The sequence below is a fragment of the Massilia niastensis DSM 21313 genome (assembly GCF_000382345.1).
Lineage (GTDB): Bacteria > Pseudomonadota > Gammaproteobacteria > Burkholderiales > Burkholderiaceae_D > Telluria > Telluria niastensis.
The window spans coordinates 112880-164919 of sequence record NZ_KB908080.1 but is presented as its reverse complement, the minus strand read 5'-3'; the positions used below and the strand labels follow the sequence as shown (position 1 = coordinate 164919).

Below are 52040 nucleotides of genomic sequence, written 5' to 3'. Positions count from 1 at the left end.
GCGTTGCGGATCGGCGAGCTGATGGGAAGGGTTTGTTCACGGATTTCGACGATCTTCACGGGGAGTCTCCTTGGGAAAAGTCGCATGCGGCGGATGCGATCGTGTGTCGGGATGGCTGTAGGTTAATCCGTGGAAGGCGGCCTATAATTCTCCGGAATTCAATTGTGAAGTGACTCAAGGTGAAGAACGAACCGACCTCGGACATGCAGTTTTTCGTGCTGGTCGCCCGGCACGGCAGCCTCGCCGCCGCCGCCCGGGCGGTCGACCTGACGCCACCGGCGGCAACGAAACGCCTTGCGGCGCTCGAAAGCCGGCTGGGCGTGCGGCTGCTGAACCGGACCACGCGCAGCCTCAGCCTGACGAGCGAGGGCGAAACCTATCTGCAGCACGCGACACGGATCCTGGCCGAGATCAAGGAAATGGAGGACGTGGTCTCGCAAGGACGCGCCACCCCGCGTGGCTTGCTGCGCGTGAATGCGACCCTGGGTTTCGGCCGCACCACGATCGCGCCGCTGGTTTCCGCCTTCGCCCTGCGCTATCCGGAAGTCGAGCTCCAGATGGAAGTGACCGACAGGCCCATCGACCTGGTCGAGAGCGGCTTCGACCTGGCGATCCGGTTCGGGACGCTGCCCGACAAGCGGCTGAATGCACGCCGCATCATGTCGAACCGGCGCTTCCTGTGCGCCTCGCCCACCTACCTCGAACGCCATGGCGTCCCGGCCAGCCTGGCCGATCTCGCCAGGCACCGTTGCATCATCCACCGCCAGAACGATGACGCCTACGGCATCTGGCGCTTCCTGCACCAGGACGATACCGAAGTCGTCAAGGTGCACGGCATGTTGTCGAGTAACGATGGCGACATCGTGCTGGGATGGGCGCTGGACGGCCACGGCATCCTGGTCAGGTCGGAATGGGACCTGGCCAAGTACCTCGACAGCGGCAGGCTGAGAATCGTGCTGCCCGAGTTCATCCTGCCCGCGGCCGACCTGTACGTGTACTACCCCAGCCAGCGCAACCAGACGATACGCGCGCGCGCCTTCATCGATTTCCTCGTCGAGCACTTCCAGGCCCCGCAAGCGCGCCCGCTGGCCGCGACTTAGCGGCACAATAGCCGGCATCATGGACGAGCACATGGAACCTCGCCTGCGTCACCCATGGCGCCGCCATGGTGTTCCCTGGCGAAAGCTTCGAGCCGAAGTCCGTGCTCGACACGGTGCAGGCCGAACGCTGCACCGGGCTGCACGGCGTACCGACGATGTTCATCGCCTTGCTCGACCATCCCGATTTCGCCGGCTACGACCTGTCGACGCTCCGCACGGGCATCATGGCCGGCTCGCCCTGCCCTGCCGAAGTCATGAGCCGGGTCATCGGCCGGATGCACCTCGCCGAGATCACCATCGCCTACGGCATGACCGAAACCTCGCCGGTGAGCTTCCAGAGCTCGGTGGACGATCCGGTGGCACTGCGGGTCTCGACGATCGGGCGCGTCCATCCGCACCTGGAAGTCAAGATCGTCGACGCGGACGGCCGGATCGTCCCGCGCGGCGTCAAGGGCGAACTGCTCACCCGCGGCTACTCGGTCATGCTGGGATACTGGGGCGACGAAGAGAAAACCCGCGAAACGATCGATCGCGCGCGCTGGATGCATACCGGCGACCTGGCGGTCATCGACGAGCAGGGCTTCGCCGCCATCGTCGGCCGCGCCCAGGACATGGTGATTCGCGGCGGCGAAAACATCTATCCGCGCGAGGTCGAGGAATTCCTGTACCGGCATCCGAAAGTGCTCGACGTCCAGTGCGTCGGCGTTCCCGACCATAAATACGGAGAGGAACTGTGTGCCTGCATCGTCCTGCGGCCGGGGACGACGGCGAGCGAGGACGAGATCCGCGACTTCTGCAAGGGACAGATCGCCCACTACAAGGTCCCGCGCTATATCCGTTTCGTACCGGGCTTCCCCATGACGGTCACGGGAAAAATCCAGAAGTACCTGCTGCGCCAGCAAGTGTCGACGGAGCTCGGCCTCGGATAAATCCTTGCGTGCTCCCTGATCGCCCGGCAGCGCACATGCGAAAAAAACCGTCCTGCATGTCGAAATGCGCACGCCCGGTTCGTCGTAGCATCAGAGGATCGTCCTCTGCCACGTCCACACAAGGAAATCGATCATGCCTGCCAATACCGTCGAATTGCACCGCGTTTTCACATCCACGCCTGAGCGTGTGTTTCGCGCATTCATCACGCCAGGCGCCCTCGCCAAATGGCTGCCGCCACATGGATTCATCGGCACCGTCCATGAGATGGACGGCCGGGTCGGCGGGCGGTACAAGATGTCGTTCACTAATTTCACCACGGAACACAGCCATGCATTCGGCGGCGAATACCTGGAGCTGGAACCGGGCAAGCGCCTGCGCTACACGGCCGAGTTCGACGACCCGCAGTTGCCCGGCAAGATGCAGACCACGGTGACCTTGCGCGAGGTGTTCTGCGGGGTCGAGGTCCACATCAGGCAGGAAGGCATTCCTGCCGCCATCCCGGCCGAAGCCTGCTACCTCGGCTGGCAGGAGTCGCTCGAGCTGCTGGCGAAACTGGTCGAGGCGGAGGTCAAGGAGTAGACCGGTGCCGCCGCCGGGCTCGGCGAACTTCGCGCCAGGCCCGGCATCTCGGCTGAATGTTCTCTTGCCTGGTAGACATAGTACGGATCAGTCAGTAGACTCGATCGACCGGTCACGCGCTGATCGAAGTCCAATCACAGCAAGGGGAAAACGGATGCATCCAACGATGAGAAACATTCTGGCCATGGTTGCCGGCCTCGCCATTGGCAGCGCCGTGAATGGGACCCTCATCAGCATGAGTGCAAGTGCCATCCCGCCACCGGCCGGCGCCGACGTGACCACGATGGAGGGATTGAAGGCGTCGATGCACCTGTTCGAACCGAAACACTTCATTTTCCCCTTCCTTGCACACGCGCTCGGCACCCTCGTCGGCGCCGCCGTCGCAGCCCGCATCGCGGCCGGCAAACAGCGCCACTTCGCGCTGGCGATCGGCCTGGCCTTCCTGGCCGGAGGGGTAGCAAGTGTGCTCATGCTGCCCGCGCCGCTGTGGTTCGATGCCCTGGACCTGGTCGGTGCATATATTCCCATGGCATGGATTGGCTGGAAATTTGCCACCCATAAGGTGCATCGCCGGGTCGTGGCCTGATGCCCTTTTATCGATTGCGGTATGCTATTTCTTTCTAACAAACATCGTCGCCATGCTGTCGCCTGAACAATTCTTCGGCTTCCTCGCCGCCGCCGTCCTGATCACCCTGTCTCCCGGCCCCGACAACCTGATGGTGCTGAGCATTGGCGTCGCCAAGGGCCGCATCCGCGGCATGGCCTTCGGCCTGGGCTGCGCGCTGGGCTGCCTCACCCATACCCTGCTGGCCGTGATCGGCGTCAGCGCCCTGATCGCCTCCTCGCCGACCGCCTTCAACGCCCTCAAGATCGCCGGCGGCCTGTACCTGATCTGGATGGGCGCGCAAGCCATCCGCAGCCGCGGCGGCGCCCGGGTCGGCGGCGCGGGGCTGCCAGAAGAGTCGAGCGGCAGGCTGTTCGTGAAGGGCCTGGTCGCGAACGCGATCAACCCGAAGGTGGTGCTGTTCTTCCTGTCCTTCCTGCCGCAGTTCGTGATCGCCGCGCGCGGCGACGCCAACTGGCAGACGGCCGCGCTGGGCGTGACCTTCACCCTGCAGGCCGCCGTACTGTTCGGCCTGCTGGGCTATTTCTCGGGCTCGGTCGGCCAGTGGCTGAACCGCACGCCGACCGCCAGCGCCTGGCTGGACCGGATCGCCGGCGCGATCTTCATCGGCCTCGGCCTGCGCCTGATCGTCGCGCGTTAGCCTTCAGCCCGGTTCGCGGATCGGGCAGCGGTTGAACTCCGAACGCAGCTGGCGCGATACCGCCATCACTTCCTTGCGCGCACGGTTGACCGCGCCCAGCGGCCGGTGCGCGTCGAGGCAATTCCAGGGATCGAACGCGGTCTCGTCCTCGAGGCGCGGCGAGGTCGCCGGATCCCAGCCCGCCTGGGCCGGCACGCTCAGGCGCGCTACCGCCACGAAAGGGCTCAGGTCCTGCGGCCACTCGACCGAGGCATCCTCGATCGGCATCTTCTCCGTATCCACGCACAGCTGCACGCGCAACTCCCACTCCCCGCCCTGCCCCGCGAAATGCGCGCCGATCGCCGCGCGCTGGGCGTCGTCGTCGTTCGGCAGCCCCGCCCCATCGAGCGCATGCAGGGCCGGCGACACGGCCGCCAGCGACAGCTTCGCCATGTAGCGCCCGTACAGGAAAGGTGTCTGGGTGAAGTAGGTTTCGCCGAGCGGATGGCGCTGCGGCTCGCCGCCCATGCCCTTCAACTTCCCGCTCTCGCCCCCCAGGGCCTCGAGCGCCGCTTCCGCCGTGCGCATCACGGTGGAGATGACCGTCTTGCCGGCCGGGGAACGGTTGGTGGTCGCGGCCAGCAGCTTCACGTCCGCCAGGAAGCCCTGCGGACCGGGGCGCGCAAAGGCCGGGCCGTTCACCATCAGGAAGTCCTGCGACTGCCCTCCCTTGCCGGGGTCGAGCCGTTCGCCGGGCACCTTCAGGATCTTGAGCGCGACCGCGCGCGGGGTCGAGACGCTGTCCGGCAGCTGCTCGGCCGGCGGCGACGACCAGCGCAACAGCACGTCATAGGCGCCCGGCGTGGCGAACAGCCCTTGTGCGTACGCCTCGGGCAGGCCGTCGGCAATGGTGAGCGCGCCGCGCAGCAGCGCGTGCCCCTTGGCGTGCACCGCGCGGTGGGCATGGCCTTCGGCCGCGGCGACCTGGTTGGCCATCCCGGCAAACACGTTCTGGAGGGAGTAAATCGCCTCGGCCTCGTCGATGCCGATCTGTTCGTGGCCGGGCTGGTAGGGAATCGGGGTGATGCTGGCGCTGGTTTGGCTCATCGGTGGCTCCATCGGTCGGGCATCCACTCTAGCCGAGAACCACGCGCGGCGACGTACGCCAGCGGCCGGCGCGCGGGGATGCGCGCCGGCCGTGTCGACTACAGGGTGATGGCGACCTTCGCGGCCTGCTGCCTGCGGGCCGGGACGGCGACTTCGAGCAGCTTGTGGCGCGCGTTCCAGCTGGAGGCCACGGCGCGCCCGTCGACGCTGACCGAGCGCGGTTTCGCGTGCAGGTTGTGGATCTTCAGGCTGAAGCCGCGCTCGGCGGGGGCCTGCTGCTTGCCGGTCTCGGTCTCGAAGCCGATCTCCAGGCGGCCGGCGGAGTACTTGCTGGCGAAGCGCACGATCTCGTACTTGCCCGCTTCGTAGGCGCCGGCGGTCTCGCCGTCGTCGTCGTACAGCTTGCCGTTCGAGGAAGCCACCGAGGCGTCGTGGTAGTAATGCAGGTCGAGCTGGCGTCCCGTATAGTCGCGCGTGGTCTGCACCACCTTCGCCATCGGCACGAAGGCGCCGGCGCGCACGTAGACCGGGATATGCGCGTCTTCCGGCTTCACCACTTCCAGCACCCCGCCGCGGTGGGCGGCGCCGGTATGGAAGTCGAACCAGACGCTGCCCTCTTTCGGGAAGTAGACCTCCTGGCGCGTCGCGCCCGGCTGGACCACCGGCGCGACCAGGAAGTCCGGGCCCCACAGGTAGGTGCCGGAGCGCTCGAACGGCTTGTCGGCATCGGTCTCGACGAACATCAGCGGCCGCATCAGCGGCATGCCGGTCCGGCTGTTGTCGAAACCGATCGTGTAGTTATACGGCAGCATGGCGTAGCGCAGCCAGACCGCCTCGCGCGCCAGCACCTTGGTGCGTTCGCTGCGGAATACCGGCTCGGCCGGCACCGCCTCCTGCGCGTGCGGACGGAACACCGGCTGGAACACGCCGTACTGCAGCCAGCGCACATACAGCTCGTCGTCCAGCACCGGACCGGCGAAGCCGCCCAGGTCGGAGTGCATGTAGGCCAGGCCCTGCATGCCCATCTGGAGCGAGATCTCCATCTGCGACTGCAGGCCGCCCCAGCTGCGGCTGACGTCGCCGGACCAGGGGATCATGCCGAAGCGCTGCGAACCCGAGTAACCGGCGCGCATCAGGATGAACGGGCGCTCGTTCGGGAAGTCTTTTCGATAGCCTTCGGCGATCAGGCGCGCCCAGTCGTGGCCGTAGATGTTGTGCACCTGGTCGGCCGTGCCGGCGCCGTGCAGCAGCGCGGACGGATGCATCTCGGGCTCGCCCAGGTCGCCCCACCAGCCGCCCACGCCGCCCTGCTTCAGGTTCTTGTAGATGTTCCAGAGCCAGTCGCGCCCTTCCGGCTTGTACAGGTCGATCAGGCCGGTGTTCCCGAAATAGAAATCGTAGGTGTAGGGCTTGCCCGCCTTGTCCGTGGCGAGCACCTTGCGGTCGACCGCTTCCTGCCAGCGTTTCGAGGTGGTCAGGACAAATGGTTCGCTGATGACGATGGTCTTCACGCCTTTCTTGGTGAAGTCGGCCATCATCCGCTCGGCGTTCGGGAAGGTGTCGCGGTCCCAGTCGAGGTTGCCCATCGTGCCCTTGACCTCCTTGCCGAACCAGTACAGGTCGAGCACGACGGCGTCGAGCGGGATCTTCTCGTCGATGAACCTGTCGACCACGGCGCGGGTCTCGGCCTCGCTCCTGTAGCCGAAGCGGCTGGCGAAGTTGCCGAAGGCCCAGCGCGGCGGCAGCGGCTGGCGTCCGGTCAGGCCGGTGTAGCCTTCCATGACCTCGTCCCAGCTGTCGCCGGCGACCACCTGGTAGGTCTTGCGCCCGCCGATCACTTCATAGCGCAGGGTGCCGTCCTTGCGGCTGTCGAAATCGAGCCAGCCGGTCTGCGGATTGTCGAAGTGGATCGCGTACTTCTTCGACGACAGCGCCACCGGGATCGTGTAGTTCAGCAGTTCCGAGCGGTCGCCGTAGCCGTAGTGGGCCTTGTTGTACAGCTGGAAGCGGTGGCCGCGCCGGTTCATGCCGACCGCGCGCGCCCCGGCGCCGTACAGCGCCTCGCCATCCTCGAGCGCGAACTCGATCGCTTCCCCGTCCTTGCTCCGGCCATAGCCGCGCTTCTCGGCCACCAGCGGCTTGCCCTTGTAGGCATAGCTGATCCGGAACGGGCGCTTGTCGACGGTGACGCTGATGCCCGGGGTGGCGAAGGTGACGCGGCCGCCCTCGTCCTTCAGGGTGGCCGGCACATCGACAGGCGCCAGGATCACGGCGTGCGAAGCGGGATCGAAGCGCTCGCCGTTCGGGATGAAGCTGGTCTCGACCACGTTGGCCGAGTAAGGCTTGATCAGGTAGCGGCCGTCGCTGGTGGCGATTTCCAGCGTGTTCTGGTTGCGCGTCACGCTGTGCAGCTGGCGGTCGGCGTTCTGGGCGACGGCGAGCGGGCTGGCGGCCAGGCACAGCGCCAGGCGGGCGATCGTTGCTTTTGTCATGTGGTGGTAGTCGTTGTTGTGAGACAGCCAAGAGCATGACAGAATTCCGCCCGCCAAGACAGGGGGAGCTGAACAGGACACGCCACCCGGCGTGTCCTGCATCGATCGCCTTAATTGCTGCCGAGGGTCAGCTGCATCAGGCGTCCCTGCTGGTCTTCGTTCTCGTTGATGGTGAACAGGATGCGGCCCTGCGGGTCTTCGGCGATCGAGGTCACGATGCCCGCCTTGAAGTCGCCGGTCTGCGGCTTGTCGTAGGCCGGCAGCAGCTTCGACACATCGGTCCAGGTGGCGCCGCCATCCTTCGACCAGGCCATGTAGGGGCGGTGGTTCTTCTTGTCGAAGCCGCCGATGACCATGGTGTCCGGCTTGCCGTTCAGCGCGATCAGGGAGCCGATGTACGGGTAGGCGAGGTTCTCGCTGAGCGGATGCTGGATCACGAAGGTGAAGCTGCGGCCGTTGTCCTCGCTGCGCAGCAGTCCGCCCTCGACGCCGACGAACACGCGCTGGGTATTGGGGATCGCGGTGATGAACTGGATGTTGCGGTTCTCCAGCTCCGGCATGGTCAGCGGCAGCGGCTCCGCCGAGGCCAGCGCCGCGCCGTCCGCGTTCAGCTGGTAAGCCTCGATGAAGGCGTCGTCCAGCGGGCACTCGCCGCCCACCAGCACGCGGTCGCCCACGAACTCGAACTTGGTATGGGTGCACACCATCGAGGCGAGGTCGCCGCGCATGGCTTTCCAGGTCGCGCCCTGGTCCCCCGAGCTCAGCAGGTTGACGCCGGCGCCGGCATTGCTGTACAGGCGATTGCCCCTGGCCTTGATGTCCTGCATCGAGAGCGTCTCGCAGAAGTACTGGTTGCAGAAGCGCAGGCCCGCGTCGCGCGCCACGAAGGCGCTGGCCTGCGGCGCCAGGATGCAGGTCGAATGCTCCTGCGCGGCCGGCTCGGGGCGCTCGGCCCACGGCTGCATCATCCACAGGGTGTCGCCGACCATCTTCAGTTTCGGGGCGCGCACGATATAGTCGCCGACCGGGCCGAGCGCGCAGCCGCCCTGCGCCACCGGGGTCCAGGTCGAGGCCGCCGCCAGCGGCAGCGTGGCCTTCATGATGGCCGAGCCTTCGGTGGCGCTGTTGCTGTAGGAGACATAGGCGCTGCCGGCGTTGAACACCACGCTCTCCATGCCGCGCGCAGTGCTCGACAACAGGTCGACGCGGGTGACGACGGGAGGCTCGACGACCGGGGGCGGAGGCGTGCTGCTGCCCTTGCCGCCGCCGAGATTGCGGTCAGGGCTGCTGTCCGAGCCGCCGCAGGCGGACAACAGGAGTGCGCAGGCGCCAGCCGCCAGCGTGCGCCAGGTGAAGTGTTGGATCATGCGATTCCCCGTAAGTTGGCAACGGCGCGTGTGCTCCGTGTGCAAATTGATAAGATTTCGGGGAATTCTAGAGGTGAGCGGCTTTCCGTTTTACGCTGAATTGTCGGCAGAATGTCACGAATCTGTAAGTACGCCGCCCTGCGCCACCGGCATCCAGGCGGCGCTGGCGGCGGGCTGCCGGCGGAGGCGCCGGACGCTTCAGCGCAGGTAGGGCACCAGGTTGCCGGCCACGCGCGCGGCCTCGGCATCGGTGAGCGGCAGGCGGCGGAACGCGGCCCACAGCGCCGGCGTGCGCAGGTCGTTGCCGACCGTGGCATCGGAACCGTAGAGCACCCGCTCCATGCCGACCTGGCGCAGGCGCCGCACCAGCTTGCGCGCATCGGCCGGGGACATGTCCGGCTGCGCGACCGAGGCGACGTCGAACCAGACCTGGCGCATGCGCGGATCGCGGCGCGCCGCGGCCTCGGCCAGCACCGCCATGGCCGCATGCGACTGCGGATCGCCGTAGCCCGGACCGGTGCCGGCCAGGTGGGCCACCTGCACCGGCACGTCCTGCGCATACGGCAGCACCTGTTCCAGCAGCACCCGGGCCTGCTCGGCGCCATACGGGCGCCCCCGCGCCATCGAGGCGCGCAGGTGGACCACGACCGCCATCCCGCGCGCATTCGCGGCGCGGAACACCTGGCGCAGGCGGAACACATGGGCCGGATCGTCGAGCTGGACGTCGGAATTTCCGAAATGCAATTTGATGCCGCGCCCGAATTCCGGGCTGGTGGCGCAGCGCGCCAGCTCCAGCAAGGCATACGGCTTGAGCGGATTGAAGCTGCACAGCGCCACCAGCCGCTCCGGATAGCGGGCGGCCTGGGCGGCGGCCCAGTCGTTCTCGGCGCGCACGCGCTCGTACTCGTCGTCGACATGGCGCGCCGGGTCGCCATAGACATAGGCGCTGGAGAGCAGCGCCGCGCGCGCGATGCCGGCGGCGTCGAGGTCGGCGACCAGCTGGTCGACGGTGATCGGGTGCGGCGCGGACGATGCCCCCAGCCACGCGGACGCTGCTGGACTGAACAGGTGCTGGTGGTGGTCGGCCAGCGGGGCCGGCTGCCCGGCGGCGCCGGGGGCGGCCGGCGCCGATCCGGCGCCCAGCGCCAGCGCGGCGCACAACATGGCGGGAAATCGCCTCATGCATACCTCAGGAAAAGAAACAGCGACAGGGCAGCTCAGCGCATGCCGACAGCCATGTTAGCGCAATGCCACCATGGCCTGTCAAGGTTGCGTGATCCAGGCAGAGCGCGTAGCATCGGCAGATTGCTGCCAGGATACCCCTGCAGCTACAACACTTTGGGAGACGTATGGATAGGCATACTCCGCCGGCGGTCGGGCAAACCCGGTCGTTCCTCACCGTGGCTCTGATCGAGCTGTGGGAGCGCTTTGGCTACTACGGCATGCAGGCGCTGATCGTGTATTTCATGGTGCAGCGACTCGGTTTCGAGGACAGCCGCGCCAACCTGGTCTGGGGCGCGGCCGCGGCCCTGATCTACGTCGCGCCGGCCATCGGCGGCTGGATCGGCGACAAGGTGCTCGGCACCCGCCGCTGCATGATCTTCGGGGCCCTGGTGCTCACCCTCGGCTACGCGCTGATGTCGGTCCCAACCACCAACACCTGGTTCACCTTCTCGGCCCTGGGCGTGATCGTGGTCGGCAACGGCCTGTTCAAGCCCAACACCGCCAACCTGGTGCGCAAGATCTACGAGGGCGACGATTCCAAGATCGACAGCGCCTTCACCATCTACTACATGGCGGTCAACGTCGGCTCGACGATCTCGATGCTGGCCACGCCGTGGATCAAGGACGCCGTCAACGCCAGCTATGGCAATGAGCTCGGCTGGCACATGGCCTTCGCCGTGTGCAGCGTCGGCCTGATGGTCGGCATCCTGACCGTCACCGTGCTGCGCGCCACCGTCGCCCACATCGGTTCGCCGCCGGACTCCCATCCCGTGCACAAGGGCAAGCTGATGGCCGTGCTGGCCGGCGCCGTGGTCGCGGTCGCCGCTTCCGCCGTGATCCTCGAATACCAGGCGCTGGCGCGCGCCTTCGTCTACGTGGCCGGCCTGGTGGTGCTGGGCATCTTCATCCACCTGATCCGCAACAGCCAGCCGAGCGAACGCGCCGGCCTGGTGGCGGCCCTGGTGCTGACCCTGCAGACCGTGTTCTTCTTCATCTTCTACCAGCAGATGTCGACCTCGCTGTCGCTGTTCGCGCTGCGTAACGTCGACCTCGAGTTCACCGTCCTCGGCGCCCACCTGTGGACCTGGGCGCCGGCCCAGTTCCAGGCGCTGAACGCGATCTGGATCATGGTGCTGAGCCCGGTCCTGGCCCTGGTCTACACGCGCGCCGGCAGCAGCGGCAAGGACCTCTCGATCGCCGGCAAGTTCGCACTCGGCTTCGCGGTGGTGGCGGCCGGCTTCTTCACCTACGGCGTGGCCGGGCAGTTCGCGGTGAATGGTCTGACCTCGTCGTGGATCATGATCGCGGGCTATGGCCTGTACTCGCTGGGCGAGCTGCTGGTGAGCGGCCTGGGCCTGGCGATGATCGCCCGCTACGTGCCGGCGCGCATGGGCGGCTTCATGATGGGCGCCTATTTCGTGGCGGTCGGCATCTCGCAGTACCTGGGCGGCGTGGTGGCCAACCTGGCCAGCGTGCCGAAGGGGATGGTCGATCCGCTGCAGACCCTGCCGGTCTACACCAGCCTGTTCAACAAGCTGGGCCTGGCGGCGATCGCCTGCACCCTGATCGCGCTGGCCGCGCTGCCGCTGATGCGTCGCCTGACCGCGACCCACCACGCGCACCAGTAAGTCGAAGCGGGCGGCCGCGTGCCGCCCGCGATCTTGTAAGATGGACGGATTCGACACTTGACTCCGTCCAGCATGAGCTTCAATACTCCCCCTACCGAACTCCAGGCCGCGCGCGCCCTCCAGGTCGCACAGCGCGTGCACGCCATCGAACCCTTCCGCGTCATGGAGATGGTCAAGGCGGCCGGCGAACTGAAACGCGCCGGCGCCGACGTCATCAGCATGAGCGTGGGCGAACCGGACTTCACCGCGCCCGAGGTGGTCGCGGCGGCCGCCATGGAAGCGATCCGCGGCGGCATCACCCAGTACACCGATTCGCTCGGCCTGCACGAGCTGCGCGACGCCATCGCCGGCCACTATGCGGCGGTGCACGGCCTGGCCATCGACCCGCGCCGCATCGTGGTCACGGCGGGCGCCTCGGCCGGCCTGCTGCTGGCCTGCGCGGCCCTGGTCGCGGACGGCGACGAAGTCCTGATGCCCGATCCCTGCTATCCGTGCAACCGCCATTTCGTGTCGGCCTTCGGCGGCAAGCCGGTGCTGGTGCCCTCCCCGGCCGAGGACCGCTACCAGCTGAGCGCGGCCCACGTGGCCGAACGCTGGAGCGAGCGCACCCGCGGCGTGCTGGTGGCCTCGCCCTCGAACCCGACCGGCACCTCGATGACGCCGCAGCAGCTGCAGGGCATGCTGGCCGCGGTCAGGGCGCGCGGCGGCTTCGCCATCGTCGACGAGATCTACCAGGGCCTGTCCTACGACCATGCGCCGGTCAGCGCGCTGGCGCTGGACGACCAGGTCATCACGGTGAACAGCTTCTCCAAGTACTTCAACATGACCGGCTGGCGCCTCGGCTGGCTGGTGGTGCCCGAGGAGCTGGTGCCGGTGTTCGAGAAGCTGGCCCAGAACCTGTTCATCTGCGCGCCGACCGTGGCCCAGCATGCCGCCCTGGCCTGTTTCACGCCGGAGGCGCTGGCCATCTTCGAAGAGCGCCGGCGCGAGTTCCAGCGCCGCCGCGACTACCTGGTGCCGGTCCTGCGCGAACTCGGCTTCCAGGTGCCGGTGATGCCGGACGGCGCCTTCTACGTGTACGCCGACATCTCGCAGGTAGCCCATCGGCTGCAGGCCGACAGCGCCGCCTTCAGCATGGCGGTGCTGCGCGATACCCATGTGGCGATCGTGCCGGGCGACGACTTCGGATTCGCGGCGCCGGCGCGCCACGTGCGCTTTTCGTATGCGACCAGGTACGAGCGTATCGAGGAGGCGATGGCGCGGCTGGAACGGCTGTTCGCGCGCGGCTAGCCAAGCAGGTTGCGGCGCTGAGAAACTTGGGCTTCCGCCTGCGCGGAAGCGACGTGCACAGGTCGCGGACCCGGCGTACTAGCGGGCCGGCGACGCGGTCCCGACCGCTTCCACCAGGGCCGCCGGCCCGACCGGCTTGACCAGGTAGCGGTCGAAGCCGGCCGCGAAGGCGCGCTCGCGGTCGCTGGCCTGCCCGTAGCCGGACAGCGCCACCGCCAGCGGCGCGGCGCCCGCCGCCCGCAGGCTCGCGATCAGCTCGAACCCGTCCATGCCGGGCAGGCCGATGTCGCACACGATCGCGTCGAAAGGCCGGGCCAGCGCCATCTGCAGCCCCGTCGGGCCGTCGGTCGCCACCTCGACCTGGTGGCCTTCGAATTCGAGCAGCATCCTGAGCACCTCGCAGGCGTCCGGATTGTCTTCCACTACCAGCACCCGGCGTGCGCTCTTGGTCGCGACGCGCTCATCCTGCACGGGCCCGTCCGGCACCCTGGCGCGCGACAAGGGCAGGCGCACCGTGAAGGTACTGCCGCGGCCCGGTCCCGCGCTGGCCGCGGTCACGCTGCCGCCATGCATGGTCACGAGATTGCGCACCACGTTCAGCCCGATCCCGAGCCCGCCCTCCGAGCGCGCCAGCGAACGGGGACCCTGGGCGAACAGGTCGAACACGTGGATGATGGTCGCGGGCGCCATCCCGGAGCCGTTGTCGGAAATCGCGACCGCAATCTCGTCGCCGCCGCGCACCTCGACCCTGATGCGGCCGCCATCCTGGGTGTATTTCGAGGCATTGCTCAGCAGGTTGGTGAACACCTGGGTCAGGCGCACCGGGTCGCCGTCCACCGTGACCGGCGTGGGCGGCAGGCGCAGTTCCAGGTGCTGTTCGCGCTCGCGGATCTTCGGCTGGGTGGTCTCGAGCGCCTGGTCGATGACGCCCTTGAGGTCGAGCGGACGGGTCGCCAGCGTGATCTTCCCACTGCTGAGCCTGGCGGCGTCGAGCAGGTCGTCCAGCAGGTGGGCCATGTGGTCGACCTGGCGCTGGATCACCTGGGTCAGGCGGCTGGTCTGGCCATCGGGGTCCGCGGAACGGTCGAGCATGTTGGCCGACATGCTGATCGGCACCAGCGGATTGCGCAGTTCGTGGGCCAGCATGGCCAGGAATTCGTTCTGGCGCCGATTGGTTTCCTCGGCGTCCTCGCGCGAGGCCTGGGCATTGATGGCGGCGAGCACCAGGTTTTCGTTCGCTTCGCGCAACTGGTCGACCAGGCAGTCCAATGTGCGCTTTTCCTCGGATTCCCTGCGTAGTACGGCCACCTCGTCCTCGAGGGCCGCGATGCGGCGCAACAGCATCTGGTCGAGCGCCTGGCCGGTCACGCTTTCTCCTTCGTCATGCGACGCACGCTGCAGCGAGTTACCCTGGTCGGCCTGGAACGTGCTCATGGCTTCCTCAGTAGCGTGGGCCGCGGGCCGACGGCACCCCGTGCAGCACGCCTTCGTATTCGGTGCGGTCGGGACGGATCTCGAAGCCGGCATCGGTGATCTCGTATTCGCGCAGGTCGGCGCTATGGGCCGAACCGCGCACCTTGACCACGGATAGGAATTTCCGCAGCCGTCCTTCGTTCTCGCCGTAGCGCATGACGATGATCGCATCTGTCAGGTAGGCGATTTCCGCCTGGCTGATCTGCAGCTGGGTGTACTGGTCGTCCAGCCCCATGGTCACCATGACCGTCACCCCGCGCCTGGCGAGCGAGGCCATCATCCTGAACACGACCGTACGCAGTTGCGCCCGGCCTTCCGGCGCCAAATACAGGGTCAGTTCGGACAGCGAGTCGACCAGTACGCGCTGGGCGCCGGTACGGTCGATCGCTTCGTCCAGTTCGTCGAGCAGCACGTCGATGGTCAGGTCGATCATGCGGCTCTCGACGACGGCCACGTCGCCGGCCTGCACCAGCTCGGCCAGTTCCGCGTTGCGCAGGCGCGAAGCCCCCTTCTCGAACGACATCACCACGCCCTTCTCGCCCAGGCGCGCTCCTTCCTGCAGGAAGCGGGTGCCGAGGATGGTCTTGCCGCAGCCGCTGGGCCCGGACACCAGGACCGAGTGCCCCTGCGGGATGCCGCCATTGAGCATCAGGTCGAGGTCGGGAACGCCGGACGGAACGCGGCGCGGATCGCGGTCGACCGGTCGCCCCGACCGGTGGTCGTCCGCCAGCGGCGGCAGCATGCGCGGATAGACGCGGATGCCGTCGTCCGTGATGCGGAAGGTGTGCGAGCCGCCCATGTGGGCCTGGCCGCGCATCTTGATCACGCGCAGCTTGCGCACCACCGTGCTGTCTTCGTGCACCTGGGACAGCGCGATCATGCCGTCCGCGACCGTCATGATGGGATTGGCCTCGGTCTCGCTGTGCGCGTATTCGCCGATCAGGAAGGTGGTGGCCTGCCAGCTGGTCATGCGCGTGCCCAGCTCCTGGACGAAGTGCTGGAGATCGGCGACGCCTTCGTTGCCGCTGCGCGCGGTCTGTGCGACCGAGCGGAAGGAGTCGACGAACACCAGGCTGGGAGAAAAACCTTCGACCTCCTTCATCATTCGTTCCAGCACGCCGTCAAAATCGCCGGCGCGCAGGTCGTCGGCCAAATTGACGTAGCGGATCGCGGGACCGACCTTGTCCATCTCGAAGAAGCCGTACTGCTGCTGGTAGCGCAGCATCTTGAGCGGCGGCTCGCCCAGCACGGTGAAGAACAGGGCGCGACGCTCGGGCGTCGCCAGGGAGAACATGATCTGGTGGGCGAGCGTCGTCTTGCCGCAGCCCGGCGCACCGGCGATGAGGTTGAAGGAAAACTCGGTCAACCCGCCTCCCAAGAGAACATCGAGCCCGGCCACGCCGGTGCTCAATTTTCCGAGGGTTACTTTATCGCTCATTACTTGTGCTCCTGTGGATTCTTCTGCTCATCCTCATCGAGCGCGGCCGCGTCGAGTAGACGTCGTGTCAATGCCTGGCCAATCAAGGCCGCCAGCAATTCGGACAACTTGAGGAGCAAGGCCGCATGCGCTGCCTGGGCGTGCTCCGGCGCCACGCTGGCCAGCATGCCGTCGAGGGCCTCGATCTGGGTAGCGCGGGTCTTGCACTGGGGCATGTCGGCAAGCCAGCGGAACTCCGGGCTGACCATGCGGCAGGCACGGCCGAACAGCGCACAGAAGCCGTTGTCCCCGATCAGGAACCCCAGCTGGTCGGCGAGCCGCAGCCACGACTGGATGAGATGCGCGTGTCCCTCGGGCCGTCCGGGGTCGCCCTGGGTCACCATCATATCGGCGTCGCGTGGAGTGCTGCGGTGTTGATCATCGTCGGTCCCTGCATGCCGGCGAGCGCCTTGTGGCGCGCTCGTCCGGATAAGTCTTTCACCATTATAGCTGGTCTTTGTAACATTCTTTTCGAGCTGCCAACATATTCGTGGAAAGATCAGGCGCCTGGTTCGACATTCCGGCGCCTTCAGCCGACGGCGTGCGCGCCGCGCTCGATGGCGCGCGCCTCGGCCACCATCGCCAGCAGCACGTCGGGCGCGGCCGGCTTGACCAGGTAGCGGTCGAAGCCCGCCTGGCGCGCGCGTTCGCGGTCCTCGGCCTGGCCGTAGCCGGACAGCGCGATCGTGAACGGCTGGGCGACGTCGGCGCCGCGCAGGCCGGCGATCACGCCATAGCCATCCATGCGCGGCAGGCCGATGTCGCAGATCACGACATCGAAGCGGCCGCTGCGCGCCGCCTCCAGGCCAGCCACGCCGTCCGCCGCCGTCTCGACCTCGTGGCCGGCCAGCGCCAGCAGGGTGTGGAGGGTCTCGCAGGCATCCATGTTGTCTTCGATCAGCAGGATGCGCGAAGGCCGCTCGTCCGTATCGCGCGCTGCGGCCGGCGCCTGTTCCAGGCGCGCCTCCGACAGCGGCAGGCGCACCGTGAAGGTGCTGCCCTGCCCCAATCCGGCACTGCTGGCCTCGACCGTGCCGCCATGCATGCCGACCAGGTTGCGTACCACGCTCAGGCCGACGCCCAGTCCCCCTTCGGAGCGCGCCAGCGAGCGCGGCGCCTGGGCGAACAACTCGAAGATCTGGGGCAGCATGTCGGCGGCGATGCCGACGCCGTTGTCCTCAACCCGGACCACGGCATCGTCGCCGTCACGGCTGGCGTCCAGGGCCAGGCGCCCGCCGTCGCCGGTGTACTTCGAGGCGTTGCCGAGCAAATTGGTGAAGACCTGGGTCAGGCGCACCGCGTCGCCCTCGACCACCAGCGGATCGGGCGGCAGGCGCACCTCGAGCTGCTGGCGCCGCTCGCGCACGCGCGGCCCCACCACTTCGAGCGCCTGCTCGATCGCCTCGCCCAGGGCCAGGGGCTGGACGGTCAGGCTGATCTTGCCGCTGCTGATGCGCGCGGCGTCGAGCAGGTCGTTCAGCAGGTGGGCCATGTGGTCGACCTGGCGCCGGATCACGCGCGAGACCTGGGCCAGCTGGCCGGAGTTGCCGGCCAGGCTGTCGAGCAGGCTGGCCGACATGCTCAGCGGCGCAAGCGGGTTGCGCAGTTCGTGCGCCAGCATCGCCAGGAATTCGTTCTGGCGCCGGCTGGTGGCGTCGGACGCGTCGCGCAGCGACTTGGCGCTGGCGGCCGCCTGCGCCAGCTGGGCGTTGGCCGCGCGCAGGCGCTCCACTTCCTCGTCCAGCATGTGCCGCTCTTGCGCCAGCCTGCTCATGTGCGCCAGCTCGGCCTCGAGCGCCGCCACGCGCAGGCGCAGGCCCCTTTCGGACATGCCGCCTTCGCGCAGCGGGCCGCGCTGTTCCGACCCGGGACTGCCATTGCCATAGTTCGCCATCCTTACTTCCTTGCAGCCGTACATGCCACGGACGGGCCTGCCCACGTCCACTCAGGTTTCCTTGTATCCATTCTGTCTTTTCCCCGCTAAGATGCATACTGCCGGGCAATAGTGCCCTCTCACACAGGCAAGGTGAACAATGGAAAACAAGCTGGGCGCCGTCGTCACGACGGCTTGCGTACTGCTGGGTCTTGCGATTGGACCCGCTACGGCCGCTACCCAGGCCGACGCTCGGTTAAAGACAATTTACACGAAAGAGTGGAAATGGCGCGTCTCGGAGCGCCTGGCCCGCGCCGACAACGACCGCGGCGTGCAGGCCGAACTGGCGCGCGTCGACGCGCCGGCCCAGGAGGCGCGCCGCGTCTACTGGGAGGGCATCCTGAAGGAGCTCGATGCGATCCGTCCGGCCGACCTGTCGCCCGGCGAGAAGATCAACTTCGCGGTCTACCGCGCCCAGATCGCCGCCCTGCTCGATGCCCAGCGCTTCCGCGAGTACGAGCAGCCGGTGAACGCCGACAGCGCGTTCTGGACCGACGTCGCCTACAGCGCGCGCCGTCCGTTCAAGACGCCCGAGGACTACCGCAACTACCTGCGCCAGCTCGCGGCCCTGCCCGCCTACTTCGACCAGGAACTGTCGAACATGCGCGCCGGCCTGGCGCGCGGCTTCACGCCGCCGAAGGTCACGCTGGCCGGGCGCGAGAGCACGATCGTCTCGGTGGCCCGGGCGAAGACGCCGCAGGACACCGTGTTCTACACCCCGTTCAGGGAGATGCCGGCATCGATTCCGGCGGCCGAGCAGGAAGCGCTGCGCGCCGACGGCGCGAAGGCGATCCGCGAGCATGTCCAGCCCGCCTATGGCAAGGTGCTGGCCTACTTCGTCGGCGAATACGTGCCGAAGGCGCGCACCACGCTCGCGGCCGAAGCCATGCCCGGAGGCAAGGCGTACTACCAGTCGAAGATCGTCGAGTACACCACCACCACGCTGACGGCCGAGCGGATCCACGAGATCGGCCTGGCGGAAATGGCGAAGATCCGCGCCGAGATGCACGAGACCATCAAGAAGGCGAATTTCGACGGCGACCTGCCGGCCTTCCTGCAGTTCCTGCGCACCGATCCGCGCTTCTACGCCAGGACGCCGGAGGAACTCCTGATGCGCGCGGCCTGGACCGCCAAGAAATTCGACGCCAAGGCCGACCAGTACTTCGGCTACCTGCCGCGCCGCCGCTTCGCGATCCTGCCGGTGCCGGACGACCAGGCGCCGTATTACACGGCCGGACGCGGCGGTCCGGGCAGCTACTGGGTGAACACCTACAACCTGCCGGCGCGCGCGCTGTACAGCCTGCCGGCCCTGACCCTGCACGAATCGGCGCCGGGCCATGCCTTCCAGATGCCGGTGGCGCAGGAGCAGAAAGGCGTGCCGAACTTCCGCCGCGCCTACATCTCGGCCTTCGGCGAAGGCTGGGCTCTGTATTCGGAGCGCCTGGGCACCGAGATGGGCATCTACGAGACGCCCTACGAGGTGTTCGGCATGCTCAGCTACCAGGCCTGGCGCGCCTCGCGCCTGGTGGTCGACACCGGTATCCACGCCAAGGGCTGGACCCGCGAGCAGGCCCAGGCCTACCTGATGGAGAACACCGCGCTGTCGAAGCACGAGGTGGAGACCGAGGTGGACCGCTATATCTCGTGGCCGGGACAGGCGCTGTCCTACTACCTGGGGCAGATGGCGATCCAGGAGGCGCGCAGGAAGGCAGAGAAGGCGCTGGGGGAGAAATTCGATATCCGGAATTTCCATGACACCGTGCTGCAACTGGGGTCGGTGCCCTTGCCGGTGCTGGAGCAGCGGATCGAGGCGTTCATTGCCGAGGGTGGAAAGAGTCCTTATCCGAAGGAGAGCTGAGTTCAAGCTTGTCGACGAACCTGGGGAATAATGCCATTGGCATTATTCCCGCCTGCGGAACTCAGGCATTCGGGGTCAGGTCTGTCATTCGGACATGGACGCACATTCCTTGCGAAATCTCAGAACGGTTTTAAGGATGCTGAGAATTTTTCCCTCTTTCCGACATGGTCCGTGATGTGCGGGTTTCGACGGCAAATGTGAGCCGAGCTGTGACGAGTTTGGGATAAGCAGACCAGCATTTTGAGATAGAGCAAAGGTGCTCAGTCAGTGTCCGAATGACAGACCTGACCCTGAATGCCCCTCCGCATCTTGCAACACAGTTTTCGTACAAACCAAAAGGCCGGGATGCAATGCATTCCGGCCTTTTCACTTGTTCAAAGCATTAAAAGGATTACTCGAACAGCTTGAACTTGAGCTGCACCGAGACCCCGCCATACAACCTGTCCTTATACGACGGAATGATCCCCACATTCACCCCCACCCGCTTGTACTCGTAGGTCAGGGTCGGAATCGCCGCCGGGAACCAGCCGCCGTGGCGCATGTTCGGATAGCCGTCGAAGGCCGCCAGCGCCAGCCCCACGCGCACCTGCTTGATCGCATACGGCTGCCAGATCATGCCCGCATAGTTCGACCATTGGCGGTCGCTGTTGTAGAAGCGCCCTGCGGTGGCGGCCATGGTGCCGCTGAAGCGGTACTCGAAGCCCAGGCCCTTGTTGCCGCCAGTGAGGTCCTTGTCGCTGTCGAAGTGGGCGGTGAGGAAACCCGTGTCGAGCCAGAATTCGCTCTTCGGGACAGGGTCGATCTTCGTGAAGAAATCATCGGCTGCCGCCGTGGTCGCGGTTGCGGCCAGCAGCAGCGCGGCCATCGTACTAGGAAAAACACGCCTCAATCGTCGGCTCCAGGGTCAAGATCGGGAAACATCACATCGGTAAAGCCGAAGCGGGAAAAATCGCGGATGCGCATCGGGTACAGGATGCCCAGCAGGTGGTCCACTTCGTGCTGCACCACGCGCGCATGGAAGCCGTCGACCTCGCGCACGATGCGCGCGCCGTATTGGTCGAAGCCCTCGTAGCGCAGCTGCGTATGGCGCGGCACGCTGCCGCGCAGGCCGGGCACCGACAGGCAGCCTTCGACGCCCTCTTCCATCTCGTCGGACAGCGGCGTGAGCACCGGGTTGATCAGCACCGTCTCGGGCACCGGCGGCGCGTCGGGATAGCGCCCGTTCTTCGCGAAGCCGAAGATCACCAGCTGCAGGTCGACCCCGATCTGCGGCGCGGCCAGGCCGGCGCCGTTGGCTGCGTGCATGGTGTCGAACATGTCGGCGATCAGGGCGTGCAGCTCGGGCGTGTCGAAGCGCTCGACCGGCTGCGCCACGCGCAGCAGGCGCGGATCGCCCATGCGCAGGATTGTGCGGACGGTCATGGCGCCCCCAGTCCGTCCAGCAGGCCCGCCAGGCAGACGCGGAAGCCCTCGGCCGTTTCCGGGTGCTTCAGGCCGATCGCGGCGGTCGCCTTCAGGTAGCCCAGCTTGGAGCCGCAGTCGTAGCGCTGGCCGGCATAGTGGTAGGCCAGCACGCGCTCGTCCTTCATCATGGCGGCGATGCCGTCGGTCAGCTGGATCTCGCCGCCCGCGCCCGTGCCCAGGTTCTCCAGGTAATCGAAAATCGCACCGGACAGCACATAGCGCCCCACCACGGCCAGGGTCGAAGGCGCCACGTCCGGCTGCGGCTTCTCGACGATGCCCGACACGGTTTCCAGGCCCTCGCGGTAAGGCGTGACGCTGACGATGCCGTACTGGCGGGTGTGCTCGCGCGGCACGTCCTGCACCGCCAGCACGCTGCAGCGCTCGTAGTTGTAGACGTCGACCATCTGCGCCAGCACCGGCTTCTGGCCGGGAGCGGTATCCATGAAGTCGTCCGCCAGCAGCACCGCGAACGGCTCGTCGCCGACCACCGGGCGCGCGCACAGCACCGCGTGGCCCAGGCCCAGCGGCGCCGACTGGCGGATGTAGATGCAGCTGACGTGCTTCGGGATCACGCCGCGCACCACCTCGAGCAGCGCCTTCTTGCCGGCCGCCTCGAGCTCCGATTCCAGCTCGTAGGCCTTGTCGAAGTGGTCCTCGATGGCGCGCTTGTTGCGGCCGGTGATGAAGATCAGCTCGGTGACGCCGGCCGCCACCGCCTCCTCGACCGCATACTGGATCAGCGGCTTGTCGACGATCGGCAGCATCTCCTTCGGCTGGGCCTTGGTGGCCGGCAGGAAGCGGCTGCCGAGACCGGCGACGGGAAATACGGCTTTGCGGATATGGTTCATGTCGGTGCCCTCACGCTTGTTGTCGCCAGCAGCGCCAGCAGGCCTGCCTCGTCCAGGATCGTGACGCCCAGTTCTTCCGCCTTGGCGAGCTTGCTGCCTGCCTCGGCCCCGGCCACCACGTAGGAGGTCTTCTTCGATACCGAGCCGGAGACCTTGCCGCCGGCTTCCTCGATCATGGCGCCGGCCGCGTCGCGGCTCAAGGTCGGCAGGGTGCCGGTCAGCACGAAGGTCTTGCCGGTGAGCGGACCCGCCACCTCCTCCGCCGCTTCCGGCAGCTGCGCCAGCAGTTCGGTGCGCAGCGCCGCCAGCGCGGCCAGCATCTCGCGCTTGCCCGGCTGCGCCATCCATTCCTCGAACGCGGCGGCGACCGTGGCCGGCAGGCCGAACACGCCGAACACCTTCAGGTCGGCCAGGCTGGCCAGCGTCTGGCCGCCCTGCACCAGCTGGCGCGCGCGCGGCTCGGTCAGCTTCGGGATCCCCAGTGCTGCCAGCAGTGTCACCTCGTCGAGCCGCTCGCGCAACTGCGCTTTCGGCGGATGCTCGCCCTGGGGCGCGACGCCGGCCGCCAGCAGCGCGTTGAGGGCCTGCTGGTTCTTCTCTTCGGCGAAGAATTCCGCGATCGATTCGGCCACCGTGCCGCCGATATCGGGCAGCACGCGCAGCAGCGCAGCGGGCGCACGGCGCACCAGTTCCAGCCTGCCGAGCCAGTCGGCCAGGGTCTTGGCGGTCGACTCGCCCACGTGGCGGATGCCGAGCGCGAACAGCAGGCGCTCCAGCGGCGGATGCCTGCTGGCCGCGATCGCGCCCAGCAGGTTGTCGGCCCACTTGGTGGCCACCTTGCCCTGCCTGACGGTGTCGGGGGTGGTGCCCTCGCGCTCGTCGGCCAGGCGCTTCATGGCCAGCAGGTCGTCCAGCGTGAGCTTGTACAGGTCGGCCACGCCATGGATCAGGTTGCACTCGACCAGGCTGTCGATGTAGCGGTCGCCCAGGCCCTCGATGTCCATCATGCGGCGGCCCGAGAAATGGCGGATCGCTTCCTTGCGCTGGGCGGCGCAGGTCAGGCCGCCGGAGCAGCGCGCAATCGCCTCGCCTTCCTCGCGCACCACGTGCGAGCCGCACACCGGGCAGCTCTTCGGCAATTCGTAAGGCGGCGGGACCGGTTCCGGGCGGCGCTCCAGCACCACCGACAAGACCTCGGGGATCACGTCGCCGGCGCGGCGCACGATCACGGTGTCGCCCACGCGCACGTCCTTGCGCCTGACTTCATCCTCGTTGTGCAGGGTGGCGTTGGTGACGGTGACGCCGCCGACCGACACCGGCACCAGGCGCGCGACCGGGGTGATGGCGCCGGTGCGGCCCACCTGCACCTCGATCGCCTGCACCGTGGTCAGCGCTTCCTCGGCCGGGAACTTGTGCGCCAGCGCGAAGCGCGGCGCGCGCGACACGAAGCCGAGCTGGCGCTGGTCGGCCACGCGGTCGACCTTGTAGACCACGCCGTCGATCTCGTACGGCAGGCCCTTCCTGCGCTCGCCGATCGAGCGGAAATAGTCGAGCATGCCCTGGCAGCCGCGCACCACCGCGCGCTCCTTCGCGACCGGCAGGCCGAGCTGGTCGAGCCAGTCGAGCACCGCCGAATGCGATTCCGGCAGGGGCGCGCCTTCCAGCAGGCCGACGCCATAGGCGAAGAAGCGCAGCTTGCGCTGCGACGTGATGCGGGCGTCGAGCTGGCGCAGGCTGCCGGCGGCGGCGTTGCGCGGGTTGGCGAATTCCTTCTGGCCGGCGGCGCGCTGGCGCTCGTTCAGGGCGTCGAAGTCGCCCTTGAACATCAGGACCTCGCCGCGCACTTCCAGCACGGCCGGGACCTTCTCGCCGCGCAGGCGCAGCGGAATCACGCGCACGGTGCGGATGTTGGCGCTGACGTCCTCGCCAGTATAGCCGTCGCCGCGGGTGGCGGCCTGCACGAACACGCCGTTCTCGTAGCGCAGGCTGATCGCCAGGCCGTCGAACTTCAGCTCGGCCGCGTAGTCGACCTGGAAGGTGTCGAGGCCGTCGCGCACGCGGCGGTCGAAATTGTCGATGTCCTCATCCGAGAAGCCGTTGTTCAGCGAGAGCATCGGCACCGCATGGGTGACCTGCTTGAACTCGGGAATCGGCGCGGCGCCGACGCGGAAGGTCGGGGAATCGACCGACACCGCTTCCGGGTGGGCGATTTCCAGCTCCTGCAGCTCGCGGAACAGGCGGTCGTACTCGGCGTCGGGGATGGTCGGCGCGTCGAGTACATGGTAGTTATAGATGTGGTGGTTCAGTTCCTTGACCAGCCACGCCATGCGGGCGAGAAAATCCTGTTGCTCGGTCACGGGCCATCCTTAGCTGAACAGACGCAGGGCGCGGGTCGAACCGGCCGGAATGTCCGAAGCTTCCATCTCCTGGTAGAACTCGGCCACCTGGCCCTTGATCTCCTCGAGCGTCGCATCCGGCAGCGGCTGGTCGCCGTCGTCGACGATGGTGGCGTCCAGGCGCTGTTCCAGCGCCTTGGCGCAGGCGACCATGGCGCCGAAGCCGTCGCGGGCCGGGGCCACGCAGGGCACGTCGAGCAGCAGGGTCAGGCGCGAGGTGGTGTCGGCGCCCAGGGTCACGTTGGTGGACAGGGTGAACAGCACTCCGCCCTCGCCGTCCGGCATCACGAAGCGGCCGTCCGGACGCACGTCGAAGCCCTGGTTCTCCAGTGCGCCGATCAGGGTCGAGATCGCCCACGGGGCGCCGTTCGCGGCCAGGTTCACGCCCAGCTGGGCGTCATGGCCGGCGACGAAGCGGTGCAGGGTGCGCGCCTCGCTCATCACTTCGATCATGTCGGGCACTTCCGGCTCGGCGCCGATCTCGTCGGCCACCGCGCGCAGGCGGGTCACCAGCTCGGAATATTCGATTTCGTTGAGCGCCGTGGTGCGGGTGGCCATCTGCACGCCCGCCTGCAGCTTGGTGTACACGCCGCCGTGCACGATCGGCTCCCAGTCGCCGCTGACGGCGAAGCCGATGTAGTGGATCGGCTTGTTGCCGACGCGGCGCAGCTTTTGCAGGGCCGGCAGGATCTTGTCGCCGCGTACCGGGGTTTCCAGCGACAGCGGGATCAGGCAGTCGATCAGCGGATCGACCAGGCATTCGGCCACTTCGGCGGCCGGCATGTCGGGCTTGGCGCCCGGCAGCGTGGCGGCCACCGCGGCCACGGCTTCCTGGCCGCCTGCGCCGGCGGCGGGCGCGGATGGCGTGGATGGCGCGGACGAAGCGGATGGCGCCGGCGCCGGCGGAACCGCGCCTTCGGGGGCGAACGGCGCCAGCGGCGGCTCGGCGGCCAGGTCCAGGATCGGCTCCTGGCGCAGGGCGGCGTCGGCCGGAGCCTCCCCGCTGCGCATCAGGACATCGTCGTGGTCGGACGCGAACGCGCGCTCCACGCTCTTCCTGGCCTTGTATTCCTGCCATTTGTTATAGGTGATGACGCCGACGACGAACACGCCGCCGGCCGCGATCAGGCTCATTTGGAAATCAGTCATGCTGCTTGTGCCTCAGTAGCGAAATTCGCGGCGGACTTCCCGTCCTGTGCTGCTGCGAAAGAAATAAGAATGGATGATGCCTCATGCCGGTCGCGCCGACGCGGCCGCCGGCATGCCGGCATGCCGGTACCCGGAGGGTAGCATGAGCGCGGCGGTTGACGGTGCGATACGCGGGTACGTGACGGATGATCGGCTCCTGTTCCGCCGCTTCCCGGCGCTTTTTGCCAGGCTTGACGGACCAACTAAAAAAATGGGCATGCAATGATACCAACTCCCGGTTGCCCGCGCTACGTGCATGCGCCGCCGGACGGCGGCGCGGCGGCGGCCTGCTGCGCCGGCGCGACCTGGGAACTGCGCCGCAGCGGGAAACGCATCGCCACTTCGCTGCCCTGTCCCTCTCCCGCGCTATGCACGCTGACCTGTCCCCCGTGCAGCAGCACCAGGCTGCGCACCAGGGCCAGTCCGATGCCCAGGCCGCCCTGCGGACAGTCCGGGGCGCGCTTACCCTGGCGGAACAACTCGAAGGCGGTGGCCGCCAGTTCCGCCGACATGCCGATCCCGTGGTCGCGCACCGTGAGCGCGACCGTATCGCCCCTGGCCTGCACCGCCAGCCGGATCATGCCGCCGGGCGGGGTGTACCTGGCCGCATTCGACAGCACGTTGGACAGCACCTGGACCAGGCGCTTGCGGTCGCCGTGGACCACCGCGTCGGCCGCCTCGTTGAGGATGGCCAGGCGGTGCGAGCGCGCCTCCATCAGCGGGCGCACCTGCTCGGCCGCCTCGTCCACCAGCAGGCGCAGCGCCAGGTCTTCGCGCTCCAGCGCGATCGTGCCGCGCGTGACCCGCGAGACGTCCAGCAGGTCGTCGATCAGGCCCGTCATGCGGGCGGTCTGGCGCAGGATCACGCGGCCGATGTGCGCGATGCGCGCCGGGTCGTGCCTGACCAGCGGCAGCAACGACGCGGCGGTGCGCACCGGCCCCAGCGGATTGCGCAGCTCGTGCCCGAGCCTGGCCGAGATGTCGAGGATGAAGCCGATCGCCTCGGCGCCGCCGTCGTGGGCGCGCGCATGCGGCTGTCCGACGCACAGGGCGCCGACGACCGTGCCGCCGGCGTCGCGCACCGGCGATACAGCCAGCGCCATGCATGCACCCGGCAGCGCGATGTCGCCCCGCGCCGCGCCCTTCCCGCCGACCTGGCCGAGCAGGGCCCGCAGCTGGACGGCATGCACCCCGAAGACCTGCGCCAGCGGCAGCCCGGCCGCCCCTGCTCCGTCGGCGCCGCCGAGCGCGGCCCCGAAGGCCTCGTTGAACACCACGCGCGGCTCCCGCCCCCAGACGACGCACATCGGCAGCGCGGCGTCGAGCGCCAGCCGGCACGCATGATGCACCGCATCAGGGCAGTCGACGGCAGGATCGGACAAGGGGAAAGGCGGGTCGGCAGTCATCGTGAGGGGCAATGGGGCCGACTCTCCGGCGACAAGGGACCGGGAACCGGCACGCTCAAGCAAACCTTGCCGAGTGTAGCATATTGAAAAAAATATAAGCAGGCGGCGTCGCGGCCACGCCACGGCCGGGCCGCGCTCAGGCGGCGGCGGCGAGGTCGGCGGCCGCTTCCATGTCGACCGCGACGATGCGCGAGACACCCTGCTCCTGCATCGTCACGCCGATCAGCTGGCTGGCCATCTCCATCGCGATCTTGTTGTGCGAGATGAACAGGAATTGCGTGTGCTCGGACATGCGCTTGACCATGCGGCAGAAACGCTCGGTGTTGGCGTCGTCCAGCGGCGCGTCGACCTCGTCGAGCAGGCAGAACGGCGCCGGGTTCAGGCGGAACATCGAGAACACCAGCGCGGTGGCGGTCAGCGCCTTCTCGCCGCCCGACAGCAGGTGGATGGTGGCGTTCTTCTTGCCCGGCGGCTGGGCCATCACCTGCACGCCCGCATCGAGGATCTCGTCGCCGGTCATGACCAGTTTCGCGTTGCCGCCGCCGAACAGGATCGGGAACAGTTCCGAGAAATGGCCGTTCACGCGATCAAACGTATCCTGCAGCAGCTCGCGGGTCTCGCGGTCGATGCGGTGGATCGCGTCTTCCAGGGTGGCGATCGCCTCCTGCAGGTCGTTGTTCTGCGAATCGAGGAAGCGCTTGCGCTCGGTGGCCTGGGCCAGCTCGTCGACCGCCGCCAGGTTGACCGCGCCCAGCGCGCTGATGGCATTGGTCAGGCGCGTGACTTCGCCCTGCAGCCAGGACGGCTTCATGTCCGGGTTGAGTTTTTCGCCGAGAGCCGCCAGCGCCGCCTCGTCGGCGCCGGTGGCGGCCAGGGCCTCGGCGAACTGCTCCTGGTTCAGGCGCGCGGCCTGCTCCTTGAGCTGCATTTCCGTGATTTTGTCGCGCTGCGGCTGCAGGCTGCGCTCGTTCTGGGTGCGCGCGTCCTCCGCCTGGCGCAGCTGCTGGGTGATCTGGTCCAGTTCATGGCGCGCGTCGGCCAGCGCCCGTTCCTGGCTGCTGCGGCGGTCCAGCAGCTGCTGCAGGCCTTCGTGGGCGGAGCCGCTTTCCAGGGCCTCGAGTTCCAGCCGGCCCTGGGCCAGGCTGCCCCCCACCTGCTCGGCCTGGGTGGCGGCGGTGGCGATGCTGCGGCGCAGCTCCTCGATCCGGCTGCGCTGGGCGCGTTCGGCGAACTGCGCTTCCTGGGCGCTGCGTTCCAGCTCGCGCAGGCGCTCGCGCGCGCCGGCCAGCACCTGTTCCTGTTCCATGAAGGCGGTCTGGCCGTCCTCGTGCGCGCCCTGCAGCTCGGCCAGCTCCATGTCGAGCTGTTCGAATTCCTGCTCGGCCTCGGCGGCGGCCTGGCGCTGCTCGGCTTCCTGGGCCGCGATCTCGGACAGGTCGGCCGCGATCTGGCCGCTGCGCTGGTTGAAGCGCGCCTCGATCTCGCTCTGCTTGAGGACCTCGATCTGCAGCGCATGCACTTCGCGCGTGAGCGTGGCGACGCGCTGGCGCGCATCCTGCAGGCGGCGCGACAGCTCGCTCACGGCGGCGTCGGCGCGCGTGGCGCGGGTGCGCGCCTCGTCGGCCAGCAGGGCCTGGGCGCGCAGCTGCTTGCCAATGTTGTCGATCTCGTGCTGGCGCGCCAGCATGCCGTCCTGCTCGGCGTCCGGCGCATGGAAGCGCACGCTCGACTGGGTCACCAGGTGGCCCTGGCGGGTGACGAAGCTGGCGCCCTGCGGCAGGCGCGCGCGCTCGGCGAAGGCCTCGGCGGTGTCGTGGGCCACGAACACATGGTGCAGCCAGTCGTTCAGCACCCCGCGCAGGCCGGGATCGTTCAGGCGCAGCAGGCTGGCAAAGGGCTTCAGGCCCGGCACGTCGCTCGGCTCGCGGGCTGCCGGCTGGGGCGAATACAGCGCCAGGCGCGCCGGCGGCGCGTCGTTGAAGAAGGCCTTGGCCCAGTCGATGTTCGACATCTCGAGCGCGCCGGCGCGTTCGCGCAGCACGGCCTCGAGCGCGGTCTCCCAGCCTTCCTCGATGTCGAGCTTCTGCCACAGGCGCGGCAGCCCGGAGAGCTCGTGTTTCTCGAGCCAGGGCTGGACCTTGCCCTGGGTCTGCACCCGGTCCTGCATCTGGCGCAGCGCCCCCAGCCGCGCTTCGAGCTGGGCGCTGGCGGCGCTTTCGCTTGCCACCAGCGCGTGGGCGTCCTTGCGCTCCTGCTCGACCTGCTCCTGGCGCGATCCGGCTTCCTCCAGCAGCATGCCCTGCTCTTCCAGCATCAGCTGCTTTTCCTCGAGCTGGCTGCGCAGGTTGTCGAGCGTCGCGCTGTCCGGCAGGTTCAGGCCGTTGCGCTCCTGCTGCAGGCGCTCGCGCCGGCCGGCCAGGCTGCTCAGGATATTCGCGGCGTTGCGCTGGTGCGCCGAGGCGAGTTCGATGCGCTGCTGGACCTGCATGATGCGGGCGCGCGATTCGTTCGACTTTTCCTGGGCCGCGCGCCAGGCGGCGTCCAGTTCCGGCAGACGCTCCTGGTGCACCTCGACCGCGATCTGGGCCCCTTCGGCGCGCGCCGCCAGCTCTTCGAGCTGCATCTCGCCTTCCTCGATCTGCTCGCGGTATTCCTGCGCCTGGGCCAGCCACTGGTCGCGCTGTGCAGCGAGGGTCCCGAGCTGGTTCTGCAGGCGGGTGCGCGACTCGACCACGAACTTGATCTGCGCCTCCAGGCTGCCGATCTCGGAATTGGTCTGGTACAGCGCTCCCTGGGCCTGGTGCAGGCGGTCGCCGATCGAGAAGTGCGCCTGGCGCATGTGTTCCAGGTCCAGCTCGACGCTGCGCAGCTTCGCGGTCTGCTCTTCCAGGCTGGTCTGGGCCTCTTCCATCTCCTTGAAGAAGCGCGCCTGCTCGGTCTTCGCCTCGTTCTTGCGCAGCAGCCAGAGCAGCTTCTGCTTTTCTTCCTGGTCGGCCTGCAGCTGGTGGAAGCGGTTCGCCACCGCCGCCTGGGCTTCCAGCTTGTCCAGGTTGGCGTTCAGCTCGCGCAGGATGTCCTCGACGCGCAGCAGGTTCTCGCGGGTATCGGACAGCCGGTTCTCGGTCTCGCGCCGGCGTTCCTTGTATTTCGAGACGCCGGCCGCCTCCTCGAGGAAGACGCGCAGCTCTTCCGGGCGCGATTCGATGATGCGCGCGATCATGCCCTGGCCGATGATGGCGTAGGCGCGCGGCCCCAGGCCGGTGCCGAGGAAGATGTCCTGGATGTCGCGCCGCCGCACCGGCTGGCCGTTGATGTAGTAGGTCGAGGTGCCGTCGCGCGTCAGGGTGCGCTTGACCGCGATCTCGGCGTACTGGCCCCATTGCCCGGCGGCCTTGCCGGCGCTGTTGTCGAACACCAGTTCGACCGAGGCGCGCCCGGCTGGCTTGCGGTGGGTGGAGCCGTTGAAGATGACGTCCTGCATCGACTCGCCGCGCAGCTCGGAGGCTTTCGATTCGCCCAGCACCCAGCGCACCGCATCGATGATGTTCGATTTGCCGCAGCCGTTCGGGCCGACGACGCCGACCAGCTGGCCTGGCACCTGGAAATTGGTGGGATCGACGAAAGACTTAAATCCCGACAATTTAATAGAGGAGAGGCGCACGTTCCTTCAGCAGCTTGGCTTGGCGATAAAACGGCAATGATACCATCGGCGCTTGCTTCCAGACCAATAAAATGCCCGCCGCCCCAGCCGGCTCAGCCCGCGGCCGCGAGCGGAGCGGCATCGTTCACGGCGCCCTGCCCGACCGCCTCGCCCAGCACGCGGCCGACCACGCCCTCGGGCGCCAGCACCCGGATGCCGCCGCTGCGGAAGGCGGCGGCCAGCTTCTCGGCCGGCAGCGAGAACGCTTCCTGGCGCCCGGCGCCGGAAAAGATGAACAGGGTGCGCAGCGGGCTGACCCAGGCCAGCCGCACCTTGCGCACCCCGCCCGCACCCTGGAATTCCAGGCGCATGCCGCGTTCCAGCCCGGCCAGCGCGCCGGCGGCCGGATCGGGATCGGCGTCCGGCTGCGGGTCTTCCAGCGCGGCCTGCTCCTGGGCGATGCGGCGCAGCGCGTCCTGCTGCGCGGCCTCGACCGCCAGTTCCAGCTGGCGCTCCGGCGAGAGTTCGATCGGGGCGCGCACGATCGAGGCGTGGCATTCGGCCAGTTCGGCGAAGAATTGCAGGCGCCCGGCGTCCTGCCAGCCCACCGCGTCCAGCCATTTGTTCAGATTCGCGAGCAGGGCCGGCAGGCTCCTGATCAGCGCCTTGCGCTGCTCCTGGGTGGCCTTGGGCTTGACGCTCCAGATCAGCTCATCCATGGCGCGGGTGGCATTGTCGACCGCGCCCGGCTTGCTGTCCTCGATCGCATAGGCCAGGGCCAGGACCGGGGTCCAGCGCTGCTCGAGGAAGCCGGACACCAGGACGATCAGCTGCTCTCCCGCCAGCCGCAGCGCCACCGCGCGCTGGGCCGAGCGCCGGGCGGCGGCCTGCCTTTCCTGGCGCGTGGCCTGGGCCACCGGGCCGGCGATGGCGGCCTGCAGCGCGTCCTCGCGCGCCGCCAGGCCGGCTTCCAGCTCGGCCACGGCGGCGGCGAACTCGGGCTGTTCCTGGGAGCGGACCTTGTCGACGCTGGCGCGCATGGCGCGGAACAGGGGGTCGTCCGCTCCCAGCGGCCGCTCCCAGCCCGCCTGCGACAGCAGGTCGAGCATGCGCCGCGCCGGGTGCGCTTCCTCGTAGAAGAAACTGCGGTCGCGCAGCGCGGCCTTCAGCACCGGCACCTGCAGGAAGGCGATCAGCTCGCGCGTCTCCTGCGGAATGCTGTCATCCAGCAGCACGGTCTCGAAGATCCGCGACAGCAGGTCGAGCGTGGTTTCGTCGCCGCGCGACAGGCTGCCCTCCGGCAGGCTCTGGCGCAGGCGCGGCAGGTAGAACACGCCATGCGGATCGGCCGGCGCGCCGCCGGCGGCGGCCTCGCAGCCCTGGGCCGGCATGGCGCCGGGTTCCGGCAGGCCGGCCGCCAGCGAGGCCAGTGGCGCCAGGCGCGCCAGCATGTCGAGCAGCGGGGCCGGCATCGCCACCGCTGCCCCCGCGATCGCGGAGGCCATGGTGCCTGGATGGACGCCTGCCGCCGGCGCAAGGGCGACGAAACCGGCGGCCGGCTGGGGGCCTGTGGCGGGCGCGGATGCGGCGACAGCGGCCGGCACCGGCGCCGTGACGGGCGCGGCCACCGCGAAGCCGGCGGCCCTGCTCGGACGCCAGCCGCCGCTGCCCTGGGGCAGGTCCGGGATCAGGGGTATCTCGAGCGCGGCGTCCGGCGGCGCGCCGTCCGCGCCGAACAGCTGGCGCAACTGCTGCGACACGTTCGCCTCCCGGCGCGCGCGCTCGGCCTTGCGCGCCGCGCTGTCGTCGGTCTTGCTGAAGCGGCCTTCCGCGCCGGCGCGCGCCGGCTTGAGCGCCTCGTTCAGCGCCTCGTACAAGGGGCCGAGGTCGAACATGATCCCCGGGCGCAGCAGCGGCGCGGCCAGGCCGTGGGCCTCGGTGTCGGGCTCGAACTCGCGCCACGCCTCTTCCAGCGCGGCCAGGAACACCTCGGGGCGAAACGGGTTGTGCGCCGCGCGCACCAGGTCGCGCCCCAGCAGCACGCCCAGGCGCACCCCGAGGCAGGCCAGTTGTTCCGAATACTGGATGTCGAACGGCCGGCTGAGCGCACCGAAGGCCAGGCGCTGGTCGATCTCCTCCAGCGGCACCAGGCTCAGGGCGACCGGTGCGGCGGCCGCGCGCGGCGCCGGCAGCAGCTGGTCGATCTCGCGCCGCAGCGCCAGCTCGATCCCGCTGCAGGCCAGGTGGAACCAGGCATAGGCATTCTCCTTCAGGAGATTGCCGGAGCGGATGCGGCGCCCGGCCAGCCTGGCGTCGGCGTCGCCGGTCGTCAGGTCGAGCATGGCGGCGACCATGCGGTTCGCCATCTCCATCAGCTGCCCGCCGGCGTGGCGGCCCGCGATCGCGACCAGCCCGGCCAGCGTCTCCTGCTGCGCGGCGGCCTTGCGTGCGGCGGGTGTCTGGGCGGATGGGCTGACCATGGCTTCGGGACGGAAATGCGATCGAACCCCTATTGTGCCATATTATTTCCGCAAGGCAATGATCAACTGCAGATTGGCCGGTTAACTCAGCAATAAGGTGCGTTCGCTAACGGTCTCCGCGGCAAATTAATGCTTTCAGATGGTAGGAGTGCGTCCTACACTGCATCAGGCGGTGATCCGATACCGATTCATCAGTACGGCAAGCATTATTGATTCGCCGGAAATGCTATCGATAATGAGATGCATACGCCGATGAGGACACCACCCCACACTGAAAGGAAACATCATGGCCTCGAATCAAGGAAACAAGTCGGGCTCGCGCTCGGGCAACCAGGGCGGTTCGCGCGAACAGCACGCTGAAGCCGGTCGTCAAAGCCACAAGAACGACGGCAACAAGCAATCGGGTTCGGGCTCCGGCTCGCGCTCGGGCTCGGGCGGCGGCACCCGCGGTGGCACCCCGGAGCAGCACGCCGAGGCAGGCCGCCAGAGCCACAAGAACGACAAGCGCTGATGCTGCGCGGTCCCGGCGTGTGGCGCCGGGGGTCCGCCGCAAGCGTGGTCGCAGCCCGCCGGCATATGCCGGCGGGCTTTTTTGTTCTTTTCGGGGTCAGGTCTGTCATTCGGACATGGACGCACAATCCTTGCGAAATCTCAGAACGGTGTTAAGCATACTGAGATTTTTTCTCTTTCCGACATGGTCCATGATGCGCCGGTTTCGGTGACGACTGTGAGCCGAGCATTGACGAGTTTGGGATAAGCAAACCGGCATTTTGAGATAGAGCAAAGGTGCTCGCTCGGTGTCCGAATGACAGACCTGACCCCGAATGTAAGGAAACATATTTTTTATGTTCTCTTTCCTTGTATATGTCGGACTGGAGGCCGTCGGCCACGGCCTGGAAGGTGCATGAGCGAGGCGAACAGGCGTTTCCGGATCGCGCGATCGATCCGATGCCGTGAAGGATGGCGAAGCGGCGCGCCGGCGCCGGCCCGTCAGATGTTGCGCAGCGTCGCCCCCTTGGGCGGCTTGAAATCGGCGACGTCGTGCACCAGGCCGGCGGTCTTCGCATCGCGCGAATTCAGGTGCAGGTCCGAGTACTGGTGCACGCCCCACTGCTCCGGGCTCAGTTCGACGTGCTTGCGCAGGATCGACTCGGTGCGCGCATCGTCGGCGCGCAAGCCTTCGACGATGATGTTGAGGGCGTCGGGGCGCGAACCGGGCGAAGCCGTCGCATGCGACTTGTGGATCATGAAGCGCGCCGTCTCGCTGCAATAGCGCTTGCTGCCGGCCAGGAACAGGGTGACCGCGATCGAAGCCACGGCGCCGCCGTTGTACATCACGAACCGGATCGGCGAGTTCGCCAGGAAGTTATACAGGCACAGCCCGTCGCTGACGTAGCCGCCATTCGACTGCACCAGCACGTGGGCCGTGTCGAGGCCGTCTTCGGTCATGGCGGACACGGCATCGAACACGCGGTGGACCATGTCACTATTGACGTCGCCGGACAGCGTGAAATAGCCTGCTTTCTCCTGTTGTGCTTTGTCTTCGCTCATAGTTTCTTCCGCCTGCAAAGTGTGTGCAGTAAGTGTAGCAAAACCGGACCGCGAGGCCCGATGCCATGCACCAATAGTGCGCGGCAATACTTCCAGGAACCATCCCGCGACGTCCTCCAGACGCCCTTGTGCGGTTGACAGGTTCGCCCCGCTGGCATATTCTCCACAGTCTTGACAGGGAGAGCGCAGCACGCTGCCGCCGAAGGGGCACTACCCACAAACTCTCAGGCAAAAGGACCGGTCAGGGAACGGCCGCGCATTGCGCGGCCGGCTCAACTCTGGAGAGCGGCCGCTGTGCGGCCCACCGAAGGGGCATGCGGCAACGCCGCTATCTCTCAGGTACCAAGGACAGAGGGGTTTGAAGCGCGCGCCTGGCGTGCTGCTCCCCCTATTCATCTGCCCTGAGGATTCCATGACGCTCAAAGCGACCCCGCTCAATTCCGCTCACCGCGCCGCCGGCGCCAAGATGGTCGACTTCGGCGGCTGGGACATGCCGGTCAACTACGGTTCCCAGATCGAGGAACACAATGCGGTGCGCACCGACGCAGGCATGTTCGACGTCTCCCACATGTGCGTGGTGGATCTCAGGGGCGCCAACGTGCGCGCCTTCCTGCGCGGCCTGCTGGCCAACAACGTCGACAAGCTGCAGGTCCCGGGCAAGGCCCTGTACTCGTGCATGCTCAATCCCGAAGGCGGCGTGATCGACGACCTGATCGTCTACTTCTTCGCCGAAGACTGGTTCCGCATCGTGGTCAACGCCGGCACCGCCGACAAGGACGTGGCCTGGATGAACCAGCAGAACGACGCCACCGGCTCGGGCGTCACCATCACCCAGCGCCGCGACGGCAACGATCCGATCGCCCTGATCGCGGTGCAGGGCCCGAACGCGCGTGCCAAGGTCTGGCAGGTGCTCCCCGGCACCCAGGCCGCCTCCGAATCGCTCAAGCCCTTCAACGCCGTCATCGTGCAGGACACCCCGTTCGGCGAAGCGATGGTGGCGCGCACCGGCTACACCGGCGAAGACGGCTTCGAGATCGGCGTGCCGGCGTCCCAGGCCGAAGCCCTGTGGAACGCCTTCGCCGCCGCCGGCATCAAGCCGGCCGGCCTGGGCGCGCGCGACACCCTGCGCCTCGAAGCCGGCATGAACCTCTACGGCCAGGACATGGACGACGGCGTCAACCCGCTCGACGCCGGCCTGGCCTGGACCATCGACCTGGTCTCCGAGCGCGACTTCATCGGCAAGGCCGCGCTCCAGGCCAAGGGCCAGCAGGCCAACTTCGTGGGCCTGATCCTGCGCGAAAAAGGCGGCATCCTGCGCGCCCACCAGAAGGTCGTCAGCGCCGCCGGCAATGCCGGCGAAATCACCAGCGGCACCTTCAGCCCGAGCATGCAGCAGGCGATCGCGCTGGCGCGTGTGCCGCTCGACGTGGCTATCGGCGACACTGTGCAAGTCGTCATTCGCGACAAGCAGCTGGCCGCGAGCGTGGTCAAGCTGCCGTTCGTCCGCAACGGCAAAGTGCTCGCAGCCTGAGAATAACAAGAGATTTATACTTACCCGCGTTACCCCTTATCCTAGGAGCCACACATGAACATCCCAGCCGACCTGAAATACACCGAATCCCACGAGTGGATCCGCCGCGAAGCCGACGGCACCCTGACCGTGGGCATCACCGAATACGCGCAGGACGCGCTGGGCGATATCGTGTTCGTCGAGCTGCCGCAGGTCGGCAAGGCCTTCACCGCCGGTGACGACGCCGCGGTGGTCGAGTCGGTCAAGGCCGCCAGCGACATCTACGCGCCGGTGTCGGGCACCGTCACCGCCGTCAACCAGTCCGTCGCCGACGCGCCGGACTCGATCAACCAGGACGCCTACGGCGCCTGGCTGTTCAAGCTGCAGCCGAACGACGCCGGCGCGGTCGACCAGCTGCTCGACGCCGACGCCTACGGCAAGACCACCGACAACTGATCGGTACCCGGTGCGCCCGCCCACGCGCACCAATGGTGCGCCGGCTTCCGGCGCACCGCTTTAGCATCCCGACTTCATCCAATCGACGCCAGCCCAGCCGGCGCCAGCATTTCTCTCGGCCTCTACCATGACCCGCACCAGCCTCACCCAACTTGAAGCGCGCGACGCGTTCATCCCGCGCCATATCGGCCCGTCCGACTCCGAACAGGCAGCCATGCTGTCGACCCTGGGCTACTCCTCCCGCGCCGACCTGATCGACGCGGTCGTGCCCGCGAACATCCGCCGCAAGGAGGCGCTGGACCTGGGCCAGTTCGCCGAGCCGCGCTCGGAAGAAGCCGCGCTGGCCACGCTCAAGGCGCTGGCGTCGAAGAACAAGGTCATGAAGTCGATGATCGGCCAGGGCTACTACGGCACCCACACCCCGAAGGTCATCCTGCGCAACATCTTCGAGAACCCGGCCTGGTACACCGCCTACACCCCGTACCAGCCCGAGATCTCGCAGGGCCGCCTGGAAGCGATCCTGAACTTCCAGCAGATGATCACCGACCTGACCGGCATGGGCATCGCCAACTCGTCGATGCTGGACGAAGGCACCGCCGCCGCCGAAGCCATGACCCTGATCCAGCGCGTCGGCAAGTCGTCCTCGAAGGTGTTCTACGTGGCCGACGACGTGCTGCCGCAGACCCTCGAAGTGATCCAGACCCGCGCCCAGCCGATCGGCGTCGAAGTGCGCACCATCGCCGCCGCCGACATCGAGAAGCTCGAGGAAACCTGCTTCGGCGTGCTGCTGCAGTACCCGGGCGTGAACGGCGAAGTGCGCGACTACCGCGCCGCCGTCGAGCACCTGCACGCGGCCGGCGCCATGGTCGTGGTGGCCGCCGACCTGCTGGCCCTGACCATGCTGGCGGCGCCGGGCGACTGGGGCGCCGACGTGGTCGTCGGCAACAGCCAGCGCTTCGGCGTGCCGCTCGGCTTCGGCGGCCCGCACGCCGGCTACCTGGCCACCCGCGACGAATTCAAGCGCAGCATGGCCGGCCGCCTGGTCGGCGTCACCGTCGACGCCCAGGGCAACCAGGCCTACCGCCTGGCGCTGCAGACCCGCGAGCAGCACATCCGCCGCGAAAAGGCGACCTCGAACATCTGCACCGCGCAGGTGCTGCTGGCCGTGATGGCCGGCATGTACGCGGTCTACCACGGCCCGCAGGGCCTGCTGCGCATCGCCCAGCGCGTGCACCGCCAGACCGCGATCCTGGCGGCCGGCCTGAAGCAGCTCGGCTTCGAGGTCACCAACCAGACCTATTTCGACACCCTGACCGTGAAGACCGGCGATGCGGAAAGCCTGCACGCCGCGGCGGTCGCCAAGGGCATCAACCTGCGCCGCATCGACGGCGAGCACGTCGGCGTGTCGCTGGACGAGACCACCAACAGCGACGACCTGGAACTGCTGTTCTCGGTGTTCGGCAACGACGGCAACGCCAACGCGGTCGACATCGACGCCCTCGACGCCGACGTCCGGGACGCCTACCCGCTGGCACTGGCCCGCACCAGCGCCTACCTGACCCACCCGACCTTCAACCGCTACCACGCCGAGCACGAGATGCTGCGCTACCTGCGCTCGCTGGCCGACAAGGACCTGGCGCTGGACCGCACCATGATCCCGCTCGGCTCGTGCACCATGAAGCTGAACGCGACGTCCGAGATGATCCCGGTCACCTGGCCCGAATTCTCGAGCATCCACCCGTTCGCGCCGGGCGAGCAGACCGAAGGCTACGTCGAGATGATCGAGCAGCTGGAAGCCATGCTGTGCGCCGCCACCGGCTACGCCGCGATCTCGCTGCAGCCGAACGCCGGCTCGCAGGGCGAGTACGCCGGCCTGCTGGTGATCCAGAAGTACCATGAGTCGCGCGGCGAAGGCCACCGCAACATTTGCCTGATCCCGTCCTCGGCGCACGGCACCAACCCGGCGTCGGCCAGCATGGTCGGCATGAAGGTGGTCGTCACCGCCTGCGACGAGAACGGCAACGTCGACCTGGAAGACCTGAAGGCCAAGGCCGAGCAGTACAGCAAGGACCTGGCCTGCGTGATGGTCACCTACCCGTCGACCCACGGCGTGTTCGAGGAAGGCATCCGCGAACTGTGCGAGATCGTGCACGGCCACGGCGGCCAGGTCTACATCGACGGCGCGAACATGAACGCGCTGGTCGGCGTGGCCGCTCCGGGCGCCTTCGGCGGCGACGTCAGCCACCTGAACCTGCACAAGACCTTCTGCATCCCGCACGGCGGCGGCGGACCGGGCGTGGGCCCGATCGGCGTCGGCGCGCACCTGGCGAAGTTCCTGCCGAACCAGCTCTCGACCGGCTACGTGCGCGACGAAGCCGGCATCGGCGCGGTCAGCGCGGCGGCCTACGGCTCGGCCTCCATCCTGCCGATCTCTTGGATGTACATCGCGATGATGGGCGCCGAGGGCCTGACCCAGGCGACCGAAGTGGCGATCCTGAACGCCAACTACATCGCCCGCCGCCTGGCCCCGCACTACCCGGTGCTGTACACCGGCCACGACGGCCTGGTCGCGCACGAGTGCATCATCGACCTGCGCCCGCTGCAGGACAAGACCGGCATCTCGAACGAAGACGTGGCCAAGCGCCTGATGGACTTCGGCTTCCACGCCCCGACCATGAGCTTCCCGGTGCCGGGCACGCTGATGATCGAGCCGACCGAGTCCGAGTCGAAGGCCGAACTGGACCGCTTCATCGAGGCGATGATCACGATCCACGCCGAGATCATCAAGGTCGAGCGCGGCGAGTACGACCGCATGGACAACCCGCTCAAGGGCGCTCCGCACACCGCGGAAGTGGTCACCGCCGACGACTGGAAGCACGGCTACTCGCGCGAAGTGGCGGCCTTCCCGGTCGCTTCGCTGCGCAAGCAGAAGTACTGGCCGCCGGTCGGCCGCGCCGACAACGTGTACGGCGACCGTAACCTGTTCTGCGGCTGCGCGCCGATCAGCGACTACGAGTAAATCCGTCCTACTTGCGGCTCGAGGCGAGCCACAGGTGGGATGCCGGATGACGGCGGCGTTCCCGCGGCAATTCGCGCGGGGGGCCGCCGTTTTCTTTTGACGGCGCGGGCGGCGCGTCCGCCACGCCGTCCGGCTCGCCGAGCCGGAACCCCGCCACTGCGCGCGACAGCGCCAGCGCCTGCAGCTGCAGGGTGCGCGCCGCGGCCGCCGCTTCCTCGACCAGGCCGGAGTTCTGGCGCGTCACCTGGTCCATCCGCACGATCGCCTGGTTCACTTCCAGCAGTCCGCTGGCCTGGCCGGCGCTGGCCGCGCCGATGCGGTTCACGATGTCCTCCACCTGGCGCACCGCGCCGGCGATCCTGTCCATGCTGTTGCCGGCCTGCGCCGCCCAGGCGGCCCCGCCGTCGATCTCGGCCACCGACTGCGCCGCCAGGGCGCGGATCTCGGTCGATGCCGCGGCCACGCGCCGCGCCAGCGCGCGCACGCCGGATGCGACCGCCGCCACGCCAGCCGCCCCGCAAGGCCCGCCGGGCGCCGCGCGCGCCGCATCCAGGGCCGCGTTCAGCGCCAGGGTCCCGGTCTCGCCGGCGACCAGGTCGAGCTGGTCGACGATTTCCACCACCCGCTGCGCGCTGCGCTTGCCCGATTCCAGGGTCGCCACCAGCCGCTCCACCACGCCGCCGCCCTGGTCGAGCGCGCTGCCCATCGCGGCGGCCGCCTGGTTCGCCGCCAGCGCGCTGTCGGCGGTCAGGCTGACGGTGGCCGCCAGCTCCTGCATCGAGCCGGCGGCATGCGTCATCGCGCCGGCTCGATACACGGCGCGGCTGCCCAGGCTCAGGTTGCCCAGCTTGATGTCGCGCGAGGCGGCGCCGATCAGGCGCGCGCAATCGAGGACGCCGCGCAGGGTGCCGTTCAGGTTGCGGATGCTGGCGTCGAGCGCGCGCGCGGTGTCGCCGATCTCGTCGTCGCCGTAGCTGCGCTCGCGCACCGTCAGGTCGCCGCTCGCCAGCCCGCTGGCGGCCGCCTTGATGTCGTGGATCTCGGCCAGCAGCCGGCGCCGCACCGCGAACGTGATCGCCAGCGACAGGGCGATCGCGAGCAGCACCACGGCCGGCATCAGCAGCGCGATCAGGCGGAAGTCGGCGCGCGCGCGGCTGGCGGCCTGGCGCGACAGCGTCTCTTCGATCGCCGCCAGCTCGGCCAGGCGCTGCGCGACCACGGTAAACGCGCCCTCGGCCTTGAGCATGGCGTTGGCGCCGATCGAGCCGTCCAGCGGCGCCAGGTCGATCACGTCGCGCACCGCGCGCGCATAGGCGCGGTGCGCCGCCCCGGCCTGCTCCACCTGGCCGCGCTCGCTGCCGGGCGCCGTCGCCCGGGCCAGCGCGTCGAAGCCGTCCTGGATCCGGCTGTGCTGGACCAGGATGTCGCGCCGCAGCGGTTCGGTGCGCGCGGCCGGGAAGCTGCCGCCCACCCAGCTCAGCAGGCGGTAGATGTCGGCGTGCGCCTTCTGCGACTGGACCGCCAGGCTGGCGGCGGCGCGCATGCCGGTGGCGCGCCGGCCGACGATGCTCTCCAGCGACCCGTTCTGGCGTACCATGGCGACATAGGCGGCCCAGGACAGCAGGACCAGCAGGAGCAGCACGGCGCCGGGCGCGAGCAGCAGCTTGGGGCCGATGCGGAGGCGGGCCAGCATGGCTCAGCCCTGGGGAAAGGCAGCAGCAAACGCGGAAAGGGGCCGCGCTCCAGGCAGGAAAGGCAAGGTGTTCATGGGGGCCTCCAGTTGACTGCCCAAAGTTTCCTGAGTGCATTCAATGAATTTACCGAATCCTCCAGCCGCTCGTTTGTTCTTGCGCAAACCGGCAATGCGACGGTCCAGGCCCCCGGCGCCGCGGTCGCTTGTGATGGCTTGGCAACGGACTCCGACGGTCCAGTTGCTTGCAACTCAAGCGTATGCTGTAATGACAAACTGCTATGCCGCCTCGTCGTACCGTCCTGGATCACACCACCGTCCGCGATAACAGAGAGGAAGACGCATGAAAGCATTGTGTTCCGCACTGGCCATGGGACTTCTTGCCATCGGCAGCGCCCACGCGCAACGCGTGGAGCAGCCTGTCGCGCCCTGGCTGACGCCAGTGGAGCCGGCCAACCCGTTCGCCGGCATCCAGCCTGTTCCGCGCGCGTATGGCGCCAACGAAACGGACAACCCCAACGACAAGCTGATCCCGGGCGGCTACCGCACCACGCCCAAGCTGGTCGGCGGCTTCCAGTTCAGCCCGAACCTGGCCATCGAAGGCGGCTACGTCGACCTGCGCAACCGCGGTTTCCACTATGTCGAGGAAGGCCGCGCCGACGAGCGCGCGGGCGCCCTCGGCGTCGATGGCTTCAGCAGTTATGCGGCCGGAAAATACTCGGTGCCGCTCACGGAGCGCCTGACGGCCTATGGCAAGCTCGGCATCGCCTACAGCCAGCGCAAGGCCAGGCGCGGCGACGCCAGCGATACCGGTCCCTACTCCGGCGTGGGCGCGCAATACAAGCTGAGCGACCAGGCGACCGTCACTGCGGAATACGTAAGCTATGGCAACCCGGCCAAGCAACTGGGCCGCAGTTCGAATGCCGAAGGCCTGAAGGCGAAACTGAAGGTCGGCTTCTGAGCGGTCCGCCCGGCCAGGGGTGCGCCGGCAGGCCGCCCCGGTTACACTAGCGCGATGCGCTTTTCCGTATTCCTGTCCCGGCACGGCCGGCTTGCCTGCCTGTGCCTGGCCTCGCTGCTGGCCCACCTGCTCGCCCTCTCCTTGCTCGATGTGCGCCTCGCGCCGCCCGACCTGGCGCCGATGGGTCCACTCGCGCTGCGCCTGGCGGAAAGCCGCCCCACCCCCTCCCCCGCGCCCGTCGCTGCGCCCCTGCCCGATCCCGCGCCCGCAGCGGGCGTGCCGAAGACGGCGGCCGCGGACACCAGGCTTCCTTCCCTGGTGGCGGCCGCGCCCGCGCAATCCGCAGCTCCCGCACCGATCGACACCGCGCCGGGCGGAGCGGGCGGTACGACGGTTCCGATGCAGATGCCCGGACGCTACCGCGTCACCCCGCCGCCTTCGGCGCGGCTGGACTACGTGGTGGTGCGCAGTACGCCCGGCGCCGCGCCCGCCGCCGAAGGCAGCGCGCGGCTGGACTGGGAAAGCGACGGCAACACCTATCGCCTGCGCCTCGACGGCGTGCTTGGCGAACGCGCCAGCGAAGGCGGCACCGACGATGCCGGCATCGCGCCGCTGCGCGCCACCCTGGCTTCCGGTACGGGCGCCGCCGCCACGCTGTTCGACCGCGAGCGCATGGCCATCGTCGACGGAGGAAAGAGTACGCGCCTGGCTCCCGGCGCGCAGGACGGGGCGTCGGTGCTGATGCAACTGGCCGGCATCGGCCTGTCCGACCCGGACCAGATGCAGGACGTGCTGGAGATTGTCGTGAGCGACGAGAACGGCCCGGCGATCGCGCGCTTCCAGGTGCTGGGAAAGGAAAACGTGGAGACGGGAGGCGGCGCGTTCGAGGCGGTGCGGCTGGTGCGTCTGGCGCCGCCCGGATCCGGGCGGCTGGAGGTATGGCTGGCGCCGCAGCGCGACTGGCTGCCGGTCCAGCTGCGCGTGACCGCGCCGGACGGCACGGCGCGCACCCAGACCCTGGCGGCGCCGCGCTAGCGGATGTCTGACCAATGATCCTTCAGCTGTGAATGTACTTGGTAAACACGTCACTGAAATCGCGCTTGGTGTGCGTATCGAGCATGGCGGTGTTCAAGGCCGCCAGCAGTTCACTGTATTGGCTGACGAGACTGCCTGCACCCGGGGCGATATTGAGCTTGTGCACGGAGGCCGTGGCATCCAGCGCACGCAGCGCATTGTCGCGGGACACCGCATCGCGCTGCTGCTGCTTTCCAATCGAAATCAAGGCCTTGTAGATGTCCTTGAGCTGTTCGATGAAGGTCTTCTTGACGTCGATCGAGAATAGCGTGTTGTCCAGGTTGAACTTGAGTTCGATATCCATGTCCAGCGTACCGGCGGTCTCGATGCTGACGCCGGAGATCCGGTGCGACGCATAGTCGTAGCGTTTGATCGAGCGCTTCGACGACACGGCCGAGTCGCCGTCCACATGGATCAGCGCGAGGTTGGTGAAGCAGTACTCGTCCTTCTTGCTTTTGATGAGAAAGAAAATCTGTTCACCGTCTTCGCTGAACAGGTAATCGTCCGCGTCGACCTTGCTGTAGTCCGCAGGCCCGACGATGACGCCGATATCGCTGATGCCCAGTGCTTCCGCCGCCAGTTTCTTGAACATGATCGCCCTTGTGTGATGAAAGCAACTACATTAACACTAGTCGACGACGATAAATATCTTCTCCGGGTCCGCACATTGGTTTTTCTCAGTTTAACCCCTTGCGCCGGAAGCGCCGCGCCCGGTCTGCCTGGTGCGCGGCGACGGTCGAGCACAGGTCGATGTTGATGCCCGTTTCACGAAGCAGCCCTGGGGCCCCTGACAAGACCCACGACTCCATATCATCGACGTTGAGGGACAGCGGCCCCATATTCCGTCGCCTGATGCCTGGGCTGAACCAATGGTCGTGGGTGCCGATGGGATTAGCAATGGAAAAAGGCGGCCGGCAAGGCGCAAACCACAGCCATACCGCGTGGTATGGCGAGGATGTGCAACGCAGCCCCACGTTGTCGCAGGCCGGGACCGCCGCCACGAATAAATCAGTGCTTCCTCAAGGGTTGCTCGGCAGCCGCCGCAAGGGATGCTTCCTGCTCCGGCGCCAGGAACCGGGTCGACGGCCGGCCATCGGCGTTGTGCTGCATGATGCGCACTGGCCGCCCTTGCGCGTCGAGCCACACCTGGCCGATGCCGGCGCCGTTCCAGACGCGTTCGCCATGCTGGCGCAAGTCGGGCAGGCGCGGCGTGAGGGCGAGATCGCGGCGCTGGGTGAACCAGTTCAGCGGCGAGCGCGGAGAATACAGCCAGCGATTGAGGCGATCGAGCCAGTCGAGCAGGCGGCGCGGGAATTCGTTCTTGATGCCACTGCTGGTGATCTGCCAGATATGCGGCGTGCGGTCCGAGTCGCGCACCTCGACATCGTAGGCGAAAGAGTAGTGCACATCGCCCGACAGGACCACGTAATTGCGCGGGGTACGCGAATGGCGGAAGATATTGAGCATGCAGCTGGCCGCGCCGCGATGCGCCATCCAGTTCTCGGCGTCGACGGTCAACGCCAGGCCGGCGAAGGTGGCGATCCTTTGCACCACCTCGATCAGCTTGACCCCGAACATGGGCGTCGGCGAGACGATGACGGCGGCCGTTTCGTCCAGCAGCTCGTGCTGCAGCTCGGTCAGCGATTCCCAATCCATCAGGCCCGACGGATGACCGGGCCGGCGCCGGTTGCGCCAGCGCCGGGTGCGGGTATCGAGCACGATGATCGTGGGCTTGGTCCGTACGACGAAATCCCACTGGCGGAAGGACAGCAGGCGCCCGATCAGCGCGTCCTGCACCGGCGCGTCCAGCCGGTCATCGGCAGCGGCGGTGGCGGCCAGCACCGCCATGTCGTCCAGCGCCGCCTCAAACATATCGGGGCGGTTGCCCCATCCCTGGCACAGCATATAGGCGATCAGCGCATTGCCCACGATGCGGCGCGAAAACGGGTGCTCGTAGACGGTGGTTTCCCACTTGGCCGACAGGTTCCAGTCGTCGGTGATGTCATGGTCGTCGAAGATCATCAGGGTCTGCACGTGCGCCAGCAGCCGCGCGGCCTGCGGCAGGTCGCGGCAAAAGCCCGCCAGCACCTTCGACTCGCGCCGCCAGCGGTCTGCATATCTGGGCTCCAGCGCGGGCGCTGGCGCATCCGCCACCAGCTGCCATGGCACGGGCGACCAGACCAGCAGGTACATGGCCATCACCTCGGCCAGGGTTACCAGGTGGTTGTGCGCATTGGCCGTGGTGAAGATCGGCTTTTCGCTGCCGCCGAAGAAGCGGTCGCGCAGCGCATCGTTGGACTTGAACGCGGGCAGCAGCTCTTCGCGCCGGTAGTAACTGGCCTGATGGCGGTACAGCGCTTCGCTATGGGCGACCACCGCGCCTTCCAGGCATTCGCCATACAGGCCCAGGCGCCGGATCAGCGCGTGGATCGCCGCCAGCATCGGGCCCGCCACATCGTCGGCATACACCTGGTCACCGCACAGCATGAGCATGGCGGGCCGCTCGTCGGCCCGTTCGACGTGATCGGCCAACAAGGCGTCGGCGCGCGCCAGGCCGTCACGCGCGGGATGATGCGGCTTGCGGCAGGAGCCGAACAGGATATTGTCGCTGCGGCTGCGCAGCACCATGTTCGGCCGCGTCGCGCCGGCATGCAGCAGGTGCGGCGCCCAATGCGCGATGCCGGTCTCATTGCCATCGTCGAGCGTGACGAGCAAATCGTACTCGATGATCGTGTCTTGCGGCAGCGGCTCGGGCAGCGCGACATCGATCAGGTGCACGCAGGCGTGGCGGCCGACGCGCAGCACACGACAGCGGCGCGCGTCCAGGAGCAAGCGCCGGGGCGCGCCCGCCTTGGGCGCCAGCACCAGGGTCAGGTCGAGCGGCGCGCTGCCGACCAGCCATAGCACCAGGCGGCCCGGCTCGAGGCGGCGCAGGATAGGACCGGCAAGCACGGGCGGCAGGCCCTCGGGGGCAGGAGTCTGAATCAATCGGGTGAACTATCTGGTTTAACGAACAAATCAGTGTAGCAGACACGCCGGACGGCTGAGCATGCAAGCGGTTCATCCGCGCGCGAATGCCAGCAGGTCCACCACGATGAAACCGTTGCCGGTCAGCTTGGCCGGAGTGCGCGCTGCTTGCAGAAATAGCCAGCCCAGCAGCAGCGCGATCGCCACCCTGCCCTTGTCGATCAGGGACACGGTCGTGACCTGCCCTGCCGATTGCGGACCTAACTCGACAGACCGCTTTCGACCCAGACTGTGTAACAACAAAAAGCGAAACATCCGTGCTTCGAGAAGATGACCGGGACTAGCTTTGGCACGCGATGAACCCGCCTGCAGCGCCATAAGTTTTTCTCAGCATTCCAGGTAAAGCGAGCAAAATAGTTGCCCAAAGCGGACATCCGACCTTATGTAAAAGCAACAAGCACAGTTAGAAAGATTGCAAGATTGACTTCGTTTCGGGGCAGTCAAAACATACAAAGACATAGATCATCCCGCAGTCACCCAAGATGAACTCATCGTTGATCGAGTCAAGTTGAGCGTAGAAAGACATGGTTTTGCCACACGAACAACTTGGAATGTCATCCGTTTGGATAAAGTCGGGACTTCCCCCTAGCCGATGGCGCTGACCGATATCGTTGCCTGCCCACTTGAACGGCGGGAGGGCAGCGGCCTCCTGATCGAGCGGCTCCGGGACCAGTTTGAATAATGGTACTGCTCGCATAAGCAATCCTTCAGTCTCAGGAGTTTTTACCGTAATGAGGGGATGATCGTAGGAATTCCATGACTGCTCTTGGCCCAAGCCGTGTAAAACGTAGGCCGATGTAAACGAAACCGGTCCGGTAAACGTTGGAAAGTATCTCATCACTGGGGTGCCAAATGAAGCGCTTTGTTGAAGGCGAAGATCGCGGACAGGGGACCTTACTTCCCGAGCATTTGGACGACTACGTGGCCGAAGACAACCCAGTCCGTGTGATCGATGCCTTTTTGTAGGAGAGCTTGATCTCACGGGCCTCGGTTTCGAGAGTGTCCATCCAGCGAAAACAGGCCGGCCGGACTACCATCCAGCTGTACTTCTCGAGCTCAACCCATTGCGGTCATTCAGCGTCCAGCTCGGCCACCGACCGGCGACGCCAGACGGCCCCCACAATAAGCATCAAGATGGCGAAATACACGGCAATGTTGGCGACTAGGGCGCCTGCGTGCAGCTTATCTTCGCCAAAGGCAAGCTGACGCTCCCTAGAGACCCCTGGAGCATCGAACAAGTACGCAACCGGGAAGCCGCCCTTCAATGCGGGCTTGTAGCAGGGATCAGAGGCGGTTGCTCCACACAGATTCCCATATGAGACCATGTCGGGGCCTAAGCGCTCGACATGCGCCGACATGAGTGCCAGCGTGATTGCCAAAATTGGGGGTAGTCCAAGAAGACTCAGTTTTCGAAGAGTGTTGTTCATGGCGGCCAATGCGTAGATATTGGCTGTAGATGGCCGAACCCAGCCGTTGAGCTCAGCATAGCAGGTCGTCGACGCCGAAAAATCGCAGACTGTCACGAAGGGCAGGAACTGACCCATACCGGACGTTCCCAAGTCGCTGCTACGTCGGCGATTCGTGAGTCATCACATGTCGACTCGGCAGTAACCCTGGCCGAGATCGTCGAGCGCAACATTTGCGCCAGATGTTCGCCCAATGCCCGGGCGGTTGCTGCGCTTACGTTTGAATGAATCCCGATGTCGAAGCAATTAGCATTTACAACATTATTGATGGATATGTACGATTATCTGCGCTTGTGGATGAGTAAAGATACCTTCCGTCTGCTCGCAAATACTCTGCCATGCCCGCCTCAGTGAACGTCGAGAAGCCTTTGCCGGTCACTCCAATCCGGACGGCCAGCGCAAATTTATTCAGCGGCCGCCCCCCGGCATGACTTCAAATAACCGAGGTATGCGAGGTATTGTCCGGAACGATTTCAATGGTTGATTATCGGGCAGCACCGTTGGTGACGTACCTAAGAACCGCTAACCATAGACATCCGACAGCCGTAATAAAGACGAAGATATGAAACCAGAACGTTGCGGTAAAGAAAATTCCTGGTCGCTCTAGAGAAAACGGCAGCTTGGCGCTTAGTTCGCGCTCAACCAATTCGTCAGCTTCAATCTCCACACATAAGTTATGAAATCGTTTCATCTGGTCCGAGTGGTACTGTGCGGTCCGGAATGCGAGAAGGTTACAAAGAAGCCCGAACACACCAATAACAAGAAATGCGGCCCAGGGAGCGTCCTTTATGGGTCCCGGTGCGAGTGCAAGTCCACCAATAAGCAACGCGACATACCATGAAGGAATTTGCCAACGAATCACGTCCCAATGTCTAAAGTCGCTCTTAATGTCTGAATGGACATAACGAAGGAGATCATTTAGATCGTTTCGGGATACGGTTCTGTCCTTCATTACGCGACAAAGGAGTTCTCGTGTAAGCGAATAAATCTCCGGATCTTCAGAATGACGTGGTCCTGCAACATTGAGAATGTTGGGTTTCATTTCGTCAAGCCACAATCCGATGCACCGCACCCAATCGTCAGTTATGCCCCTCGCAAGATCCGCCACAAAAGCCGGCTTCCTGGTATTTTTACAATGTTCTAACGTCGTAAGTGTTCCCCCGACAGGTTCGTTACGGCAAATTATCAAGGTCGCATCGGAAACTTCTACGTTCCTCTTCGTTCGCTCCACAGTTTCTGATGACGCTGTCTCTTGCAGGGATTCGTATTCAGATGGAATTCGGCCATTCTCGTTGGTACGCCCGGCAGGCACATATCCGCCAAATGGGATAGCAAACTCACGTGCAACGTCCCACGCCGCCAAGTCGGCCCCTGTCTGACCACCTGAAACGATCTTACGAATGCTGCGCATTTTGGTTCCCCCAAACGTCACACTGGCGCACGAACTTTAAGGGTGAAGTCAGCGTATGCTGTCACAGACGCATTGCTAAATCAACTATTACCACAGGAAGTTGTCGAACGGCAGGGAATGGCCGAAATCGCCCACCGGCATGAGGACAGATAGCATCCTGCAAAGACGGAAAACCACGGCTCGTGTCAACCGACCGGAATCGACCCAAGCCGGTCACTCGGGCCTGTCAATGCTATCGCCAGCCTGTTCCCCTTGGTCGGGAGTTACTGATATCAGGAGGTCGGCAACGACGTCACCCCGAAGTGGGCCATCTACGAGTTCAGCGAATTCACGCATCTGGTTTCGCAGCTCGACCATGCGTGCAGTAGGCTCGGGTTGTGTAGCCCAGAAGAGCTCGGACGGCCACTGGGCATACGCAAAATAGTGGCCGTCGGCGCACCGATGCAAACGCGATCCTAGACCGCCTCGCTCATCGCGTATAAGTCCGGTGAGTTCCAGCCAGGCGTGCTCGAAGTCTCGTTCACGACCAGAGGCTACTTTCCACTTAAAGTAAATCGCGTGCATAACATCCTGTCGGGTTTGTGGCCGAACCCTGCCGGTCGGAAGTGGATACCGGCTTGCCGTTGATAGTTCAGGCAGCAGGGCCCCTTGCTATGTTTACAGCCGCGAAGGACCGCTTCTGGCCGATCTCGGTCATGCGACGCAGCATAACATCTTGTAGAGCTGAAAAGGTTACGGAGTATCACGACAGCCAGGAACCGAGCCATTGCACACGCCCACCTCAAGACATCTTGGTTCAGCGCTCCGGACGCGGCCCGTAGAAACGCGACGACGCCGTGCGAGAGCCGACGGTACTGGCCGAGACGATCAAGTCAATGCTTGTAGAATGGTCCGATGCGGATTTATTTCAAGATACGCGCCGCCACTGCGGCCGACATACCCGCGCTGCAAAAGCTGATCGAACGTTCCGGTATCGGACTGTCAGCCGGCTTTTACACGCCTGAGCAGGCGCACGCGGTAACGCGCGATGTGTTTGGCGTCGATACCCAGCTCATTCGAGATGGCACCTACTTCGCCATCGAAGACGAAACGCGCATCGTCGCTTGCGGTGGTTGGAGCAAGCGTTCGACGCCCTACGGCGGCGACAAGCACAAGGTCGCACCGGACCGCCTTCTCGACCCAGCCACCGAGCCGGCGAAGATCCGCGCCTTTTTTGTCGATCCGGGAATGGAACGCCTGGGTCTTGGCTCGATGCTCATGCAGCACTGCACCGAGCACGCGATGGCGGCAGGTTTCACTTCACTCGAACTAACGGCTACCATGCCGGGCGTACCGCTGTACACGGCACATGGTTTCGTGCCCGTTCACGACCTAAGCCTGTCGCTCGGGGGCGGACAGGTGGCGGTGCCCCTTATGCTGATGCGCAAGACAATCAGATAACAAGCAAGCCATCCACGCCCGTTCTTACTGGTCCTAAAGTTTGCGTCAGTAACCGGAGTACAGCCCTGAGCCTGTTGACCCAACAAGCAGCTCCATTAACGACCGGTCCTGGCCCGAAAGCGGCCCCGTCCCCAGGCGCGGTGAAGAGCGGATGCTTCTCTCGAGGCAAGTGGAGGTGTCGTCAGGCGTACCAGGTCTCAGCGCAGCAATACGTCGAACGAAGGCGAAGTTCATGCAAACGTGCGGGAACGATGGCAGTGGCACCGTTCCCCCGTCCTCAGCATGTCATTACCGCCAGGAGCGGTAATGACATGCTTGAGTTGTGGGTCCGACGTGTGAAAATGGGCCGGCGCTCCCGCGAGCCCGATCAGTCAGCCCCTCGCCCGCCGGCTTGGCCTCAGCCCAGCTTGGCCGCGTGCTCGCGGGTCGCATGGAAGGTCAGCTTCGGCCAGCGTTCCTGGGTCAGGCGCAGGTTGACGCCGGAGGTGGCCAGGTAGGCCATGTTGCCGGCCGCGTCGTAGGCGACGTTGTGGCCGAGCGCGTTCTCGAAGTCGGACAAGGCCTTCTTGTCGTCGCTCGACACCCAGCGCGCGCTGCTGATGCTGGCGCCTTCGAATACCGCGTCCACGCCGTATTCGTTGAGCAGGCGGCTGGCCACGACTTCGAACTGCAGCACGCCGACCGCGCCCAGGATCAGTTCACTGCCCAGCACCGGCTTGAACACCTGTACCGCGCCCTCTTCGCCCAGCTGCTGCAAGCCCTTCTGCAGCTGCTTCATCTTCAGCGGATTACGGATGCGCACCGTGCGGAACAGCTCAGGCGCGAAGTACGGGATGCCGGTAAAGCTCAGCATTTCACCTTCGCTGAAACTGTCGCCGATCTGCATGTTGCCATGGTTCGGCAGGCCGATGATGTCGCCCGCGTAGGCCTCTTCGACCTGTTCGCGCGAGGACGCCATGAAGGTGACCACCGAGGACAGCTTGACCTCGCGGCCCAGGCGCAGGTGCTTGACCTTCATGCCTTTTTCGAAACGTCCCGAGCACACGCGCAGGAAGGCGATGCGGTCGCGGTGGGCCGGGTCCATGTTGGCCTGGATCTTGAAGACGAAGCCGGTGAACGGCTGTTCCTCGGGCTTGACCGCGCGCACGGTGGCGTCGCGCTCGCGCGGCGCCGGCGCCCAGTCGACCAGGGCCGACAGGATCTCGCGCACGCCGAAGTTGTTGATCGCCGAACCGAAGAACACCGGGGTCTGCACGCCCGACAGGAAGCGCTCCAGGTCGAAGGGATGCGAGGCGCCGTGCACCAGCTCGA

39 protein-coding genes, 2 pseudogenes and 2 riboswitches (1 of these 43 cut by a window edge) are annotated in these 52040 nt (G+C 66.7%); of the genes and pseudogenes, 16 read left to right on the top strand and 25 right to left on the bottom strand.

Annotated features, from left to right (window positions below; all coding sequences use genetic code 11):
- Window positions 1-203 precede the first annotated feature (203 nt).
- From H162_RS0104870 to H162_RS0104850, 5 genes and pseudogenes are all read left to right on the top strand, one after another.
- Window positions 204-1100 carry a LysR family transcriptional regulator gene (locus tag H162_RS0104870; RefSeq protein WP_371846842.1) on the top strand — a complete coding sequence of 299 codons (897 nt, stop codon included), beginning with the start codon at window positions 204-206 and terminating at the stop codon, window positions 1098-1100.
- A gap of 35 nt (window positions 1101-1135) precedes the next feature.
- Window positions 1136-2029 (top strand): annotated as a pseudogene (locus H162_RS30140) (AMP-binding protein); the annotation flags it as partial.
- A 133-nt stretch (window positions 2030-2162) separates the two neighbouring features.
- Window positions 2163-2609: an SRPBCC family protein gene (locus H162_RS0104860; protein ID WP_020652328.1), complete on the top strand. Its 447-nt coding sequence runs from the start codon at window positions 2163-2165 to the stop codon at window positions 2607-2609.
- 166 nt (window positions 2610-2775) lie between these two features.
- A complete protein-coding gene (locus H162_RS0104855; protein ID WP_211223680.1) occupies window positions 2776-3195 on the top strand; it encodes a hypothetical protein in 420 nt (139 codons plus the stop codon).
- A gap of 52 nt (window positions 3196-3247) precedes the next feature.
- The gene (locus H162_RS0104850) at window positions 3248-3874 is read left to right on the top strand and encodes a LysE family translocator (RefSeq protein ID WP_020652326.1); all 627 of its coding nucleotides are present in this window, start codon (window positions 3248-3250) and stop codon (window positions 3872-3874) included.
- Between the two features lie 3 nt (window positions 3875-3877).
- Here the strand turns inward: H162_RS0104850 and H162_RS0104845 are convergent, their stop codons facing one another.
- From H162_RS0104845 to H162_RS0104830, 4 genes are all read right to left on the bottom strand, one after another.
- A complete protein-coding gene (locus H162_RS0104845) occupies window positions 3878-4960 on the bottom strand; it encodes a catalase family protein (protein ID WP_020652325.1) in 1083 nt (360 codons plus the stop codon).
- Window positions 4961-5058: 98 nt separating this feature from the next.
- Window positions 5059-7452, bottom strand: coding sequence for a glycoside hydrolase family 31 protein (locus H162_RS0104840; RefSeq protein WP_020652324.1), 2394 nt, complete (start codon window positions 7450-7452; stop codon window positions 5059-5061).
- Between the two features lie 110 nt (window positions 7453-7562).
- On the bottom strand, window positions 7563-8819 hold the full coding sequence (locus H162_RS0104835) for a beta propeller repeat protein (protein WP_020652323.1): 1257 nt from the start codon (window positions 8817-8819) through the stop codon (window positions 7563-7565).
- A gap of 198 nt (window positions 8820-9017) precedes the next feature.
- Complete coding sequence (locus tag H162_RS0104830; RefSeq protein WP_156885475.1) at window positions 9018-10001, bottom strand: amidohydrolase family protein; 984 nt, start codon at window positions 9999-10001, stop codon at window positions 9018-9020.
- Window positions 10002-10168: 167 nt separating this feature from the next.
- Here H162_RS0104830 and H162_RS0104825 point away from each other — a divergent pair, with 167 nt between their 5' ends.
- Window positions 10169-11671: a peptide MFS transporter gene (locus tag H162_RS0104825; RefSeq protein ID WP_020652321.1), complete on the top strand. Its 1503-nt coding sequence runs from the start codon at window positions 10169-10171 to the stop codon at window positions 11669-11671.
- Window positions 11672-11743: 72 nt separating this feature from the next.
- Window positions 11744-12961 (top strand): pyridoxal phosphate-dependent aminotransferase, encoded by a 1218-nt coding sequence (locus tag H162_RS0104820; RefSeq protein WP_020652320.1) that lies wholly within the window; start codon window positions 11744-11746, stop codon window positions 12959-12961.
- 78 nt (window positions 12962-13039) lie between these two features.
- Here the strand turns inward: H162_RS0104820 and H162_RS0104815 are convergent, their stop codons facing one another.
- The 4 genes from H162_RS0104815 to H162_RS0104800 form a co-directional block, all read right to left on the bottom strand.
- Window positions 13040-14395, bottom strand: a complete 1356-nt coding sequence (locus H162_RS0104815; protein ID WP_020652319.1) for a hybrid sensor histidine kinase/response regulator — start codon at window positions 14393-14395, stop codon at window positions 13040-13042.
- Window positions 14396-14402: 7 nt separating this feature from the next.
- The gene (locus tag H162_RS0104810; protein WP_026354231.1) at window positions 14403-15872 is read right to left on the bottom strand and encodes an ATPase domain-containing protein; all 1470 of its coding nucleotides are present in this window, start codon (window positions 15870-15872) and stop codon (window positions 14403-14405) included.
- Complete coding sequence (locus tag H162_RS0104805) at window positions 15872-16258, bottom strand: hypothetical protein (RefSeq protein ID WP_020652317.1); 387 nt, start codon at window positions 16256-16258, stop codon at window positions 15872-15874. The genes H162_RS0104810 and H162_RS0104805 overlap by 1 nt, the downstream gene beginning before the upstream one ends.
- Before the next feature lie 182 nt (window positions 16259-16440).
- Window positions 16441-17805, bottom strand: a complete 1365-nt coding sequence (locus H162_RS0104800; protein WP_229451938.1) for a hybrid sensor histidine kinase/response regulator — start codon at window positions 17803-17805, stop codon at window positions 16441-16443.
- 139 nt (window positions 17806-17944) lie between these two features.
- On the opposite strand from H162_RS0104800, the gene H162_RS0104795 reads away from it, so the two are divergent.
- Window positions 17945-19702, top strand: a complete 1758-nt coding sequence (locus H162_RS0104795) for a DUF885 domain-containing protein (protein WP_026354230.1) — start codon at window positions 17945-17947, stop codon at window positions 19700-19702.
- Window positions 19703-20093: 391 nt separating this feature from the next.
- Here the strand turns inward: H162_RS0104795 and H162_RS0104790 are convergent, their stop codons facing one another.
- The 8 genes from H162_RS0104790 to H162_RS0104750 form a co-directional block, all read right to left on the bottom strand.
- Complete coding sequence (locus tag H162_RS0104790) at window positions 20094-20567, bottom strand: hypothetical protein (RefSeq protein WP_020652314.1); 474 nt, start codon at window positions 20565-20567, stop codon at window positions 20094-20096.
- A 20-nt stretch (window positions 20568-20587) separates the two neighbouring features.
- A complete protein-coding gene (def, locus tag H162_RS0104785) occupies window positions 20588-21124 on the bottom strand; it encodes a peptide deformylase (RefSeq protein ID WP_020652313.1) in 537 nt (178 codons plus the stop codon).
- Window positions 21121-22014, bottom strand: coding sequence for a UTP--glucose-1-phosphate uridylyltransferase GalU (galU, locus tag H162_RS0104780; protein ID WP_020652312.1), 894 nt, complete (start codon window positions 22012-22014; stop codon window positions 21121-21123). Before galU ends, def begins: the two co-directional genes overlap by 4 nt.
- Entirely contained in the window at window positions 22011-24341 is a 2331-nt protein-coding gene (gene ligA / locus H162_RS0104775) for an NAD-dependent DNA ligase LigA (RefSeq protein ID WP_020652311.1), read from the bottom strand. The genes galU and ligA overlap by 4 nt, the downstream gene beginning before the upstream one ends.
- A gap of 39 nt (window positions 24342-24380) precedes the next feature.
- A complete protein-coding gene (locus H162_RS0104770) occupies window positions 24381-25559 on the bottom strand; it encodes a cell division protein ZipA C-terminal FtsZ-binding domain-containing protein (protein ID WP_026354227.1) in 1179 nt (392 codons plus the stop codon).
- A gap of 287 nt (window positions 25560-25846) precedes the next feature.
- On the bottom strand, window positions 25847-27016 hold the full coding sequence (locus H162_RS32530; protein ID WP_156885474.1) for a sensor histidine kinase: 1170 nt from the start codon (window positions 27014-27016) through the stop codon (window positions 25847-25849).
- 124 nt (window positions 27017-27140) lie between these two features.
- Window positions 27141-30665, bottom strand: coding sequence for a chromosome segregation protein SMC (smc, locus tag H162_RS0104755; protein WP_026354226.1), 3525 nt, complete (start codon window positions 30663-30665; stop codon window positions 27141-27143).
- A gap of 92 nt (window positions 30666-30757) precedes the next feature.
- Window positions 30758-33124: a DUF1631 family protein gene (locus tag H162_RS0104750; RefSeq protein WP_020652306.1), complete on the bottom strand. Its 2367-nt coding sequence runs from the start codon at window positions 33122-33124 to the stop codon at window positions 30758-30760.
- Between the two features lie 286 nt (window positions 33125-33410).
- On the opposite strand from H162_RS0104750, the gene H162_RS0104745 reads away from it, so the two are divergent.
- Entirely contained in the window at window positions 33411-33635 is a 225-nt protein-coding gene (locus H162_RS0104745) for a hypothetical protein (RefSeq protein WP_020652305.1), read from the top strand.
- A gap of 479 nt (window positions 33636-34114) precedes the next feature.
- Here H162_RS0104745 and H162_RS0104735 read toward each other — a convergent pair whose 3' ends face one another.
- Complete coding sequence (locus H162_RS0104735; RefSeq protein WP_020652303.1) at window positions 34115-34675, bottom strand: ATP-dependent Clp protease proteolytic subunit; 561 nt, start codon at window positions 34673-34675, stop codon at window positions 34115-34117.
- Between the two features lie 166 nt (window positions 34676-34841).
- Window positions 34842-34925: riboswitch (glycine riboswitch) on the top strand.
- An 18-nt stretch (window positions 34926-34943) separates the two neighbouring features.
- A riboswitch (glycine riboswitch) is annotated at window positions 34944-35037 on the top strand.
- Between the two features lie 50 nt (window positions 35038-35087).
- Here H162_RS0104735 and gcvT point away from each other — a divergent pair.
- The 3 genes from gcvT (at window position 35088) to gcvP (ending at window position 39660) form a co-directional block, all read left to right on the top strand.
- Window positions 35088-36206: a glycine cleavage system aminomethyltransferase GcvT gene (gcvT, locus tag H162_RS0104730; protein ID WP_020652302.1), complete on the top strand. Its 1119-nt coding sequence runs from the start codon at window positions 35088-35090 to the stop codon at window positions 36204-36206.
- 54 nt (window positions 36207-36260) lie between these two features.
- Window positions 36261-36641: a glycine cleavage system protein GcvH gene (gcvH, locus tag H162_RS0104725; RefSeq protein ID WP_020652301.1), complete on the top strand. Its 381-nt coding sequence runs from the start codon at window positions 36261-36263 to the stop codon at window positions 36639-36641.
- A gap of 127 nt (window positions 36642-36768) precedes the next feature.
- Window positions 36769-39660 carry an aminomethyl-transferring glycine dehydrogenase gene (gene gcvP / locus H162_RS0104720; protein WP_020652300.1) on the top strand — a complete coding sequence of 964 codons (2892 nt, stop codon included), beginning with the start codon at window positions 36769-36771 and terminating at the stop codon, window positions 39658-39660.
- Window positions 39661-39667: 7 nt separating this feature from the next.
- On the opposite strand, the gene H162_RS0104715 is transcribed toward gcvP, so the two are convergent.
- On the bottom strand, window positions 39668-41353 hold the full coding sequence (locus H162_RS0104715; protein WP_020652299.1) for a methyl-accepting chemotaxis protein: 1686 nt from the start codon (window positions 41351-41353) through the stop codon (window positions 39668-39670).
- Window positions 41354-41693: 340 nt separating this feature from the next.
- On the opposite strand from H162_RS0104715, the gene H162_RS32525 reads away from it, so the two are divergent.
- Window positions 41694-42311 (top strand): outer membrane beta-barrel protein, encoded by a 618-nt coding sequence (locus H162_RS32525; protein ID WP_084676934.1) that lies wholly within the window; start codon window positions 41694-41696, stop codon window positions 42309-42311.
- Between the two features lie 54 nt (window positions 42312-42365).
- The gene (locus tag H162_RS32520; protein WP_020652297.1) at window positions 42366-43346 is read left to right on the top strand and encodes a DUF3108 domain-containing protein; all 981 of its coding nucleotides are present in this window, start codon (window positions 42366-42368) and stop codon (window positions 43344-43346) included.
- A gap of 22 nt (window positions 43347-43368) precedes the next feature.
- Here the strand turns inward: H162_RS32520 and H162_RS0104700 are convergent, their stop codons facing one another.
- The 3 genes from H162_RS0104700 to H162_RS30115 all read right to left on the bottom strand — a co-directional run bounded on the left by H162_RS0104700 (window position 43369) and on the right by H162_RS30115 (window position 46583).
- A complete protein-coding gene (locus H162_RS0104700) occupies window positions 43369-43977 on the bottom strand; it encodes a PH domain-containing protein (protein WP_020652296.1) in 609 nt (202 codons plus the stop codon).
- Window positions 43978-44393: 416 nt separating this feature from the next.
- A complete protein-coding gene (locus tag H162_RS30120; protein WP_020652294.1) occupies window positions 44394-46337 on the bottom strand; it encodes a metallophosphoesterase family protein in 1944 nt (647 codons plus the stop codon).
- Window positions 46338-46445: 108 nt separating this feature from the next.
- A complete protein-coding gene (locus H162_RS30115) occupies window positions 46446-46583 on the bottom strand; it encodes a hypothetical protein (RefSeq protein WP_020652293.1) in 138 nt (45 codons plus the stop codon).
- Window positions 46584-47264: 681 nt separating this feature from the next.
- Here H162_RS30115 and H162_RS33075 point away from each other — a divergent pair.
- Window positions 47265-47470 (top strand): annotated as a pseudogene (locus tag H162_RS33075) (IS5/IS1182 family transposase); the annotation flags it as partial.
- A 12-nt stretch (window positions 47471-47482) separates the two neighbouring features.
- On the opposite strand, the gene H162_RS34695 reads toward H162_RS33075, so the two are convergent.
- From H162_RS34695 to H162_RS35705, 3 genes are all read right to left on the bottom strand, one after another.
- Window positions 47483-47956, bottom strand: coding sequence for a hypothetical protein (locus H162_RS34695; RefSeq protein ID WP_020652289.1), 474 nt, complete (start codon window positions 47954-47956; stop codon window positions 47483-47485).
- A 406-nt stretch (window positions 47957-48362) separates the two neighbouring features.
- Window positions 48363-49289 (bottom strand): putative molybdenum carrier protein, encoded by a 927-nt coding sequence (locus tag H162_RS33070; RefSeq protein ID WP_084676933.1) that lies wholly within the window; start codon window positions 49287-49289, stop codon window positions 48363-48365.
- Between the two features lie 213 nt (window positions 49290-49502).
- On the bottom strand, window positions 49503-49853 hold the full coding sequence (locus tag H162_RS35705; protein WP_084676932.1) for an antibiotic biosynthesis monooxygenase family protein: 351 nt from the start codon (window positions 49851-49853) through the stop codon (window positions 49503-49505).
- 330 nt (window positions 49854-50183) lie between these two features.
- On the opposite strand from H162_RS35705, the gene H162_RS0104660 reads away from it, so the two are divergent.
- Entirely contained in the window at window positions 50184-50729 is a 546-nt protein-coding gene (locus H162_RS0104660; RefSeq protein ID WP_020652288.1) for a GNAT family N-acetyltransferase, read from the top strand.
- Between the two features lie 397 nt (window positions 50730-51126).
- On the opposite strand, the gene H162_RS0104655 is transcribed toward H162_RS0104660, so the two are convergent.
- A protein-coding gene (locus tag H162_RS0104655) for a peptide chain release factor 3 (protein WP_020652287.1) crosses the window boundary here: on the bottom strand, window positions 51127-52040 show its 3' portion. The gene runs 751 nt beyond the window's last position; only the last 914 of its 1665 coding nucleotides appear in the window; its start codon lies beyond the right edge, outside the window; it ends in the stop codon at window positions 51127-51129.

What these genes read in the sequence shown, in the direction of transcription:
- H162_RS0104870 (WP_371846842.1), top strand. Translation starts at nt 204, where the DNA reads ATGCAGTTTTTCGTGCTGGTCGCCCGGCACGGCAGCCTCGCCGCCGCC.
- H162_RS0104860 (WP_020652328.1), top strand. Translation starts at nt 2,163, where the DNA reads ATGCCTGCCAATACCGTCGAATTGCACCGCGTTTTCACATCCACGCCT.
- H162_RS0104855 (WP_211223680.1), top strand. Translation starts at nt 2,776, where the DNA reads ATGAGAAACATTCTGGCCATGGTTGCCGGCCTCGCCATTGGCAGCGCC.
- H162_RS0104850 (WP_020652326.1), top strand. Translation starts at nt 3,248, where the DNA reads ATGCTGTCGCCTGAACAATTCTTCGGCTTCCTCGCCGCCGCCGTCCTG.
- H162_RS0104845 (WP_020652325.1), bottom strand. Translation starts at nt 4,960, where the DNA reads ATGAGCCAAACCAGCGCCAGCATCACCCCGATTCCCTACCAGCCCGGC.
- H162_RS0104840 (WP_020652324.1), bottom strand. Translation starts at nt 7,452, where the DNA reads ATGACAAAAGCAACGATCGCCCGCCTGGCGCTGTGCCTGGCCGCCAGC.
- H162_RS0104835 (WP_020652323.1), bottom strand. Translation starts at nt 8,819, where the DNA reads ATGATCCAACACTTCACCTGGCGCACGCTGGCGGCTGGCGCCTGCGCA.
- H162_RS0104830 (WP_156885475.1), bottom strand. Translation starts at nt 10,001, where the DNA reads ATGAGGCGATTTCCCGCCATGTTGTGCGCCGCGCTGGCGCTGGGCGCC.
- H162_RS0104825 (WP_020652321.1), top strand. Translation starts at nt 10,169, where the DNA reads ATGGATAGGCATACTCCGCCGGCGGTCGGGCAAACCCGGTCGTTCCTC.
- H162_RS0104820 (WP_020652320.1), top strand. Translation starts at nt 11,744, where the DNA reads ATGAGCTTCAATACTCCCCCTACCGAACTCCAGGCCGCGCGCGCCCTC.
- H162_RS0104815 (WP_020652319.1), bottom strand. Translation starts at nt 14,395, where the DNA reads ATGAGCACGTTCCAGGCCGACCAGGGTAACTCGCTGCAGCGTGCGTCG.
- H162_RS0104810 (WP_026354231.1), bottom strand. Translation starts at nt 15,872, where the DNA reads ATGAGCGATAAAGTAACCCTCGGAAAATTGAGCACCGGCGTGGCCGGG.
- H162_RS0104805 (WP_020652317.1), bottom strand. Translation starts at nt 16,258, where the DNA reads ATGATGGTGACCCAGGGCGACCCCGGACGGCCCGAGGGACACGCGCAT.
- H162_RS0104800 (WP_229451938.1), bottom strand. Translation starts at nt 17,805, where the DNA reads ATGGCGAACTATGGCAATGGCAGTCCCGGGTCGGAACAGCGCGGCCCG.
- H162_RS0104795 (WP_026354230.1), top strand. Translation starts at nt 17,945, where the DNA reads ATGGAAAACAAGCTGGGCGCCGTCGTCACGACGGCTTGCGTACTGCTG.
- H162_RS0104790 (WP_020652314.1), bottom strand. Translation starts at nt 20,567, where the DNA reads ATGGCCGCGCTGCTGCTGGCCGCAACCGCGACCACGGCGGCAGCCGAT.
- def (WP_020652313.1), bottom strand. Translation starts at nt 21,124, where the DNA reads ATGACCGTCCGCACAATCCTGCGCATGGGCGATCCGCGCCTGCTGCGC.
- galU (WP_020652312.1), bottom strand. Translation starts at nt 22,014, where the DNA reads ATGAACCATATCCGCAAAGCCGTATTTCCCGTCGCCGGTCTCGGCAGC.
- ligA (WP_020652311.1), bottom strand. Translation starts at nt 24,341, where the DNA reads ATGGCGTGGCTGGTCAAGGAACTGAACCACCACATCTATAACTACCAT.
- H162_RS0104770 (WP_026354227.1), bottom strand. Translation starts at nt 25,559, where the DNA reads ATGACTGATTTCCAAATGAGCCTGATCGCGGCCGGCGGCGTGTTCGTC.
- H162_RS0104750 (WP_020652306.1), bottom strand. Translation starts at nt 33,124, where the DNA reads ATGGTCAGCCCATCCGCCCAGACACCCGCCGCACGCAAGGCCGCCGCG.
- H162_RS0104745 (WP_020652305.1), top strand. Translation starts at nt 33,411, where the DNA reads ATGGCCTCGAATCAAGGAAACAAGTCGGGCTCGCGCTCGGGCAACCAG.
- H162_RS0104735 (WP_020652303.1), bottom strand. Translation starts at nt 34,675, where the DNA reads ATGAGCGAAGACAAAGCACAACAGGAGAAAGCAGGCTATTTCACGCTG.
- gcvT (WP_020652302.1), top strand. Translation starts at nt 35,088, where the DNA reads ATGACGCTCAAAGCGACCCCGCTCAATTCCGCTCACCGCGCCGCCGGC.
- gcvH (WP_020652301.1), top strand. Translation starts at nt 36,261, where the DNA reads ATGAACATCCCAGCCGACCTGAAATACACCGAATCCCACGAGTGGATC.
- gcvP (WP_020652300.1), top strand. Translation starts at nt 36,769, where the DNA reads ATGACCCGCACCAGCCTCACCCAACTTGAAGCGCGCGACGCGTTCATC.
- H162_RS0104715 (WP_020652299.1), bottom strand. Translation starts at nt 41,353, where the DNA reads ATGCTGGCCCGCCTCCGCATCGGCCCCAAGCTGCTGCTCGCGCCCGGC.
- H162_RS32525 (WP_084676934.1), top strand. Translation starts at nt 41,694, where the DNA reads ATGAAAGCATTGTGTTCCGCACTGGCCATGGGACTTCTTGCCATCGGC.
- H162_RS32520 (WP_020652297.1), top strand. Translation starts at nt 42,366, where the DNA reads ATGCGCTTTTCCGTATTCCTGTCCCGGCACGGCCGGCTTGCCTGCCTG.
- H162_RS0104700 (WP_020652296.1), bottom strand. Translation starts at nt 43,977, where the DNA reads ATGTTCAAGAAACTGGCGGCGGAAGCACTGGGCATCAGCGATATCGGC.
- H162_RS34695 (WP_020652289.1), bottom strand. Translation starts at nt 47,956, where the DNA reads ATGGGTCAGTTCCTGCCCTTCGTGACAGTCTGCGATTTTTCGGCGTCG.
- H162_RS33070 (WP_084676933.1), bottom strand. Translation starts at nt 49,289, where the DNA reads ATGCGCAGCATTCGTAAGATCGTTTCAGGTGGTCAGACAGGGGCCGAC.
- H162_RS35705 (WP_084676932.1), bottom strand. Translation starts at nt 49,853, where the DNA reads ATGCACGCGATTTACTTTAAGTGGAAAGTAGCCTCTGGTCGTGAACGA.
- H162_RS0104660 (WP_020652288.1), top strand. Translation starts at nt 50,184, where the DNA reads ATGCGGATTTATTTCAAGATACGCGCCGCCACTGCGGCCGACATACCC.